The organism is Micromonospora psammae, assembly GCF_036902725.1.
In the GTDB taxonomy this organism is placed as follows: domain Bacteria; phylum Actinomycetota; class Actinomycetes; order Mycobacteriales; family Micromonosporaceae; genus Micromonospora.
On the sequence record NZ_JBAKHM010000010.1, the window covers coordinates 1 to 54,927 of the forward strand.

55 protein-coding genes (1 of these 55 only partly in view) are annotated in these 54,927 nt (G+C 74.1%); 27 read left to right on the forward strand and 28 right to left on the reverse strand.

What is annotated here, in order from left to right; genetic code table 11:
- On the reverse strand, positions 1 to 192 hold a 192-nt coding region (locus V6U79_RS14260; protein WP_334614995.1), incomplete at its 3' end, for a hypothetical protein.
- 123 nt (positions 193 to 315) lie between these two features.
- On the opposite strand from V6U79_RS14260, the gene V6U79_RS14265 reads away from it, so the two are divergent.
- Together V6U79_RS14265 and V6U79_RS14270 are read left to right on the forward strand one after the other, a co-directional pair.
- Positions 316 to 765: an SRPBCC family protein gene (locus V6U79_RS14265; protein ID WP_334614906.1), complete on the forward strand. Its 450-nt coding sequence runs from the start codon at positions 316 to 318 to the stop codon at positions 763 to 765.
- 89 nt (positions 766 to 854) lie between these two features.
- Complete coding sequence (locus V6U79_RS14270) at positions 855 to 1,622, forward strand: polyprenol monophosphomannose synthase (protein ID WP_334534223.1); 768 nt, start codon at positions 855 to 857, stop codon at positions 1,620 to 1,622.
- Positions 1,623 to 1,626: 4 nt separating this feature from the next.
- On the opposite strand, the gene V6U79_RS14275 is transcribed toward V6U79_RS14270, so the two are convergent.
- The gene (locus V6U79_RS14275; protein WP_334614907.1) at positions 1,627 to 3,231 is read right to left on the reverse strand and encodes a phytoene desaturase family protein; all 1,605 of its coding nucleotides are present in this window, start codon (positions 3,229 to 3,231) and stop codon (positions 1,627 to 1,629) included.
- 72 nt (positions 3,232 to 3,303) lie between these two features.
- Between V6U79_RS14275 and V6U79_RS14280 the strand changes: the two genes are divergently transcribed.
- On the forward strand, positions 3,304 to 4,737 hold the full coding sequence (locus V6U79_RS14280; protein WP_334614908.1) for an aldehyde dehydrogenase family protein: 1,434 nt from the start codon (positions 3,304 to 3,306) through the stop codon (positions 4,735 to 4,737).
- A gap of 59 nt (positions 4,738 to 4,796) precedes the next feature.
- On the opposite strand, the gene V6U79_RS14285 is transcribed toward V6U79_RS14280, so the two are convergent.
- Positions 4,797 to 5,219 (reverse strand): ChaB family protein, encoded by a 423-nt coding sequence (locus V6U79_RS14285; protein WP_334534214.1) that lies wholly within the window; start codon positions 5,217 to 5,219, stop codon positions 4,797 to 4,799.
- A 158-nt stretch (positions 5,220 to 5,377) separates the two neighbouring features.
- Between V6U79_RS14285 and V6U79_RS14290 the strand changes: the two genes are divergently transcribed.
- The 6 genes from V6U79_RS14290 (at position 5,378) to V6U79_RS14315 (ending at position 10,926) form a co-directional block, all read left to right on the forward strand.
- Complete coding sequence (locus V6U79_RS14290) at positions 5,378 to 6,361, forward strand: YihY/virulence factor BrkB family protein (RefSeq protein WP_334534211.1); 984 nt, start codon at positions 5,378 to 5,380, stop codon at positions 6,359 to 6,361.
- 53 nt (positions 6,362 to 6,414) lie between these two features.
- The gene (locus V6U79_RS14295; RefSeq protein ID WP_334534208.1) at positions 6,415 to 6,831 is read left to right on the forward strand and encodes a DUF2795 domain-containing protein; all 417 of its coding nucleotides are present in this window, start codon (positions 6,415 to 6,417) and stop codon (positions 6,829 to 6,831) included.
- A gap of 52 nt (positions 6,832 to 6,883) precedes the next feature.
- Positions 6,884 to 7,345, forward strand: coding sequence for an SRPBCC family protein (locus tag V6U79_RS14300; protein ID WP_334534205.1), 462 nt, complete (start codon positions 6,884 to 6,886; stop codon positions 7,343 to 7,345).
- A gap of 128 nt (positions 7,346 to 7,473) precedes the next feature.
- Positions 7,474 to 7,734 (forward strand): hypothetical protein, encoded by a 261-nt coding sequence (locus V6U79_RS14305; RefSeq protein ID WP_334534202.1) that lies wholly within the window; start codon positions 7,474 to 7,476, stop codon positions 7,732 to 7,734.
- A gap of 185 nt (positions 7,735 to 7,919) precedes the next feature.
- Entirely contained in the window at positions 7,920 to 10,331 is a 2,412-nt protein-coding gene (locus tag V6U79_RS14310; protein WP_334614909.1) for a PEP/pyruvate-binding domain-containing protein, read from the forward strand.
- A 13-nt stretch (positions 10,332 to 10,344) separates the two neighbouring features.
- Positions 10,345 to 10,926 (forward strand): TetR/AcrR family transcriptional regulator, encoded by a 582-nt coding sequence (locus V6U79_RS14315; RefSeq protein WP_334534197.1) that lies wholly within the window; start codon positions 10,345 to 10,347, stop codon positions 10,924 to 10,926.
- 49 nt (positions 10,927 to 10,975) lie between these two features.
- Here the strand turns inward: V6U79_RS14315 and V6U79_RS14320 are convergent, their stop codons facing one another.
- Positions 10,976 to 12,235 (reverse strand): MFS transporter, encoded by a 1,260-nt coding sequence (locus tag V6U79_RS14320; RefSeq protein WP_334614910.1) that lies wholly within the window; start codon positions 12,233 to 12,235, stop codon positions 10,976 to 10,978.
- Between the two features lie 162 nt (positions 12,236 to 12,397).
- On the opposite strand from V6U79_RS14320, the gene V6U79_RS14325 reads away from it, so the two are divergent.
- The gene (locus V6U79_RS14325) at positions 12,398 to 12,610 is read left to right on the forward strand and encodes a hypothetical protein (protein ID WP_334528204.1); all 213 of its coding nucleotides are present in this window, start codon (positions 12,398 to 12,400) and stop codon (positions 12,608 to 12,610) included.
- Here V6U79_RS14325 and V6U79_RS14330 read toward each other — a convergent pair.
- Complete coding sequence (locus tag V6U79_RS14330) at positions 12,607 to 13,056, reverse strand: hypothetical protein (protein WP_334528206.1); 450 nt, start codon at positions 13,054 to 13,056, stop codon at positions 12,607 to 12,609. The genes V6U79_RS14325 and V6U79_RS14330 overlap by 4 nt on opposite strands.
- Positions 13,057 to 13,220: 164 nt before the next feature.
- Between V6U79_RS14330 and V6U79_RS14335 the strand changes: the two genes are divergently transcribed.
- Positions 13,221 to 13,589 carry a DUF6401 family natural product biosynthesis protein gene (locus tag V6U79_RS14335; RefSeq protein ID WP_334528208.1) on the forward strand — a complete coding sequence of 123 codons (369 nt, stop codon included), beginning with the start codon at positions 13,221 to 13,223 and terminating at the stop codon, positions 13,587 to 13,589.
- Between the two features lie 58 nt (positions 13,590 to 13,647).
- Here the strand turns inward: V6U79_RS14335 and V6U79_RS14340 are convergent, their stop codons facing one another.
- A complete protein-coding gene (locus V6U79_RS14340; RefSeq protein WP_334528210.1) occupies positions 13,648 to 14,499 on the reverse strand; it encodes a mechanosensitive ion channel family protein in 852 nt (283 codons plus the stop codon).
- 188 nt (positions 14,500 to 14,687) lie between these two features.
- Between V6U79_RS14340 and V6U79_RS14345 the strand changes: the two genes are divergently transcribed.
- The 3 genes from V6U79_RS14345 to V6U79_RS14355 all read left to right on the forward strand — a co-directional run bounded on the left by V6U79_RS14345 (position 14,688) and on the right by V6U79_RS14355 (position 18,938).
- Positions 14,688 to 16,814, forward strand: a complete 2,127-nt coding sequence (locus V6U79_RS14345; protein ID WP_334614911.1) for an ATP-binding SpoIIE family protein phosphatase — start codon at positions 14,688 to 14,690, stop codon at positions 16,812 to 16,814.
- Between the two features lie 42 nt (positions 16,815 to 16,856).
- Positions 16,857 to 17,570 carry an HAD family hydrolase gene (locus V6U79_RS14350; RefSeq protein ID WP_334614912.1) on the forward strand — a complete coding sequence of 238 codons (714 nt, stop codon included), beginning with the start codon at positions 16,857 to 16,859 and terminating at the stop codon, positions 17,568 to 17,570.
- 69 nt (positions 17,571 to 17,639) lie between these two features.
- Positions 17,640 to 18,938, forward strand: coding sequence for a cation:proton antiporter (locus tag V6U79_RS14355; RefSeq protein ID WP_334614913.1), 1,299 nt, complete (start codon positions 17,640 to 17,642; stop codon positions 18,936 to 18,938).
- Here the strand turns inward: V6U79_RS14355 and V6U79_RS14360 are convergent.
- Positions 18,885 to 19,886 carry an anti-sigma factor RsbA family regulatory protein gene (locus V6U79_RS14360; RefSeq protein WP_334614914.1) on the reverse strand — a complete coding sequence of 334 codons (1,002 nt, stop codon included), beginning with the start codon at positions 19,884 to 19,886 and terminating at the stop codon, positions 18,885 to 18,887. The genes V6U79_RS14355 and V6U79_RS14360 overlap by 54 nt on opposite strands.
- Positions 19,887 to 19,984: 98 nt before the next feature.
- Complete coding sequence (locus V6U79_RS14365) at positions 19,985 to 20,932, reverse strand: NAD(P)/FAD-dependent oxidoreductase (RefSeq protein ID WP_334614996.1); 948 nt, start codon at positions 20,930 to 20,932, stop codon at positions 19,985 to 19,987.
- Positions 20,933 to 21,033: 101 nt separating this feature from the next.
- Here V6U79_RS14365 and V6U79_RS14370 point away from each other — a divergent pair, with 101 nt between their 5' ends.
- Entirely contained in the window at positions 21,034 to 21,249 is a 216-nt protein-coding gene (locus V6U79_RS14370; RefSeq protein WP_334528221.1) for a DUF3072 domain-containing protein, read from the forward strand.
- 3 nt (positions 21,250 to 21,252) lie between these two features.
- Here V6U79_RS14370 and V6U79_RS14375 read toward each other — a convergent pair whose 3' ends face one another.
- The 4 genes from V6U79_RS14375 to V6U79_RS14390 all read right to left on the reverse strand — a co-directional run bounded on the left by V6U79_RS14375 (position 21,253) and on the right by V6U79_RS14390 (position 27,576).
- Positions 21,253 to 21,753, reverse strand: a complete 501-nt coding sequence (locus V6U79_RS14375; RefSeq protein WP_334528224.1) for a metallophosphoesterase family protein — start codon at positions 21,751 to 21,753, stop codon at positions 21,253 to 21,255.
- 85 nt (positions 21,754 to 21,838) lie between these two features.
- Positions 21,839 to 24,751: a ricin-type beta-trefoil lectin domain protein gene (locus V6U79_RS14380; protein WP_334614915.1), complete on the reverse strand. Its 2,913-nt coding sequence runs from the start codon at positions 24,749 to 24,751 to the stop codon at positions 21,839 to 21,841.
- Positions 24,752 to 24,958: 207 nt separating this feature from the next.
- Entirely contained in the window at positions 24,959 to 25,738 is a 780-nt protein-coding gene (locus V6U79_RS14385) for an SDR family oxidoreductase (protein WP_334614916.1), read from the reverse strand.
- Positions 25,738 to 27,576 (reverse strand): glycoside hydrolase family 15 protein, encoded by a 1,839-nt coding sequence (locus V6U79_RS14390; RefSeq protein WP_334614917.1) that lies wholly within the window; start codon positions 27,574 to 27,576, stop codon positions 25,738 to 25,740. Before V6U79_RS14390 ends, V6U79_RS14385 begins: the two co-directional genes overlap by 1 nt.
- 100 nt (positions 27,577 to 27,676) lie before the next feature.
- Between V6U79_RS14390 and V6U79_RS14395 the strand changes: the two genes are divergently transcribed.
- Entirely contained in the window at positions 27,677 to 28,264 is a 588-nt protein-coding gene (locus V6U79_RS14395; protein WP_334528235.1) for a general stress protein, read from the forward strand.
- Positions 28,265 to 28,324: 60 nt separating this feature from the next.
- On the opposite strand, the gene V6U79_RS14400 is transcribed toward V6U79_RS14395, so the two are convergent.
- Entirely contained in the window at positions 28,325 to 28,912 is a 588-nt protein-coding gene (locus tag V6U79_RS14400; RefSeq protein ID WP_334528238.1) for a DUF1684 domain-containing protein, read from the reverse strand.
- 26 nt (positions 28,913 to 28,938) lie between these two features.
- The gene (locus V6U79_RS14405; protein ID WP_334528241.1) at positions 28,939 to 29,466 is read right to left on the reverse strand and encodes a GNAT family N-acetyltransferase; all 528 of its coding nucleotides are present in this window, start codon (positions 29,464 to 29,466) and stop codon (positions 28,939 to 28,941) included.
- A gap of 162 nt (positions 29,467 to 29,628) precedes the next feature.
- Here V6U79_RS14405 and V6U79_RS14410 point away from each other — a divergent pair, with 162 nt between their 5' ends.
- A complete protein-coding gene (locus V6U79_RS14410) occupies positions 29,629 to 30,108 on the forward strand; it encodes a MarR family winged helix-turn-helix transcriptional regulator (protein ID WP_334528244.1) in 480 nt (159 codons plus the stop codon).
- 10 nt (positions 30,109 to 30,118) lie between these two features.
- Positions 30,119 to 31,159, forward strand: a complete 1,041-nt coding sequence (locus V6U79_RS14415) for a pirin family protein (protein WP_334528247.1) — start codon at positions 30,119 to 30,121, stop codon at positions 31,157 to 31,159.
- 52 nt (positions 31,160 to 31,211) lie between these two features.
- Here V6U79_RS14415 and V6U79_RS14420 read toward each other — a convergent pair whose 3' ends face one another.
- A complete protein-coding gene (locus V6U79_RS14420; protein WP_334528250.1) occupies positions 31,212 to 31,340 on the reverse strand; it encodes a hypothetical protein in 129 nt (42 codons plus the stop codon).
- A gap of 138 nt (positions 31,341 to 31,478) precedes the next feature.
- Between V6U79_RS14420 and V6U79_RS14425 the strand changes: the two genes are divergently transcribed.
- Positions 31,479 to 33,068, forward strand: coding sequence for a phospholipase D family protein (locus V6U79_RS14425; protein ID WP_334614918.1), 1,590 nt, complete (start codon positions 31,479 to 31,481; stop codon positions 33,066 to 33,068).
- Here V6U79_RS14425 and V6U79_RS14430 read toward each other — a convergent pair.
- The gene (locus V6U79_RS14430; RefSeq protein ID WP_334528256.1) at positions 33,017 to 33,763 is read right to left on the reverse strand and encodes a hypothetical protein; all 747 of its coding nucleotides are present in this window, start codon (positions 33,761 to 33,763) and stop codon (positions 33,017 to 33,019) included. The two genes, V6U79_RS14425 and V6U79_RS14430, sit on opposite strands and share 52 nt — an antisense overlap.
- A 380-nt stretch (positions 33,764 to 34,143) precedes the next feature.
- Between V6U79_RS14430 and V6U79_RS14435 the strand changes: the two genes are divergently transcribed.
- The gene (locus V6U79_RS14435) at positions 34,144 to 34,968 is read left to right on the forward strand and encodes a SigB/SigF/SigG family RNA polymerase sigma factor (protein WP_334614919.1); all 825 of its coding nucleotides are present in this window, start codon (positions 34,144 to 34,146) and stop codon (positions 34,966 to 34,968) included.
- 179 nt (positions 34,969 to 35,147) lie between these two features.
- Here V6U79_RS14435 and V6U79_RS14440 read toward each other — a convergent pair whose 3' ends face one another.
- From V6U79_RS14440 to V6U79_RS14450, 3 genes are read right to left on the reverse strand one after another with little or no spacing between them, the layout of a single operon-like run.
- Positions 35,148 to 35,738, reverse strand: coding sequence for a GNAT family N-acetyltransferase (locus tag V6U79_RS14440; protein WP_334614920.1), 591 nt, complete (start codon positions 35,736 to 35,738; stop codon positions 35,148 to 35,150).
- Positions 35,735 to 37,243 carry an APC family permease gene (locus V6U79_RS14445; protein ID WP_334528264.1) on the reverse strand — a complete coding sequence of 503 codons (1,509 nt, stop codon included), beginning with the start codon at positions 37,241 to 37,243 and terminating at the stop codon, positions 35,735 to 35,737. Before V6U79_RS14445 ends, V6U79_RS14440 begins: the two co-directional genes overlap by 4 nt.
- Positions 37,244 to 37,286: 43 nt before the next feature.
- Positions 37,287 to 37,913 (reverse strand): GOLPH3/VPS74 family protein, encoded by a 627-nt coding sequence (locus tag V6U79_RS14450; protein ID WP_334528401.1) that lies wholly within the window; start codon positions 37,911 to 37,913, stop codon positions 37,287 to 37,289.
- 144 nt (positions 37,914 to 38,057) lie between these two features.
- Between V6U79_RS14450 and V6U79_RS14455 the strand changes: the two genes are divergently transcribed.
- Genes V6U79_RS14455 through hrpB form a run of 3 tightly spaced genes read left to right on the forward strand, consistent with a single transcriptional unit; the run spans position 38,058 to position 41,674 of the window.
- Entirely contained in the window at positions 38,058 to 38,900 is an 843-nt protein-coding gene (locus V6U79_RS14455; protein WP_334528267.1) for a helix-turn-helix domain-containing protein, read from the forward strand.
- Between the two features lie 38 nt (positions 38,901 to 38,938).
- Entirely contained in the window at positions 38,939 to 39,139 is a 201-nt protein-coding gene (locus V6U79_RS14460) for a DUF397 domain-containing protein (protein ID WP_334614921.1), read from the forward strand.
- 24 nt (positions 39,140 to 39,163) lie between these two features.
- Positions 39,164 to 41,674, forward strand: coding sequence for an ATP-dependent helicase HrpB (hrpB, locus tag V6U79_RS14465; protein WP_334614922.1), 2,511 nt, complete (start codon positions 39,164 to 39,166; stop codon positions 41,672 to 41,674).
- Here the strand turns inward: hrpB and V6U79_RS14470 are convergent, their stop codons facing one another.
- The gene (locus V6U79_RS14470; RefSeq protein WP_334614923.1) at positions 41,675 to 42,400 is read right to left on the reverse strand and encodes a PP2C family protein-serine/threonine phosphatase; all 726 of its coding nucleotides are present in this window, start codon (positions 42,398 to 42,400) and stop codon (positions 41,675 to 41,677) included.
- 233 nt (positions 42,401 to 42,633) lie between these two features.
- Between V6U79_RS14470 and V6U79_RS14475 the strand changes: the two genes are divergently transcribed.
- Positions 42,634 to 45,246, forward strand: coding sequence for a glycoside hydrolase family 9 protein (locus V6U79_RS14475; protein ID WP_442933776.1), 2,613 nt, complete (start codon positions 42,634 to 42,636; stop codon positions 45,244 to 45,246).
- A gap of 157 nt (positions 45,247 to 45,403) precedes the next feature.
- On the opposite strand, the gene V6U79_RS29800 is transcribed toward V6U79_RS14475, so the two are convergent.
- Positions 45,404 to 45,670 (reverse strand): Imm32 family immunity protein, encoded by a 267-nt coding sequence (locus V6U79_RS29800; RefSeq protein ID WP_442933777.1) that lies wholly within the window; start codon positions 45,668 to 45,670, stop codon positions 45,404 to 45,406.
- 175 nt (positions 45,671 to 45,845) lie between these two features.
- Complete coding sequence (locus tag V6U79_RS14485; protein ID WP_442933778.1) at positions 45,846 to 47,105, reverse strand: snapalysin family zinc-dependent metalloprotease; 1,260 nt, start codon at positions 47,103 to 47,105, stop codon at positions 45,846 to 45,848.
- Positions 47,106 to 47,335: 230 nt separating this feature from the next.
- Between V6U79_RS14485 and V6U79_RS14490 the strand changes: the two genes are divergently transcribed.
- Complete coding sequence (locus V6U79_RS14490; protein WP_334528288.1) at positions 47,336 to 47,869, forward strand: GNAT family N-acetyltransferase; 534 nt, start codon at positions 47,336 to 47,338, stop codon at positions 47,867 to 47,869.
- A 28-nt stretch (positions 47,870 to 47,897) separates the two neighbouring features.
- Here the strand turns inward: V6U79_RS14490 and V6U79_RS14495 are convergent, their stop codons facing one another.
- The 5 genes from V6U79_RS14495 to V6U79_RS14515 all read right to left on the reverse strand — a co-directional run bounded on the left by V6U79_RS14495 (position 47,898) and on the right by V6U79_RS14515 (position 52,515).
- Positions 47,898 to 48,155 (reverse strand): UBP-type zinc finger domain-containing protein, encoded by a 258-nt coding sequence (locus tag V6U79_RS14495; protein ID WP_334528291.1) that lies wholly within the window; start codon positions 48,153 to 48,155, stop codon positions 47,898 to 47,900.
- Entirely contained in the window at positions 48,152 to 49,732 is a 1,581-nt protein-coding gene (locus tag V6U79_RS14500; protein WP_334614926.1) for a Na+/H+ antiporter, read from the reverse strand. Before V6U79_RS14500 ends, V6U79_RS14495 begins: the two co-directional genes overlap by 4 nt.
- Positions 49,733 to 49,769: 37 nt before the next feature.
- Positions 49,770 to 50,735, reverse strand: coding sequence for a TIGR03885 family FMN-dependent LLM class oxidoreductase (locus V6U79_RS14505; protein ID WP_334528297.1), 966 nt, complete (start codon positions 50,733 to 50,735; stop codon positions 49,770 to 49,772).
- Between the two features lie 91 nt (positions 50,736 to 50,826).
- Positions 50,827 to 52,239, reverse strand: coding sequence for an NADP-dependent succinic semialdehyde dehydrogenase (locus tag V6U79_RS14510; RefSeq protein WP_334528300.1), 1,413 nt, complete (start codon positions 52,237 to 52,239; stop codon positions 50,827 to 50,829).
- Positions 52,240 to 52,251: 12 nt separating this feature from the next.
- Entirely contained in the window at positions 52,252 to 52,515 is a 264-nt protein-coding gene (locus tag V6U79_RS14515; RefSeq protein WP_334528303.1) for a DUF6343 family protein, read from the reverse strand.
- Positions 52,516 to 52,743: 228 nt separating this feature from the next.
- Between V6U79_RS14515 and V6U79_RS14520 the strand changes: the two genes are divergently transcribed.
- Together V6U79_RS14520 and V6U79_RS14525 are read left to right on the forward strand one after the other, a co-directional pair.
- The gene (locus tag V6U79_RS14520; protein ID WP_334614927.1) at positions 52,744 to 53,352 is read left to right on the forward strand and encodes an antibiotic biosynthesis monooxygenase; all 609 of its coding nucleotides are present in this window, start codon (positions 52,744 to 52,746) and stop codon (positions 53,350 to 53,352) included.
- Between the two features lie 129 nt (positions 53,353 to 53,481).
- Positions 53,482 to 54,333, forward strand: coding sequence for a GDSL-type esterase/lipase family protein (locus tag V6U79_RS14525; RefSeq protein WP_334614928.1), 852 nt, complete (start codon positions 53,482 to 53,484; stop codon positions 54,331 to 54,333).
- A 68-nt stretch (positions 54,334 to 54,401) separates the two neighbouring features.
- Here V6U79_RS14525 and V6U79_RS14530 read toward each other — a convergent pair whose 3' ends face one another.
- A protein-coding gene (locus V6U79_RS14530; protein ID WP_334614929.1) for an EcsC family protein crosses the window boundary here: on the reverse strand, positions 54,402 to 54,927 show its 3' portion. It continues 245 nt past the right edge of the window; only the last 526 of its 771 coding nucleotides appear in the window; the start codon falls outside the window, past its right edge; it ends in the stop codon at positions 54,402 to 54,404.

Here is a 54,927-nt window from a genome sequence, read left to right on the forward strand (position 1 = left end):
CTCCGGGTCGCCGTTGTACGGCACGTCCTCGACCAGCGTGCCGTCGCGGTCCAGCAGCACCGCATCGTACAGGACCGGCCCGGCGGCGACCCGGTCATTCGCCGGTTCCACCCGGCCTGACCTGCGCTGATCCGGCTCCCTCTGGTCCCGTCGCACGGGCGGCGGGTTCCCTGCGCCCCGGGGAGTAAACATCATCAACCCGGCGGTACGCCGCATCGCCGCCCGGGACCCGCAGCGACGTTACCCGTCGCCCCGGAGAAGCTAACGCGTCGTTAGCGCCCGCACCGGCCGGGGTACTGAACGGCGGTGGCGATTGTGGAGAGAGTGATAGACGCGCCCCCGCAGCAGGTCTTCGACGTGCTCGCCGACGGGTGGACGTACAGCGACTGGGTGGTCGGCACGGTGCACGTGCGCGACGTGGACGAGCACTGGCCCGCCGTCGGCGCCCAGCTGCACCACCGGGCCGGGCCGTGGCCGTTGTCGTTGCAGGACGCCTCGACCGTGCTGGCCTGCGAGCCGCCCCGCAAGCTGGTGCTGCGGGCCGGGCTCTGGCCGGCCGGCGAGGCGATCGTCGTGTTCACCCTGGAGCCGGTGGGCGACGGCGCCACCCGGGTGAGTATCGGCGAGGACTTCGCCGCCGGCCCGCTGCGCTGGATCCGCAACAAGCTCAACGATCTGGTGCTGCACCAGCGCAACAAGGAGACGCTGAGCCGGCTCTCCGACATCGCCACCCGGCAGAAGGCGGCGGAGCGTACCGACGGGTGACGCTCCGGTTGCGGGGAGCCTCGGCAGGTCGCCGAGGGCCGCTGGCTACCCTTTGGGGGAACGCTGTCGGCAAACTAAGGATGACCGTCATGATCGAACCCGTGGAGCTGCCCTCGCCGTGGCGCGACGCGAACCTGACCGTCGTGGTCCCCACCTACAACGAGGCGGGCAACCTCCCGGTGCTGGTCGACCGGCTCCTCGCGCTGCCGCTGCCCGGTCTGAAGGTGCTGGTCGCCGACGACAACTCCCCCGACGGCACCGGTGACGTGGCGGACAAGCTGGCCATCGAGCACCCCGACCGGATCCAGGTCGTGCACCGCGCCGGCAAGGAGGGCCTGGGCCGGGCGTACGTCGACGGCATCAGCCGGGCGCTCGACGGCGGCGCCGACTACGTGGCCCAGATGGACGCCGATCTCTCCCACCCGCCGGAGGCGCTGCCCGGGATGCTCGGCGCGCTGCTCTCCACCCAGGCCGGCGTGGTGATCGGCTCCCGCTACGTGCCCGGTGGCCAGCTCGACGAGAACTGGCCGCTGTACCGCCGCGCGCTCAGCGGCTGGGCCAACCTCTACGTGCACACCCTGCTGCGGGTGCGGATCCGCGACCTCACCGCCGGCTTCAAGATCTGGCGGGCCGACGCGCTACGTGACATCGGGCTGGAGCGGGTGCAGTCCAACGGCTACAGCTTCCAGGTCGAGATGCACTACCTCGCCACCAAGCTGGGGCACACCATCCTCGAGGTGCCGATCCGCTTCGAGGAGCGGCGCGACGGCACGTCGAAGATGACCACCGCCACCAAGGTGGAGAGCGCGCTGATGCCGTTCAAGCTGCGTACCCGGCACCGCAACCTGGAGCGCTGACCGCTCAGCGGTACACCGCCCGGTGGGCGAGGCCGATCGCCCGCGCGTACAGGGCGCCGGTCACCGCACGGTCGCGGCCCAGCGCGGCCTGGGCCGCGTTCGCGCCGGGCGCCCCGTGCACGCCGCCACCCGGATTGGCCGAGGCGCTGGCCAGGTAGAGCCGGTCGACCGGGGTGTCCGGCCGGCCCAGCCCGGGCACCGGACGCAGGAAGAGCTGCTGGTACGCGGCGGCGGTGCCGCCGCCGACCGCCCCGCCCACGAGGCTGCGGTTGCGCTCCTCCAGGTCGGCCGGGCCGGCCACGAACCGGCCCCGGACGAGGCCCTTGAAGCCGGGGGCGTACCGCTCCAGCACCGCCTCGATCCGGTCCACGTGCGCGGCCACGTCGTCGGCGCGCCAGTCCCGGCGGAACGGCAGGTGGGTGTACGACCAGAGCGACTCGGTGCCGGCCGGTGACCGGGTCGAGTCGGCGGTGGTCATCTGCCCGACCAGCAGGAACGGGTCCTGCGGCACCTGCCCGCAGGCCAGGTCGGCGGCGTAGCGGGTCAGCCCGTCGACGTCGGTGGCCAGGTGCACGGTGCCGGCGCCGGCCACCTGCGGGTTGGTCCACGGCACCGGCCCGTCCAGCGCCCAGTCCACCTTGACGGTGGAGCCGTCCCAGCGGAAGTGGTCGAGGTCCTCGACCAGCCGGGGCGGCAGCCGGTCCGCGCCGACCAGGTCCAGGTAGAGCGTGGGCGCGGGCACGTCGGCCAGCACCGCCCGCCGGGCCCGCCACAGCGCGCCGCCGACGGTCCGCACCCCCACCGCCCGGCCCCGGGCGACCAGCACCCGGTCCACCGCGGCGCCGTAGCTGATCCGGCCGCCCTTGGCGGTGAGCCGGGCGACCAGCGCGTCGGTGATCCGCTGCGCCCCGCCGACCGGCACCGGCCAGCCGACCTCCTGGCCGAGCATCGCCAGCAGCCAGCCGTAGACGCCGGAGCCGGCGTCGTCCGGGGACAGGTCGGTGTGCAGGGCGCAGCTGGCCATCAGCGCCGGCGCGCCCTCGCCCCGGAACAGCTCCCGCCCGAGCTGCCGGCTCGGCAGCACCAGCCGGCGGGCCAGCCGCAGCGCGCCCGCGGTGCGCAGCCGGCGCAGCAGCTCCAGCCCGTTGCGCACCGGCGGGAAGGGGGTGAAGAGGGCGTCGACCAGCGGCCGGGAGATGGTCCGCCAGTCGTCGTACGTGTCGAGCCAGCGCTGCCCGTCGCCGGACGCGAACGCCTCCATCGACGCCGCGCTGCGGTCCGGGTCGCGGTGCAGCACCGCCGCCCGGCCGTCGGGCATGACGTGCGCCAGCACCTGCGGCGCGTGGGTCCACTCCAGGCCGTACCGGTCGAGCCGGAGCCGGCGCAGCACCGGCGAGGCGTACCCGAGCGGGTAGAACGAGCTGTAGAGGTCGCTGAGGTAGCCGGGGGCGGTCACCTCGGCGGAGCGCACCGCCCCGCCGGGGGCGCCGGTGGCCTCCAGGACCAGCACGTCCCAGCCGGCGTCGGCGAGGAGGTTGGCGGCCACCAGTCCGTTGTGCCCGGCGCCGATGACTACGGCGTCCGCGGCTTCCGCGCCGGTCGGGATCACCCGATCCGCCTACCCGGCCAGCAACCGGGCGAAACGAGTTTGCCTCGGCGGGACCGGGGCATCCCCGTCCGCATGTACAGGGTTGAACAGCTCATCGGCGGAGTGTGGGGCGCGGGCGGCGCGGGCGGGGAGTTGACGGTGCACGACCCGGCCGACGGCTCGCCGGTCAGCGTGGTCCCGGTGGCCACGGCGGACGAGGTGGCCAAGGCGGTCGAGGCGGCGCGGGGCGCGGCCGCGGAGTGGGCGGCGACGCCGGCGGCGAACCGGGCGGCGGCGCTGCACCGGGCCGCGGACGCACTCACGGCGGCGGCCGACGAACTGGCCGCGGCGACGACCGCCGAGATGGGCAAGCCGCTCGCGGACGCGCGGGGCGGCGTGGAGGCGGGGATCGGCACGTTGCGACAGTACGCCGAGCTGGGTCCGGTCCGGGGTGGCCGGACGTTGCACGGCGGGTCGGCGGCGATCGACTTCATGGCGCCGGAGCCGCGCGGCGTGGTCGCCGCGATCACCCCGTGGAACGACCCGGTGGCGGTCTCCTGCGGCCTGCTCGGCGCGGCGCTGGTCACCGGCAACGTGGTGCTCTACAAGCCGAGCGAACGGACCCCGGCCACCGGCTGGCTGCTGACGAAGGTCCTCGACGGCGCGCTGCCGGCGGGGGTGCTGTCGCTGTTGACCGGCGGCGCCGAGGTGGGCGCGGCGCTGGCCGCGCAGCAGGTGGACCTGGTCGCCCACGTGGGCTCGACCGCGACCGGCCGGGCCATCGCGGCGGCCTGCGCCGGGACCGGCGCGAAGGCGCTGCTGGAGAACGGCGGCAGCGACCCGCTGATCGTCGACGCCGGGCTGGACCCGGTCTGGGCGGCCGGTCAGGCGGCCGTCGGCTCGTTCGCCAACGCGGGGCAGATCTGCGTCGCGGTGGAGCGGATCTACGTGCACCGGGACCTCGCCGAGGACTTCGTCGACGCGCTGGTGGAGCGGGCCGAGGCGCTGCGGGTGGGACCGGGGCGGGACCCGGGGACGGAGCTGGGCCCGCTGGTGGACCGGCGGCACCGGGACCACGTGCACGGGCAGGTGATCGCGGCGGTGGCCGAGGGGGCGACGCTGCGCGCCGGGGGGACGCTGCCGGAGGGGCCGGGCGCGTTCTACCCGGCCACCGTGGTCACCGACTGTCGCCACGAGATGACGTTGGTGCGGGAGGAGACCTTCGGGCCGGTCGCGGCGGTGGTCGTGGTGGACTCGTTCAGCGAGGCGCTGCGCTGCGCGGCCGACTCGCCGTACGGGCTGGCCGGCACGGTGCTCACCCCGTCGATGAGTCACGCGCAGCGGGCCTGGCGGGAGCTGCCGGTCGGCACGGTCAAGGTCAACGCGGTCTTCGGGGGTGCGCCGGGCGGCGCCGCGCAGCCGCGCCGCGGCAGCGGCCAGGGCTTCGGGTACGGCCCGGAGCTGCTGGACGAGTTCAGCACGGTCAAGGCGGTGCACATCGAGGCCCCGGGCGGCGGCCACTGGTGACCGTTACGCCCGAGCCCGGGACCGTGCGGTCCCGGGCTCCGGCGCGTCGTACCTCCGGCTCAGCGACCGCGGCGGCCCTTGGACTCCTCGCGGGCCTTCGTGGTCTGCCGGGTGTTCGCCTTCTCGATCGCCTTGACCAGTTCCGGCTTGGTCATCCGGGACCGGCCGGGGACGTCCAGTTTGCGGGCCACCTCCATCAGGTGGTCCTTCTTGGCGTTGGCGTCCACCCCACCGGCGGTGGGAGCGCGGCGCTCGGGGCCGCCACCGGCGGCCTGCCGGTCGCTGGGACCGCTGCGTCCCTTGGGCTCCCAGTGGTCGCCCACCTTCTCGAACTCGTGCTTGACGGCGGCGAACGCGGTGCGGTGCGCCCGCTCGCCCTCGCCGTAGGTGTCCACCGCCGAGTCGTGCGTCTTCTCCCAGGTGCGCTGCGCCTTCTCCGGAGAGCGTCGCAGCGTGCTGGGCAACACCTCGCGCCCGGGCATCTCGTCCTCCTCCGCGTCGGCTGCCTCTGCGTTGACGGTTCCCCGGGCCGGTACCGGCAAACTCCGGCGTCGGGTTTGTCGATTTCCGGCAGGGGGTACCGGCGGGGCCAGGCGAGAGCCGGCTGGTGCGGCCGGCGGCCGGGGCGACAGGAGCGGGCATGGCAGCGACGACGGAGCCGACCACGGCCGCGGGCGGACGGACGGAGCTGCCGATGCCCCGCCGGGTCCGCCAGCTGAGCTGGTCGACCTGGCGCGGCGCGCTGGTGCGGAGCGGGCGGAACTTCATCAACGACAACTGCGCGGACTGGGCGGCGGCGCTGACCTACTACGGGGTGCTGGCCCTGTTCCCCTCGACCGTGGTGGTGGTCGCCCTGGTCGGCCTCGTCTCCGACGGGGAGCGGACCGTCGACACGGTGCTGGACCTCGCCCGCGACGTCGGCGCCGGCTCGGTGGTCGGCAACGAGGGCTTCGTCGACGTGGTGCGCACCGTGGTCGACCAGCAGAGCTCGGCGAAGGTGCTGCTCAGCTTCGGTCTGCTCGGCGCGCTCTGGTCGGCCTCCGGGTTCATCGGCGCGTTCACCCGGGCCTCGAACGCCGTCTACGGGGTGGTGGAGGGCCGGCCCTTCTACCGGCTGCGCCCGTTGCAGATCGGTCTGGCCGGGCTCTCGCTGATCCTGCTCGCCGTGGTGGCCACCGGCCTGATCGTCAGCGGCCCGGTCACCGACGCGGTGGGCAACCTGATCGGCGCCGGCGGGCTGGCCCGCACGGTGTGGGCGGTGGCGAAGTGGCCGGTGCTCGCGCTGGTGATGATGGTCCTGCTCTCCCTGCTGTTCTGGATCGCCCCCAACGTCCAGCAGCCGCGGTTCCGCTGGCTGACCCCGGGCGGAGCGGTGGCGCTGCTCTCCTGGATCGTCGCCTCCTTTGGCTTCGGCCTGTACGTCGCCAACTTCGGCTCGTACGACGTGACCTACGGCAGCCTGGGCGCGGTCATCGCCTTCCTGGTCTGGCTCTACCTGTCCAACTGCGCGCTGATGTTCGGCGTGCAGATCAACGCCGAGCTCCAGCGGGGCCGGGTGCTCCAGGCCGGCGCGGCGGACCCGGGCGAGCCGGTGCTGCCGCCGAAGGCCCCCGCCGATTCGTGACCAGGTGCCGGATTCGGCGTTTCTTCAGGGCCACCACGGGTAGCACAGAGGGCATGGAGCGTGGCAACAGCAAGCACGGACCGAGGCTCGACGAGCAGATGAGCCAGGAGGTGAGCGGCCTGTTGCAGGGGCCGGGCACCGGGGGCTCGCGCGTCGACGAGTTCCGCGAGGCCGAGCCGGCCGGCGAGGACCAGCCGGGCGCCACCACGGTCCCGGGCGGTGAAACGCGCAGCGGCGCCCCGAAGGGGATGAGTTCCCAGGACGTGGAGCGGCGCAGTCGGCTCGGCCGGTACATCACCCTGTCGGCCCTGCCTGGCGACCGGGAGGGCCTGATCGCGAACGCTCGCGACAACGATGCGCCCGCCGACGTCGTCGCGGAGCTGGAGCGGCTGCCCGACGGCACGCGCTACCAGACGGTTTCCGAGGTGTGGGCCGCGCTCGGGCACAAGAACGAGACGACGCGCTGGTGACCGGATCGGCCCGTGATTCGCAGCAGTACCGGCGCGCAGAGGAGGAACCTTCATGAGCGGCGTGATCGAGCACGTGGACGTCAGCGTCCCGATTCGGACGGCGTACGACCAGTGGACCCAGTTCGAGGAGTTCCCCCACTTCATGGAAGGGGTGGAGGAGGTCCGCCAGGTGACGGACACGATGACCCACTGGACGGTGGAGATCGCCGGGGTCAAGCGTGAGTTCGACGCCGAGATCACCGAGCAGCTCCCCGACGAGCGGGTGGCCTGGAAGTCGACCGGCGGCAGCCACCACGCCGGCGTGGTCACCTTCCACCGGCTCGACGAGGGCCAGACCCGGGTCACCCTGCAGATGGACTTCGAGCCGCAGGGTGTGGTCGAGAAGGCCGGCGACAAGCTGGGCGTGGTCGACCGTCGGGCCAAGGGGGACCTGGAGCGCTTCAAGCAGTTCATCGAGCGGCGCGGCCAGGAGACCGGGGCCTGGCGCGGCAAGGTGGACCGGCCCCAGCCCTGATCCCTCTCCCCCGGACCACACGTCCGTCGACGGCCGCCGGCTCCTGCCGGCGGCCGTCGCCCGTTGCGGGCCGGGTCGCGGCTGGCGGGTGGCCGTTTGCGATCACCGGCCGGGGGTACCGCGATGGGATGACGGACAACGACGACAGGGTGTGGCGCGACGATCAGAAGACGCCGTTGGAGGAGCTGGACCGGGCGGTCGCCCGCTCCACCCTCGACGGGCAGGCCGACGACGTCACGGGCAACGACGCCGGGCAGGAGGCCGCCTTCGGGCACGGCCCCGAGGCGGCGGACCGGGGTGCCGGGACGGCCGCGCGGCGCGAGATGACCGACCCGGATCGGGCGTACCGCCCGTCCACCACCGGGCGGACCGGCCCCGACAACATGTGATCGACCGCGTCCCGGGTGCGGCCGTCCGGCCGTCCCGGGGCGACCACCGCCCGACGAGGCGGGCGACGACGTCTGCGCCGATGCGCTGATCGCACCGACCGTGAGCCCCTTTGCATTGCAGTCGCATTGCAAAGGGGCTACGGTGGGATGCGATGCGGACGTATTGCGAAGACGGGAGACCGCGGATGCGGGTGATCGCGCTGTCGGAGACGACGGCCGACATGGTCGACCTGGTGGGCGGCAAGGCGGCCGGCCTGGGTGAGCTGATCCGGCGGGGCGAACGGGTCCCGGCGGGGTTCTGCGTCACCACCGAGGCGTACCGGCTGGGTGTGCTCCCCCGCGAGGAGATCCTCGACGCGTACCGGCGGCTCGGCGCGGGGCCGGTGGCGGTGCGCTCGAGCGCCACCGCGGAGGACCTGCCCGACGCGAGCTTCGCCGGGCAGCAGGAGACCGTCCTCGACGTCACCGGCGCCGCCGACCTGCTCGCCGCGATCACGAAGTGCTGGGACTCGCTGCACAACACCCGCGCGACCGCCTACCGCGACGCCCGGGGCGTCGACCACACGGCGGTACGGATGGCCGTCGTCGTGCAACGGATGATCGCCCCCGACGTGGCGGGGGTGCTGTTCACCGCGAACCCGGTCACCGGCTGCCGCACCGAGATGCTGGTCGACGCCGCTCCCGGTCCCGGCACGACCGTGGTGGACGGCGCCGCCACCGTGGACCACTACCTCCTCGACGGGTCGGCGCGCGACGAGGCGGGCTGCGTGCCGCCGGCGCGGCTGGCCGAGCTACGAGCCGTGGGTGAGCGCCTCCAGCGCCACTTCGGCCGCCCACAGGACGTGGAGTGGGCGATCGACCGGCAGGGCCTCCTGTGGCTGCTCCAGTCCCGGCCGATCACCACGCTGTTCCCGGCCCCGCCGGCCACCGACAAGCCCCTCCCCCGGGTCTACCTCGAATTCGGCCACGTGCAGGGCATGCTCCAGCCGGTCACCCCGATGGGGATGTCCAGCCTGAAGTCGCTGGTCTCGGCGATGCTCGCCCCGCTCGGGATCAGGGCGGAGATCGTGGACATCGGGGGACGCCTCTACGGCGACCTGACCGACATGGCGCGCAGCCGGTCCGGCCGGCGGCAACTGGTCCGGCTGCTGGCGGTCGACTTCGGACCGCGGGCCCAGGCGGTCATGCGGCACGTCCTGGCCGATCCGCGGTTCGCCCCGACGCGCGACGCGGGCGGGGTCCGGGCGGGTGGACCGTCGGCGCGGACGGCCGGCCGGGCGGTGGCCGGCATCGTACGGGCGCTGGCCCGGCCCGACCTGGCGCGGAGCCGGATGTTCGCCGCGATCGAGCGGTTGCGGCTCGACGCCGCCGCGCCCGAGCAGGTCCGGACGGCCGCCGACCGGCTGCGCTTCGTGCGGGCGCAGGAGCCGGACGAGAGTCCCGACGATCTCGTCTGGCCGATCGTGGCCGGCATGCTCGCCGCCGCGCTCCCCGCCCAGCTCCTCAAGGGCATCGCCGGCCCGGACGAGATCCACACCATCCTGGGTGGAATGCCGCACAACGTCACCATCGAAATGAACCTGGCGCTCTGGCGGCTCGCCCGGGGCGCCGGTGAACACCGCCGGCTGCTGCTCGACACACCGCCGCGGGAGCTGGCCGCGCGCTACCGGCACGGCACGCTGCCCGACATCGGGCTGGCGGCGTTCCTCGCCGCGTACGGTCACCGCGGGGCGGCCGAGGTGGACCTGGGGGTGCCCCGCTGGGACGAGGACCCGGCACCGGTCTTCGCCGTGCTCGCCAACTACCTGCGGGTCACCGATCCGCGGCAGGCGCCCGACCGGCGCTTCGCGCAGGCCGCCGCGACGGCCGAAGCCACCCTGCGCGAACTCGTCGCACGGGCCCGCCGCCGCCGGCCGGTACGCGGCCGGATCGCCGGGTTCCTCCTGCGCCGGGCGCGGTCGCTGGCCGGCCTGCGCGAGGCGGGCAAGTTCGCCGGCCTGTACCAGCTCCGGGAGATGCGCCGGCAACTGCTGCTCATCGGCGTCGACCTCGCCGGAGCCGGGCTGCTCGACCAGCCCGACGACATCATGTTCCTCACCCTCGACGAGGTGCACACCGCCGTGCACGAGGGCGCCGACCACCGGGACACGGTCGCCGAGCGCAGGGCGGTGCACCGGCGGGAGCTGCGCCGCCGGGCCGTGCCGGTGGCGCTGCTGTCCGACGGGACCGACGTCGAGGCCGTCCTGCCGGCGCCGCCCGCCACGGACGGCACCCTGACCGGGGTCGGCGCGGCGGCGGGCCGGGTCACCGGGCCCGCCCGGGTCGTCCACGACCCGGGCACCGCCCACATCGAACCGGGCGAGATCCTGGTCGCCCCGACCACGGATCCCGGTTGGACCCCGCTGTTCCTCACCGCCGGCGCGCTGGTCACCGAGACCGGCGCGATCATGGCGCACGGCCCGACCGTGGCCCGTGAGTACGGCATCCCCGCCGTCATCTGCGTGCCCGACGCCACCCGGCGGATCTCCACCGGGCAGATCGTCACGGTGGACGGTGCGGCCGGGACCGTCACCGTCACCGATGCGATCGCACTGTGAAAGCATCGGTGCCATGCCCAAGAAGGTCGACCGCCAGGAGCGCCGCACGCTCATCGCCGACGCGTTGATGCGGGTGGCGGCGGAGCAGGGCCTCGAGGCGGTCAGCCTGCGCCACGTCGCGGCCGAGGCCGGCGTCTCGGCGGGGATGGTGCAGCACTACTTCCGCACCAAGGACGAGATGATGGCGTTCGCGCTGGACGTGGTGCGCGAACGCGGTCAGGCGCGGGTCACCGCCGCGCTCTCCCGGCTGGGCGAGGACCCGGCCCCCCGGCTGCTGCTGCGGACGATGATCGCGGCCCTGCTGCCGCTGGACGAGCAGACGCGCGCCGACGGACGGGTGGCCCTGGCCTTCCTCGCCTACACCGCGGTACGACCGGCCGCCGCCACCGGCCTACGTACGGAGACCGCGCAGCTGAGCGCCTTCGTCTCCGGCATCCTGCCGGTCCCGGACCCGGACGACGCCGCCGCCGGCCTGCTGGCGCTCATGGAGGGGCTCGGTCTCTACCTGCTGGGCGGGCAGTACACCGCCGAGCAGGCGCTGCGCGCGCTGGACACCCACCTCGACCTGCTCTTCGGCCCGCCGGCGCCCGCCTGAGGCGGCGGCGCCGTCCGCGCCGCTCAAGCGGCGGCGCCGTCCGCGCCGCTCAGGCGGCGGGCGACCGCCGGGACAGGGCGTGCAGGGCCAGCAGCACCACCGCGAGGACCGTCAGCGCCGCACCGAGCAGGTTCAGCGAGGTGTTGCCGAGCAGCACGCCGAGCCCGGCCGGGATCAGCGCGCCACCGATCGCGGAGGCCCCGATCTGGAGACCGATGGCCCGGTCGGCGTGTGCCGCCCCGACCCGCTCCGCCGTGGTCAGGGTGAGCAGCGGGAAGACCGGCGCCGCGGCGAAGCCCAGCAGGAACAGGCCGGCGACGGCCAGCCAGCCCGAGCCGGGCAACGCGATGAGCAGGGCACCGGCCGCCATCCCGAGCAGACTCGCGGTCAGCACCCGCCCGGTCCCCAGCCGCTCGGCCACCAGCCCCTGCACCACCCGGCCGACGAAGAGGCTGCCCCAGTAGCCGGAGACGCAGAGGCCGGCGGTCGCGGCGGGCAACCCGCGCCCCTCGGTGAGCAGCAGGAACGCCCAGAGCCCGGCACTGATCTCGATGGCGACGTAGACGGCGAAGGCGAGGGCGCCGAGCCAGACGGCCGGCAGCCGCAGCGTCTCGCGTACCCGCACGGGCTGGTCCGCCAGCGCCACCGCCGCCCCGGTGACCGGCCCGCCCGCCGCCAGTGCGGCCGACGCCGGGCCGCCGGCCGGCCCGGCGGGGACCGGCGGGGTCGGCGCGGGCGTCGCCGCCGACCGGTCCCGCCAGGCGCGGACGGTGAGCGCGAAGGCACCGGCCAGCACCAGCTGGGCCGCCGCGGTGACGCCGTACCCCCAGCGCCAGCTCAGTCCGGCGCCGATCGTGGCCGTCATGATCAGCGGGCCGATCGCCACGCCGAGGCCGAAGAAGGCGTGCATCCAGTTCATGTGGCGCGGGCCGAAGGCGCCGGCCGCGTACGCGTTGAGCCCGGAGTCGATCGCGCCGGAGCCGAGCCCGAGGACCAGCGCGCAGCCGACCAGCACGGTCAGGGCGGGCGCCGAGGCGTACCCGGTGAGCGCCAGGCTGGCCAGCAGGGTGCTGCCGGCGAGCAACCAGCCCACCCCGAGCCGGGCCAGGGTGAAGCCGGCCAGCACGCTGGAGGTGAGGTAGCCGACGGTGCCGGCGGTGATCAGCAGCCCGACCGCCTCGGTCGGTACGCCGAGGTCGGCGCGGATCGACGGCCAGCCGACCCCGAGCAGCCCGTCGGGCAGCCCGAGGCTGACGAAGGCGAGGTAGGCCAGTAGGAGCAGCGAGGCGCGGGGTGGTGCGGAGGACATGGTCGCCCATCCTGCCGCATCCGTCGAGAACGACTCCCGCCGGTGGCCGCCTCCCCCGAACCGGCAAGATGGAACGCCCGGACGGGTAGTAATCCGGACAGGCCATCCAGAATCCGCCGTTCGGCTGACGGCAAGCCGAGGTCGTCGCGCGAGACTTTCGGGATGCAACAGGGCTCCGGCTTTCTCACCCCTCGTCAGCGTCGCCTCGCCTGGCTCGGCTTCCTGCTCGCCGCGCTCCAGGCTCCGGTCTCCGCCAGGTTCGCCTCGGACGACTCGTGGCTGTTCAGCCTCTGCGTCGCGCTCATGGTGGCGACCGTGATCATCGCCGACGACGCCAGCCGGCGCCGGCCGGCCGACGCGCCGACCGTCGACTAGCCGCCGCTGCCGGGGCGGGCCTCGTGCCCCGGCCGGCCCCGGGTCCGCCGCCGCTCCTTCATCTCCGCCTCGTACAGGTGGCGGCGTCCGCCGACCAGCTCGTCCCGGGCGTCGCGGTCCAGTTCGCGGAAGACCGCGTGGTAGTTGTCGTCGAAGTCCTCGACGATCTGGAAGGTCCAGCGCCCGGCGATCACGTTGCGCCCGAGCAGCTCGGTGGAGATCCGTTCCGCGATCGCGTCGTGGCCCGCGGACCGGAACAGCTCGACCGCGTCGTCGAGCATCAGGTCGGCGTGCCCGATCAGCTGGTGCAGGGAGTACAGGTGCCCACGGGCCCGCTCGACCGTCTCCAGCGCCTCGCTCAGCTTGCCCAGCGCGGCCACCGTCTCGTCGCTCACCCCGTCGGGGCGGCGGTGTCGCTGGTCCGGGCCGTCCTCGTGCTGTCCCATCCGTCCCTCCACGGTGCCGGCTACGCCCGATCGCGCGCCGTACTCCTTCTGCCCCGGGTACGCCGGGTCAATCCCCGCGGGGGAGGCCCGCCGACCGGAAGAGGGACCGGTACCGGCCGAGCGGCCGAGGCCGCCGGGCCCACCGGTGACTAGCCTCGGGTCCCATGCGTGTGCCGTACTCCCAGGTCGCGACCCGGACCGCCGCCGCCTCGGCGCGGACCGCCCTCGCCCTGCTCTCCGCCTCGGTCGGGGCCGACGGCCTCGCCGCGGCAGCCAACCGCCCGGGCCTGCTCGCGCTGGTCGACCAGCACGCCGCCGCGATCCGCGACAGCCTGGACGGCGACCGTCGCCCGCTGACCCCGGCCGCCCTCGCCGGGTACGCCGAGGGCGTGCGCGCGGCGGCCGTGGAGCACGGCTGGACCCCTCCGGTCGGGTCGCCCGACTGGACGGAGCCGGACTGGCTGCTCACCCGCCTGCTGGCGGTCTGCGCCCTGGCCCGCACGCTCGACCCCCGGCACCTCGAAGCGGCGTAGCCGCCGCCCCCGGGAGGGCGCCCGCGTCCGCGCGGACACCCTCCCCCGGTACGTCCCCTCAGCTGCCCGGACGGCGGAACTGCTGGGTCTGCTCGCCAGCGGCGCCGGCCATCGGCCGGACCTCCTCGACGGGCGCCTTGGCGCGCGCCCGCTCGCCGGCCCGGTCGGCCATCTGGCGGTCGACGTCGCCCCGCCCGGCGTTCTGCGCCCGACGGTGCTCCTGGATCGCCCGCGACTCCTCGGCCAGGCGGTCCAGCCAGCCGTCCAGGCGCTTCTGCATCGGCCGCACCAGACCACCACCGACGCCGACGATCAGGATGCCGGCGACCGTGGCCAGGACGGCGACCAGCACCGGCGTGGTCACCGCGGTGGCGATGCCCACCTGGTTGAGCGCGGCGATGACGCCGAGCCCCAGGATGAAGACGGCGACCACGTCGGCCAGGATCCTGCCGTACGGGAGCCCGCCCAGCGCGCCGGTGACCAGATCGCGGACCGCGTTGGCGATGGCGGCCGCGATGACCACGATGATGATCGCCACGAAGGCACGGGGCAGCCACGCCACCACGCCGCGGATCAGGTCACTGATCGCGTTGGGACCCCACACCCCGAAGGCGAACTGCAGGGTGAACAGCAGGACCGCGTAGTACGCGAGCTTCGCCAGGATGTCGCTGGCGTCGTACTTGGTGCGTTCCAGCGCCCGTTTGACGCCGCCCCGTTCGACCGCCTTGTCGAAGCCCACCCGTTCCAGCACCGCGTCCACGATCTTGAGGACCGCTCGGGCGATGAGCCAACCCACCACGAGGATGGCGATGAACGCGATGGCCCTCGGGATGAAGAGCAGCACTGACCGCCACGTGTCGGTCAGGGCGTCACCGATGTCGGCCTGCCCGGCCGCGAGGGTTTTCGTCATGATGTCCCTCCTGTCCTATGGACTGCGCCGCCCGCTTACCCCCTCGCCCCCGCAGCACGCCGCGAAGGCGACCCCCAATTTCCCGACACGACCGGGTAAAGCGCCCTTGAGCTGCCCTAACGTCCCACCGGACGGGCCTGCGGGGGCATGATCGGACCTCCTCGGCGGCCGTTGGCTAGGCTGCGGACATGCCAGGCACGGTCGGGCGGGTTCCCACGCCACCAGCCGCCACCCCGGAACCCAGCGCGGTCTCCCAGGTGGCGGCCGCTGTGCTCGCCCACCCGTGGGTGGACACCTCGCTCGGGGCGCCGCAGGAGTGGGACCCCTCGGTCCGCGCCCTGGTGGACGTGCTCCTCGCCACGCCGGTGCCGATGGCGCTCTACCACGGCGACGAGTTCGTGATGCTCTACAACCAGGGCTACTCCGAGCTGATCGGCGACCGGCACCCCGCCGCCCTCGGCCGTCCCGCCCCCGAGGTCTTCGCCGACGTCTGGCACCACCCGGGCGTCGGCGACGTCATCGAGCGCGCGTACCGGCACGGCGAGTCCTACCTGCAGAAGGAGTCGGTGCTGCCGTTCGAGCAGCACCTGGGGGCGGCCGGGGACCATCCGGTGTTCACCCGTGGCCACTCGCCGGTGCGCGACAGCACCGGCCGGATCGTCGGCGTGCTCACCGTCGCCGCGCAGACCACCCAGCTGACCCAGCAGCTGCAGAGCCTCAGCGACTTCGCCGCGGCCCTGTCCGGCACGCTCACCCTGGACGACGTGGCCCGGGTCACCCTGCGGTACGCGCTGCACGCCTTCGACGCCGACCGGGTCAGCTTCGCCGTGGACGACGGCCCGGCCTGGCGGCTCGTCCGTCGCCTGCGGGGCGAGCTGCTGGACGAGGCCGACGAGCGGCTCCCGCCGCTGTGGCGGCCCACCCCGGCCGACTCCCCGGCGCCGGTGGTGACGACCGCCCGCAGCGGGGTGCCCTTCTTCGCCGGTGACGGCCAGCCGCTGCGGAACAGCGCGGTGGACCGGCACGACCAGAAGATCCGCGCGCTGGCCGCGCTGCCGCTGCGCTCGGCGGTGATCCGGGGCGGGTTGGCCGTCGGCCACCAGGCGCCGCACGGCTGGACCGCGGCGGAGCGCGCCCTGCTGGCCGCCTCGGCGGAGCTGGTCGGCCAGGCGGCCGAGCGGGCCCGGCGGTTCGAGACCCAGCACGGCACCGCCCAGCTGTTGCAGCGCAGCATGCTGCCGGAGCGGCTGCCGGCCCTGCCCCGGCTGCGCATCGCCGCCCGCTACGACCCGGGAGTCGACGGCAACGCCGCCGGCGGCGACTTCTACGACGCGTTCCTGCTGCCCACCGGCGGACTGGGCGTGGTGCTCGGCGATGTCGCCGGGCACGACGTGCAGGCCGCCGCCCGGATGGGACAGGTCCGCGCGGCGCTGCGCGCCCTCGCGCTGGCCGACTCGCGCCCCGACGCCGTGCTGACCGGGCTGGACCGGCTGGTGGCCAGCCTGGGCACCGAGACGGGGACGCAGGAGCTCTTCGTGACCGTGGTCTTCGGGGTGGTCGACGCCGACCGGGGTGAGGCCACCCTGGCCAGCGCCGGGCACCCGCCGCCGCTGATCCGTCACGGCCGTCCCGACGGCACGGCCACCGCCGGGTACGTCGACGTGCCCACGGGCGCGCCGCTGGGCCTGGGCTGCCGGCCACGGACCGTCACGGTGCCCTTCGCGCCGGGGGACACCCTGCTGCTGTACAGCGACGGGGTGGTGGAGCGCCGCTGGCAGGACCTCTCCGCCGGGTTGGACGGGCTCGCCGAGGCGGTCGCCGGGGCGGCCAGCGGGGACCCGCGAGCGCTCTGCGCAGTCGCCACCGGTGCGGTCGCCGGCGCCACCGAGGACGACGTGGCGGTGCTGGCGGTCGAGCACGCGCTGAAGCCGAGCCGCTCGGCCAGTATGGAGATGCCGGCCGAGCCGACCGCGCCGAGCCGGGTGCGGCACTGGCTGACCGCGCAGCTCACCGAGTGGCGGGTGCCGGAGGCGGTGATCGGCGCGGCGGTGCTCTGCACCAGCGAGCTGACCACCAACGCGCTGCTGCACGCCGGCACCGCGGCCCGGGTGGAGATCGACCTGAGCGCGGAGCGGCTGCTGGTCTCGGTGGCCGACTCGGGCACCCGGGGGACAGTGACCCGTGCCCAGACCGACACGCTGAGCAGCCGGGGCCGGGGGCTCGGGCTGATCGAGCAGCTCAGCGACGCGTGGGGCACCGACCCGACGGTGCGCGGTTCGACGGTCTGGTTCGAGATCCTGGTGCCGAACGGGTGAGCCGGGGGGTCAGCGCGCCCCGATCCGGGTAGGAGATCCCCCATGAGCGGCGAGATTCCCACCGGTGTCCTCTTCGACGTCGACGGCACCCTGGTCGACACCACCTACCTGCACACGGTCAGTTGGTGGGAGGCGCTACGCCAGGCCGACCACCCGGTGCCGATGGCGCTGATCCACCGGTCCATCGGGATGGGGTCGGACAAGCTCCTCGACCACCTGCTCGGCCCGGAGCGGGATCGGGGCGGGGACAGCAAGCTCCGCGACGCCCACGACAGCCTCTTCGCCGAGTACTGGGAGCGGCTCACGCCGCTGCCCGGCGCCGCCGACCTGCTGCGGGCCTGCGCGGCCCGGGGGCTGCGGGTGGTCCTGGCCACCTCCGCCGCCGAGCACGAGGTGACCGCACTGCGGGCCGCCCTGGACGCGGACGACGTGATCGACACGGTCACCTCGTCCGCCGACGCCGAGGAGAGCAAGCCGGCACCGGACATCCTCGTCGCCGCCCTGGAGCAGTCCGGCCTGGACCCCCGGCGGGTGGTCTTCGTCGGCGACTCGGTCTGGGACGTCGCCGCCGCCGGCAAGCTCGACATCCCCTGCGTGGGGCTGACCTGCGGCGGCACCAGCCGGGGCGAGCTGGCCGGGGCGGGCGCGGTCGCCGTGTACGACGACCCGGCAGCCCTGCTCGCCGCGCTGGCCGACTCCCCGCTCGCCGCTCCGCGCCCGGCGTCAGGGCAGAACAAGCCGGACAGCGAGGCTTAGGCCCCCGGAGCACGGGGCACAGTTCCCCATCTCGCCCCGGTTCGTGGGCGAGATGGGAGAGGTGGTGCCGTGGAGCCGGTCGATGTCGCGTTCGCCCTGGTGGGTGTGGGGGCCCTGCTGGCCGGGATCCTCCCCCGCATGCTGGAGCGCCGCCCGCTGTCCATGCCGATCGCGTTCCTCGGCCTCGGGATGCTGGTCTTCCTGCTGCCCATCGGGCTGCCGTCGCCGGATCCGCTGGCCCACCGGGAGCTCACCACCCACCTCACCGAGATCGGCGTGATCGTCGCCCTGATGGGTGCCGGCCTCAAGATCGACCGCCCGCTGAGCTGGAGGCGCTGGTCGTCCACCTGGCGGCTGCTGGCGATCACCATGCCGCTGTGCATCGCGGCGGTGGCGCTGCTGGGCTGGTGGTGGGCGGGCCTGGTACCGGCCGCCGCGCTGCTGCTGGGCGCGGCGCTCGCCCCGACCGACCCGGTGCTCGCCGCCGACGTGCAGGTGGGCGAGCCGACCGACGCGGAGGACTCCGAGGACGAGGTGCGGTTCGCACTGACCTCCGAGGCGGGCCTGAACGACGGGTTGGCGTTCCCGTTCGTCTACGCCGCCATCGCGATCGCCGGCACCAGCCTCGCCCCGGCGCAGTGGTTCGCCGACTGGTTCGCCATCGACGTGCTGTGGAAGATCGCGGCAGGCGTCGGCGGGGGCCTGCTGGTCGGCTGGCTGCTCGGCAAGCTCTTCTTCCGCGCCCCCAGCGACCTGCGGCTGGCCCGGCACGCCGAGGGTTTCCTCGCGCTGGCCGCGACCTTCCTGGCGTACGGGCTGGTCGAGGTGATCGGCGGGTACGGCTTCCTGGCCGTCTTCGTCGCCGCGCGGGCGATCCGGGCCGCGGAGCGGACCCACGAGTTCCACTCGGTGCTGCACGACTTCGCCGAGCAGATCGAGCGCCTGCTGACCGTGATGCTGCTGCTGCTCTTCGGCGGCGCGGTGATCGGCGGCCTGCTGGCCCCGCTGACCTGGCGGGCGGCGGCGGTCGGGCTGGCGTTGGTCTTCGTGCTCCGGCCGCTGTTCGGCTGGCTGTCGCTGCGGGGCGCGCCCGGCCGGCCGGCGGAGCACTGGGTGATCTCGGCGTTCGGCATCCGTGGCGTGGGCTCGTTCTACTACCTGGCGTACGCCACCACCGCGACGGACTTCCCGCAGGCGGAGCTGCTCTGGGCCACCGTCGGCCTGGTGGTGGTCGTCTCGGTGGTGGTGCACGGGGTCGCCGCCACCCCGGTCATGCAGCTGCTGGACCGGGCGGGCGAGCGCACCTCCGACCCCTCAGAGCGGGAAGGCGCCCGGGGCGAACCCGCGCTCGGTGGCGCCCGCGGCTGACCGGGGCGCGGGTATCGACACCGGCGGCAGCGCCAGGTGGACCCGGACGGTGGTGGTCCCGCCGGCGCTGCCGACGTCGACCAGGTCGCAGAGCTGGTGCACCAGCAGCAGCCCCCGGCCGCGCTCGGCGGTGGCCGCTTCGGGGATCCGGCCGGCGAGCGGATCGGCCGGCCCACCGGCCGCGCTGACCTCGCAGGCCAGCGCGCCGGCGGTCAGCCACCACCGGGCGGTCGCCGGCCCGCCGGCGTGGCTGATCGCGTTGGTGGCCAGCTCGGTGACCACGATCCGCAGGTCGTCGGTGCGGTCGGCGGGCAGCCCGGCGGCGTGGGCGTCGGCCGCGACGGCCGCCCGCAGCGCGCCGAGCCCGGCCGCCGTGACCGGCATGGTGGCGGCGTGGCCGGGTGGCGGCGACAGCGGGGCGGCGCACCCGGCGAGCACCTGCTCCGGGGGCTGGTAGTCGACGCTCGGACCGGTTCCCGCGCCGCCGCGTACGACGGGGTGGGTGCGGCGCGCGTCGGCGAGGGCCTCGGCCGGCAGGCGGTCCCGGTCGAAGAGGCAGAGCACGGTGAGCGGGTACGACCCCAGCGCCAGATTGATCATGGCCTCGTGCTCGACGCAGTGCCGGTACGTCGCGGCGGGCCGGCCGGGCCAGAGCGACTCCCCCACGATCCACGACCGCCGGCCGGAATGCCGGTGCACGAAGTCGCGCAGCACCGCCGGGATGATCGCCGCCGGGTTACGCCCGAGGGCACTCATGTCGGCCAGGGTGACCCCGTCGGCGGCGCCGAGCGTGGGGCCGACCCGGGCCAGCCGGTCGGCGGGCACCGCGACCAGCACCGGCTCACCCGCGGCCCGCCCCTGCGCCACGAAACCGGTGATCGCGTCGAGGTAGCCGCGGTCGTCGTCGTAGAACAACGCGTCGTGCCGCAGGCCGTCAGGAACGGTCATGCCGTCCTGCGCCCCCGTCCGGCAGCTTCCACTCGCGCACCTCCCCGCAGGGAACGGTACGCCCCGCCCGCGCCGGCCGGCACGCGGACCGGCAGCGGTCAACCACCCACCGTGAGCAACCGCTCGGCCAGGGCCCGGCCGAGGTCCCGCCCGGACCGCCACGCGCTCTGCACCCGGGGCTTGCCGAACGCGTCCCCGGCCAGCCCGATCCCCTCGTCGTCGAGGTGGTACGTCCCGACCCCGCCGGCCGTCGGCTTGGCGTACGTCCACCGGTGCACGTGCACCAGCTCGGCCGGCTCGGGCAGGCCGAGCAGGTCGCGGACCGCCTGCTCGACGGGCGGGCCGGCCGCGCCGGGCTGGGTCAGGTGCCCGGCGGCGAACTCCGGCGTGGTGTGCGCGACCAGCACCGGGGCGTCGTCCCCCCGGCGGTCGCCGTCGTCGCAGACCAGCGCGAGCACGGGGTGGTCGTTGACGAAGGCTCCCCGGAAGTCCGCCCACCGGCGGCTCGGGAAGCGCAGCACCGTGGCGAGCGAGGGCGACCAGCGCTGCTCCCCGACGGCCCGGGTGGCCGCGGTGAGCGCCGGGTCGAGCAGCGGCGCCGCCTGCGGACCGGGCACGCAGAGCGCCACCGCCGCGCACGACCGACCGTCCACCACCGGACCCGGTCGCACCGACGTGACCGGCCGGTCGACCGTGACGGGCAGATCCCGGGCCAGCTCCTCGACCAGGGAGCGCAGGCCGCGCGGGGCGGCCCAGCGTCGCGGCCCGGACACCTCCCGGTGACCGTCGGCGCCGTACGCGAGGAAGGTGTCGGTCCACTCCCGGACCAGCCCGGCGGCGCGCCACCCCTCGACGACCTCGGTGAAGTCGGGGTCGTCGGCGGTGAGGTACGCCGCGCCCGTGTCGGTGGGGCGCCCGTCGAACCGTCTGCTGGCCAGCCGCCCGCCGGGCACCCGGCCGCGCTCGCGGACCTCCACCGGGACGCCGGCCCGCACCAGCTCGCCGGCGCAGGCCACCCCGGCGATGCCGGCTCCCACCACGATCACACCCGAGTCCACCCGGTGATCGTATGTGCCGGGATCGACGTCGGCATGAAGGACGAACTTCGGGGGTAGTGGTACACCTGTTCGAGGAAAGGGTGACCATCATGACGGACCGCAACAGCCAGCAGCCCGATCCGCGCGGCGCGATCAAGGACCCGGACGAGTGGGTCACCGGCGCCGAGCCGCCGACCGCCGCGCAGGAGTCGTACCTGCACACGCTGGCCCGGGAGGCCGGCGAGGAGGTGCCGGACGACCTGACCAAGGCCGAGGCGTCCCGCCGGATCGACGAGCTCCAGGAGGAGACCGGCCGGGGCCGGTAGGCCTCAGCGCGGGGGCAGGCGGTGCAGTTCGACCTCGTCGAGCCGCCCCGCCGCCACCCGCGCGGTGAGGTAGGTGGCGTACGGCTGGGCCCGCCGGTCGGTGGGCGAACCCGGGTTGAGCAGCCGCAGCCCGTTCGGGGCGACGGTGTCCCACGGGATGTGCGAGTGGCCGAAGACGAGCAGGTCGCAATCCGGGAAGCGGGCGGCGCAGCGCTCCTCCCGCCGGGTCTTCGGGCCGGTCTCGTGCACCATCGCCACCCGCAGGCCGGCCAGCTCGACCCGGGCCACCTCGGGCAGGCGGGCCCGCAGTTCGGGGCCGTCGTTGTTGCCGTACACCCCGATCGACCGGCGCGCGCGGGCCTCGATCGCGTCCAGCAGCGCCACGTCCACCCAGTCCCCCGCGTGCAGCACCACGTCGGCGGCGTCGATCGCCGCCCACAGCGGCGCCGGCAGGTCCCTGGCCCGCTTCGGGACGTGGGTGTCGGCCGTGATCACCAGACGCATGCCCTCATTCTCGGGCAACCCGACCCGGACCGCAGGGGCCCCCGGCACCGGAATCCCGATGCCGGGGGCCTCGGCTGCCCGGTGGTCAGGGCAGGGTCCAGCGCTGCGCGCCGCTGCCGTTGCAGTCGTAGAGCTGCAACTGGTTGCCGTCGGCGGCGTTCGAGCCGGGGATGTCCAGGCAGCGCCCGGACTGCGGGTTCTTCAGGCTCCCGTCGGGTTGGGCGGCCCACTGCTGGGCGCCGGTGCCGTTGCAGTCGTACAGCTGGATCGGGGTGCCGTTGGTGGTGCCGCTGCTCTTGGCGTCCAGGCACTTGCCGAGCCCGCGGACCGTCCCGTCGCCGGGCAGCGTCCAGCGCTGGGCGCCGGTGCCGTTGCAGGTCCAGATCTGCACCCTGGTGCCGTTGGCGGTGTTGCTGGAGGCGATGTCGACGCACTTGCCGAGGCCCTTGATCTCACCGGTGCGTGCCCCGGTGCCGACCCCGGGGCCGGTGAAGGTGTAGCTGTCCACGTCGAGCAGCGCTCCGCTGCCGCCGGTGAAGACCAGGTACAGGTCGTGGGTGCCGTCGTCGGGCCGGGACACCGTCGCGCTGATCTCGGTGTAGTTGTCCCAGCCACCGGTGTTCGGCACCGCGATCCGGGCGACCTCCGGGCCGGTGGGCGAGTCGTACCGGAAGGAGACGGTGCCGCCCGGTCCGCCGGAGGAGACCCGGGCCTTGACCCCGGTGATGCCCTTCAGGCTGACCGCGTGGTGTCGGACGTTCTCACCGTTCTGGATGTCGCCGAGCCGCTTGCCGCCCTCGGCGGCGGACTGGTCGATCACCTTCGGCCCGTTGAGCGTGACGTGGTGCTCGGCCTGCCACTGCTTGGGGTAGAGGCTGATCTCCTTCTCCCCGGTCAGCGCCACCGAGCCGGTCGCGCCCTTGTCGGTGTAGCTGCCCCGCAGGACGAAGAAGAGCACCGAGTCCGGGCCGGCGTGCACCGGGCCGGTGTTGAAGGTGGCCCCGCAGCCGGTCCCCTGCCCCTCCTCGTGGGCGTGCTCCTGGTGCCCGAGCGCGGCCCGGACCACCACCGCCGAGCAGGCCGGGGTGCCGTCCTGCGGGTCGCTGGCCGAGGCGGAGACCGTCAGGTCCTGGCCCCAGTCGAAGAGGCCGCCGGCCGGCAGCCCGCTCAGGGTGACCGTCGGCCGGTTGTTGCCGACCACGATCGGCACCGTGGTGGTGCCGCTGCGTCCGGTGCCGTCGCTGACCGTCAGCCGGGCGTTGAAGCTGCCGTTGGAGGGGTACGTGAACGAGGGGTTGGCCGCCGTCGAGTCGACGCTGCCGTTGTCGGTGAAGTCCCAGGCGTACGTCAGCGGGTTGCCGTCGGGGTCGGAGCTGCCGGCGCTGGAGAAGGTGACGGCCAGCGGCGCGAGCCCGTTGTCCTTGTCCACCGTGGCCTTGGCCACCGGCGACCGGCCGCCCTGCACGTAGTTGATCTTGTAGAGCCCGGCGTCGGCGGCGCCGGAGAACCAGCCGCTGCCGTACTCCAGCAGGTAGAGCGAGCCGTCCGGGCCGAACTCCGCGTCGATCGGGTGCACGAAGGACATCCCCGACAACACCGGCTCGATCACGGTCGGCGCGCCGGTGGCCGGATTGCCGTTGTCGAACTGGACCTCCTTGATCCAGTTACGGCAGTACTCGGTGATCAGCCACTTGTTGTCGTAGTACGCCGGCCACTTGACCTCGGAGTTCAGGTTCGGGTCGTAGTGGTAGACCTCGGTGTGGGCCGGCGAGCCGCAGCCGCCCGGGTTGTCCAGCGCCGGCCAGTCCTCGCTGCCGCCGTGCTGCTCCCAGACCAGCGCCGGCTTGGTCGGCGGGAGCTGGTTCAGGCCGGTGTTGCGGGGCGAGTCGTTGACCGGGCCGGTCGAGCCGCCACAGGGGAACCAGCCGCGTGGCGCGTTGGCGGCGAAATCCCAGTCGTTGTAGGCCACGTTCGGCCCACCGCAGTACGGCCAGCCGTAGTTGCCGGGGCCGGTGGCCCGGTTGAACTCGTCGTACGCGGCCGGGCCCCGGTTGGCGACGTCGGCGCCGGCGTCGGGGCCGACCTCGCCCCAGTAGAGGGTGTTGCCGGCCTTGCGGTCGACCCAGATCCGGTACGGGTTGCGTACCCCCATCACGTAGATCTCGGGCCGGGTCTTCGCGGTGCCGACGGCGAAGAGGTTGCCCGACGGGATGGTGTAGCTGCCGTCGTTCTCCGGGTGGATCCGGTTGATCTTTCCGCGCAGGTCGTTGGTGTTGCCGGAGGTGCGCTGCGCGTCGTACTGCGGGTTGCGGCTGGTCCGTTCGTCGATCGGCGCCATACCGGCGGAGTCGCCGCCGGAGTTGGTGTTGTCGCCGACGGCGAAGTAGAGGTTGCCGGCGGAGTCCCAGCTCATGGAGCCGGCGGAGTGGCAGCAGAGGTCCCGCTCGGTGGGCCACTCGATGAGCATGTCCTCGCTGGCCGGGTCCAGCACCAGCGTGCTGGCGTTGAAGGTGAACCGGGAGATCCGGTTGACCAACGGGGTGACCTTGGGTGAGTAGAACAGGTACACCCAGCGGTTGGTGGCGAAGCCGGGGTGCAGGGTGATGCCGATCAGGCCGTCCTCGTACCGGGCGTCGAGGGCGAGGGTGAGCGCCACGGTGGTGGACTTCGTCGCCGGGTTGTAGAGGCGGACCTGACCGCCACCGTTGCTGGTGCCCCGGTTGATGTAGAGGACCTTGCCGTCGGGCAGCACGGCGAGTTCGATCGGCTCGCCCATGGTGAGCCCGCCGTCGAGGGCGACCTTCTCGAAGCCGCTGGTCGCCGGGGGCGCGAGCGCCGCGGCGGCCCGACCGGCGACCGGCGCCACCGCCGCCTGGTCGGCGGGATGGCCACCGGGGTGGCCGGGGTGGGCGAGAGCGGCGGGGGGCCGGATGGCGACGGTGGTCAGGAGCGTGAGCAGGGCGGTGACGACGAGGAGTCGTCGGCGGGTGCGTGGCACGGGTCCTCCAGGGGGTGAGGCGACTCGTTGCCCCTCCCGCCGACAGGGGCACGCGTTGCGAAGACATTAACGTCTTTCACTCCCGTTGAACAGAAGTCCGCACACTGGTGACGAAAGTTGCCAACGACCCGTGGAAAGTCCCGGCCACGACGCCGCCCGGCTCCCCGCGAACCGCGGGGAGCCGGGCCGCCGGGCGCAACGCCCGGCTCAGGCGCCCTGACCCTGGTTCTGCATCAGGCCACCGTCCATGAAGTACGTCGAGCCGGTCACGTAGTCGGCGTCGTCGCTGGCCAGGAAGACCGCCAGCTTCGCGATCTCGACCGGCTCGGCGGCCCGCTTCCACGGGATGCTCTGCACCTGCTCCTCCAGGTACGCCGGGTCGTCGATGGCCCGCTGGTTGAACGGGGTGAGCACCATCCCGGGCCCGATGTTGTTGACGTTCATGCGCATCGGGGCCACCTCCAGGGCGAGGCTGTTGGCGAACTCCAGCATGCCCCCCTTGCTGGTGTCGTAGTCCGCGCCGCCGGCCCGCGCGACCTCCTGGTGGATCGAGGTGATGTTGATGATCCTCCCGCGTCCACCCTGGTCGCGACGGTGCCGCACGAACCGCCGGGAGCAGAAGAACGTGCCGTAGAGGTTGGTCCGGATCGCCCGGTCCCAGATCTCGGTGTCCAGGTCGGCGACCGGGATGCCGGCGGCGTCCACACCCGCGTTGTTCATCAGGATGTCCAGCGTGCCGAACGCGCCGAGGGCCTCGTCGAACATCGCCTCCACCTGGTGCTCGACGCTGATGTCGCCCTGCACCACCACGGCCCGCCGGCCGGCGCGCTCCACCTCGGCCTTCGTGTGGTTCGCCCCGGCGTGGTCGTGCAGGTAGTGCACCACCACGTCGGCGCCCTCCCGGCCGAACTCGATAGCGGTGGCCTGCCCGATCCCCGAGTCCGAGCCGGTGATCAGGGCGGTCTTGCCCTCCAGGCGTCCGGTCATCAGCGTGCTCCCTCCGTGAATCCCGTGCCGACCGGCACGGGCTGTCGGTCGCCGGCCGGCCGCACCCGCTCGGCGGCGTCGGTGATCCGGCCGGCGGTAGTGATCAGGCCGATGTGCGAGAAGGCCTGCGGGAAGTTGCCCAGTTGCTCCCCGGTGGCCTGGTCGATCTGCTCGGCGTAGAGCCCGAGGTCGTTGCTCCGGGCGGCGAGCTGCTCGAAGAGCTGGTCGGCCCGATCCAGCTCGCCGGCCTCGGCCAGGCAGGCCGCCAACCAGAACGAACAGATGACGAAGCCCGCCGGGTCCTCGTCCCACCGGCGCAGCAGGCCGTCGTGGGAGAGCTCGCGCTCGACCACCCGGATGGTGGAGCGCATCCGCGGATCGTCGGCGGGCAGGAAGCCCACCAGCGGCATCTGGAGCACCGAGGCGTCGAGCTGGTCGGAGTCGAAGGCCCCGGTGTACGCCCCGAGCCGCTCGTTCCAGCCCCGGCTCAGCACCGCCGCCCGGACCTCGTCCCGGGCCTTCGCCCAGCGGGCGATCTCGGCCTGGTCGCCGATCCGCGGGCCGAAGCGCACCGCCCGGTCCAGCGCCGTCCAGCACTGCACCTTGGACGAGACGTAGTGCCGCTCGACGTCCCGGGCCTCCCACATCCCGGCGTCGGGCCGGCGCCAGTCCAGCACCGCCTTCTCGGCCAGGGCGTGCAGCAGGTGCCGGACGTCCGGCGTCATCGGATCCAGGTAGTGCCGCATCAGCCAGGCCGCGTCGAGGATCTCACCGAGCACGTCGTTCTGCCGCTGCTTCCAGGCGTCGTTGCCGACGAGGACCGGCCGGCTGCCGGCGTAGCCGGCGAGGTGTTCGAGGGCGTGTTCGGTGAGGTCCCGCTCGCCCTCGACGCCGTACATGATCGGCACCGGGGCGTCGCCGATCCGGCCCATCGCCCGCGACACCCAGGTGAACTGCCGGTTCGCCTCGTCGGGACAGGCGGCCAGCCAGAGCGCCTGGAGGGTGAGGCTGAAGTCGCGGACCCAGACGAAGCGGTAGTCGTAGTTGCGGTCGCCGCCCAGCAGCTCCGGCAGCGAGGTGGTCGCCGCCGCGACGACCGCCCCGCTGGGCTGGTACGTCATGCCCTGCACCACCATCGCGCTGCGCCGCACCTGCTCCCGGTAGCGGCCCCGGTAGTCGTGCAGGTTGGCCCAGGAGCGCCAACCGGCGACCGCGTCGGCGACCACCTGGTCGGCGTCGGGCAGCGCCGGCTCCCGGTCCTCGTAGGCGTGGGCGAATCCGAGGGTGAAGCGGTAGGTGTCGCCGGCCCGCACGGTGACCCGGCCGGTGGCGTCGCCGTCCCCGCACGCCAACGGCACCTCGGAGCGCAGACTGAGCCGGCAGGCCCCGGCGTTCGCCTCGATCACCCCGCCGGTCTCCACCAGGTAGGCGGTGACCAGGCCGTACGCGAAGCGGGGTCGGTACTCCACCCGGATGGGCACCTCACCGGAGAGACCCTCGACCACCCGGCCGAGCACCCCGGGCGAGCGCCGTCCGATGTCGTGCCCCCGCGCGCCGGGCTCCAACGCCAGCGCGTCGGTGACCGCCACCGACCCGCGCGCGCAGGTGAAGACGGTCCGCAGCACCAGCGTGTCCTCCAGGTAGGACCGTTCGGTGGTGAAGTCCCCCTCGGGCCGGATCGACCAGTGACCCGCCCGGTCGTCGAGCAGCCGCCCGAAGATCGAGGGATTGTCGAACCGGGCCGGACACCACCAGTTGACCGAGCCGTGCCGGTCCACCAGCACGGCGCTGCGTCCGTCCGCGAGGAAGCCGTGATCGCTGATCCGTCCGCTCTCCACGCGAGTGGCTACCCGGGCCGGCGTGGTGGCATTCCTCGCCGACGGCGGCGTTACCGCGCGCACTGGGCGGGAACCCGGACCGTTGACGAAGGAGGACGCTATGAGCAGACCCTCGACCCCGACCGCCGGCTGGCGACCCGGGATGCCGGGCGGCGAGAACCTCCCGTCCGGTCCGGCCGGCCGGCCGGCGACGCCCGGCGGGGACGGGCACGGTCCCGAGACCGGCCCGCCCACCGTGACGATCGGCTCGTACCCGGATTATCCGTCCGCACAGCGGGTGGTGGACTACCTGGCGGACAACCGGTTCCCGGTGGAGCACACCGCGATCGTGGGCACCAACCTGACTCTGGTGGAGACGGTGCTCGGCCGGCTCACCACGGGACGGGCCGCCCTGCTCGGCGCGGGCACCGGCGCCTGGTTCGGCCTCTTCATCGGCCTGCTGTTCGGCATCTTCACCGTCGGCAACTGGGTCGCGGTGATCCTGGTCGGCCTGGTCATCGGCGCGATCTGGGGTGCGGTCTTCGGCGCGGTGGCGCACGCCATGTCCGGTGGCCAGCGCGACTTCACCTCGGCGAGCTCCCTGCGCGCCGGCCAGTACGCGGTCATCGTGGACGCGGACCTGGCCGACCAGGCGCGGCAACTGCTCGGTCGGATGCACCTGACCCCGACCGGCGCGACCGCCCGCTGAGCCACCGGCGGACGCCCCGGCGCGGTACGCGCCGGGGCGTCACCCCGTGTCGACGCCCGGTCAGTGCCGGTACGTCAGCTCTCCGGCGCGCAGCGGGACCTCCACCCGGTTCTCCGGCGGGGCGAGCGGGCAGGCCCACCGGTCGTCGTACGCGCAGCTGGGGTTGTAGAGGTAGTTGGCGTCGAGGCGTACCCGCCGGTCGGGCAGCACGGTCAGGCCCCGGCCGAAGCTGCCCTTGACCGTGTCGGTCAGGTACCGGCCCCCGCCGTAGCTCTCCGCCCCGCAGGTGCCGTCGCGCAGCGGCACGAAGAGCCCGCCCCCGTACGCCTCGATCCACCAGAGGGTGAGCGGGCCCCACGGGGTCTCCGCGACCGCGACCCGCCGGTAGTCGACCACGCCGTCGGGCCCACCGGTGTCGATGCTCATCGTGCCGGAGGCGGGCCGCAGCGGCGCCTCCACGACGGCGTCCGGGTTCGGCGGGAACCAGCCCAGCCCGGTGAAGGCGGCCCGGTCCGCCGCCGGCAGGGGGCTCTGCGGATGCCGGGCGAACAGCTCGTCGCGGGCCGCCCGGAAGCCGCCGAGGTCCAGGTCGGAGAGGTAGAGCCGGGCCACGCGCTCACGCCAGTCGAGCAGTTCGAGGTCGTCCACCCTCCGACCCTAATCCCGTGCACGCCTCAGCCGTCGGTGACCAACCGGGCGTGCAGGTGCTCGTCGTAGCGTCGACCGTCGCCGTAGCGGTACGACTCGCGCAGCGTCCCCTCGACGGGATACCCGGCCCGAACGGCGACCCGACAGGACGCCGGGTTGGCGACGGCGTGGCAGAGCTCGATCCGGTGCAGCGCGAGCCGGCCGAACGCGAAGGCGGTCAGCGCGGTGACGGCGGTGGAGGCCACGCCCCTCCCCCGGGCCGCGGGAACCGTCCAGTAGCCGATCGAGGCGTCCCCGTCGTGGATCCGGTTCAGCGAGACCGAGCCCAGCAGGTCGTCGTCGGGCCCGACCACGGCCAGGCTGACGTGATCGCCGGCGGAGGTGTCGGCGCGACGCCGGAGCCACTCCCGGGCCCCGTCCAGGTCGGCGGCGCTCGGCGACGGGTTCCACTGGGCCACGGCCGGGTCCCGCAGGGCGGCGAGGACGGCCGGGGCGTCCTCCTGCCGCCAGGGGCGCAACCGCAGGCCGGGGGCGGTGATCTCGATGTCTCCCACGAGGGGGCAGTGTGGCACCGCCGGTCGCCAGCCGCAGGGAATTTTCGACCCCGATGGTTGTTTCAAATTACAACTATCGGAGCGGCACACCCCGGGCGTTGCGGAAGCCACAAGGGGATTGGAGAGTTTGTTGAAATTTGAAATAGTGGTACTGTCAGCACCATGACAGAGGGCCTGGACAGCGAGCGGATGGCCTGCTGGCGCGCGTACATCGAGGCGAGCCAGCGGTTCTTCACCAGGCTGGAGGACGACCTGCGTGCGGAGAGCGAGCTGAGCCTCGCCGACTACCACGTGCTGGTCCTGCTCTCCGAAGCGCCCGGGCAACGACTGCGGATGGGGGAGCTGGCCGAGCGACTGGTCTTCTCACCCAGCCGACTGACCTACCAGATCTCCGCGATGCAGAAGCGGGGCCTGGTCGCCAAGGAGTCCTGTCCGCAGGACCGTCGGGGCAGCGAGGCGGTGCTCACCGCCGCCGGGCTGCTCGCCCTGCGCGAGGCCGCGCCGCACCACCTGGCCTCGGCGCGCCAGCACCTGATGGACGACCTCGACGACGCCGAGGTCGCCTGCCTCACCCGGGTCTTCGAGCGGCTCGGCCGGCGCCTGCGCGCCGGCCGCGACGTTGCGTCCACCCCCAGCGACTAAGGAGTTCGCAATGCCCGCCATCACCGTCGACGACGTCCTCGTCCTGCCGCGCCTGCCCCGGCTCGACGAGACCACCACCCGCTACCGCTCGGTCCGCCGCGTGATCACCGCGCCGCGGGGCTTCGAGGGCGAGGGTTTCCCGGTGCGCCGGGCCTTCGCCGGGGTGCCCATGACCGAGCTGGACCCGTTCATCCACCTGGACCAGATGGGCGAGGTCGACTACGCGCCGGGTGAGCCCAAGGGCACCTCGTGGCACCCGCACCGCGGCTTCGAGACCGTGACCTACATGATCGACGGGATCATGGACCACCAGGACTCGCACGGCGGTGGCGGCACCATCACCAACGGCGACACGCAGTGGATGACGGCCGGTCGTGGCCTGTTGCACATCGAGGCGCCGCCGGAGAAGCTGGTGCGCAGCGGTGGGCTCTTCCACGGCCTGCAGCTCTGGGTCAACCTGCCCGCCGCGCACAAGATGATGACGCCGCGCTACCAGGACATCCGCGGCCGGCAGGCGGCGCTGCTCACCACGCCCGACGGCGGCGCGCTGATCCGGGTGATCGCCGGCGAGGTCGCCGGGCACCAGGGGCCGGGGTCGACCCACACCCCGATCACCATCGCGCACGTCACGCTCCAGCCCGGCGCCGAGCTGAGCCTGCCCTGGCGGTCGGACTTCAACGCGCTGGTCTACGTGCTGGGCGGGCGGGGCACGGTCGGCACCGACCGCCGGCCGTTCGGCAGCGGGCAGCTGGCCGTGCACGGGCAGGGCGACGCGTTGCGGGTCACCGCCGACGCCCGCCAGGACGCCAACACCCCGGCGATGGACCTCTACATCATGGGCGGCCAGCCGATCCGGGAGCCGGTGGCGCACTACGGGCCGTTCGTGATGAACACCCGCGCCGAGCTGGTGCAGGCGTTCGAGGACTACCAGGCCGGCAAGCTCGGCGTCATCCCGGCCAAGCGGTTGCCGCACACCGCGGGTCAGGGCAAGCGCCCGACCGGGGGGCAGGGCAAGCGCCCGCAGAACCGCGGTCGGGGCAAGCGGCGCTGACGTCGGATCGACCTGACCGGGCGCCCCGCTGAGCGGGGCGCCCGGTCGACGTTCAGGAGACGGCGAAGATCCCGGCCACGCCGAGGATGACCATGAGCAACACCGCCAGGACCGCGCCCCGTTCGCTCTCCACCGCCTGCGGGCGGTACTCGGACACGGGGTTGGTGGTCTCGGCGGGCATGGTGGTGCCTCCTCGGTGTTCGCTGCGTCTGGGGTGCGGTGGCCCCCCACCGGGGCATGTCCGGCTCACCCGACATGCGGGCCCTGAGCTGGGGGCCTACCGTGAGGACGTTGTCGATCGACCTCGGGGGGCTGGAACGTGGCAGTGCAGGACTGGTTCCTGACCGCTGAGGAACGTGCCAACCCGGTCTCGGAATTACCCGTCTGGGCGACCGGAAACCTCGCCGAGCCACTAATTCACGGCGCCGCGTACTTCGACCGACTGGTCACCGAGGTGGAGGCGCTGAGGGCTGGCGACCACCTCTTCTTCACCGACTGGCGGGGCGACCCGGACGAGCGGATGCGCCCGGACGGCCCCACCGTGGCCCAGCTCTTCGCCCGGGCCGCGCAGCGCGGGGTGGTCGTCAAGGGTCTGCTCTGGCGCTCCCACCTCGACGCGCTCTCCTACAGCGAGGCGGAGAACCGCGACCTCAGCGAGGCGGTCTGCGCCGCCGGCGGCGAGGTGCTGCTCGACCAGCGGGTTCGCCGCGGCGGGTCGCACCACCAGAAGCTGGTGGTGCTGCGGCACCCGGACGCGCCGGACCGGGACGTCGCCTTCGCCGGCGGGATCGACCTGTGCCACAGCCGCCGGGACGACGCCGGGCACGCCGGCGACCCGCAGGCGGTGGCCATGTCACCGCGGTACGGCCCGCGTCCGCCCTGGCACGACGTGCAGCTCGCGCTGCGCGGGCCGGTGGTCGGCGCGCTGGACACCACGTTCCGCGAGCGGTGGACCGACCCGATGCCGCTGGACTCGGAGAACCCGATGGCCTACCTGCGGGACCGGCTGCGCGGCTCCGACCTGCGCCCCGACCCGTTGCCGGAGCAGCCGGCCGACCCGCCGCCGTGCGGTCCGCACGCGGTCCAGGTGCTGCGCACCTATCCGGCGGTCCGTCCCCGGTACTCCTTCGCCCCGGACGGCGAGCGCACCGTGGCCCGGGGGTACACCAAGGCGGTCCGCCGGGCCCGCCGGCTGATCTACCTGGAGGACCAGTACCTCTGGTCGACCGAGGTGGCCGAGCTCTTCGCCCAGGCGCTGCGGGACAACCCCGACCTGCACCTGGTGGCGGTGGTCCCCCGCTACCCGGACGTCGACGGCCGGCTGGCCCTGCCGCCGAACATGGTGGGCCGGGAGCAGGCGCTCTCGCTCTGCCAGCGGGCGGCGGCCGACCGGGTGCACGTCTTCGACGTGGAGAACCAGCGGTCGGAACCGGTCTACGTGCACGCGAAGGTCTGCGTGGTCGACGACGTCTGGGCGAGCGTGGGCAGCGACAACTTCAACCGCCGGTCCTGGACGCACGACAGCGAGCTCTCCTGCGCGGTGCTCGACGAGACCCGGGACGAGCGTGCCCCGGCGGACCCGGCCGGGCAGGGTGACGGGGCCCGGGCCTTCGCCCGCGAGCTGCGGCTGCGCCTGTGGCGTGAGCACCTCGACCGCGACCCGGACGGCGGCGAGGACGCCGACCTGCTCGACCCGGCCAGCGCGGTGCGGACGATCGTCTCGGCGGCCGACGCGCTGCAGCGGTGGCACGACTCGGGCCGCCGGGGCCCTCGGCCGCCGGGGCGGTTGCGCCCGCACCGCGCGGAGCGCCTGCGCTGGCACACCCGGCTCTGGGCGGTGCCGGCGTACCGGCTGGTCTACGACCCGGACGGCAGGCCGCTGCGGGACCGGCGCGCCGGCACCTGGTGAGTCTGCGGGCCCGGCTCCGGGCCGCCCGGGTACCGGCTCAGCCCGCCCGGGTACGCGAACGACGTGCGCGGCGCGTAGAAGCCCCACGCGATCATCAGCGGGTTCTCCGGCCGGAGCGCGTAGGTCGGGTGCCCCGGCTCCAGGAACTCCAGCGACTCGATCTCGAACGGGGTGACCGGCTCGGCGACGAACGGGTAGACGGCGCTGAAGAGCTGGCCGTCGCGCAGGGTGAAGTACCGGTTGTGCCCCGTGCGCACGGTGCGCCCGGTGTCACCGATCCGGACCCGGGCGCGGATCAGCGGGACGCCGTCCGCCTCGGTCTCGGCGACCAGGAGGTCGCCGTGGACGTCGATGGTGGTCCGGCCGAGCACCGCGGGGGCACCCCGGGCGGTCGCGTACGCCCGTACCCGGGGACTCGAGGTGACGTAGTGGGTCCACCATCCCCCCGGTGTGACACCGTCCGGGGCGTCCGCGCCGGTGAGCGCCACTCCCAGGTACGTCAGCGAGTAGGCGCCGAACCCGGAGCTCTGGGTGTCGTCGTCCACCACGTACTGGTTCATGAAGACCTGACGGTCCGGGCGGGCCCGCAGCCCGGCGGGGACCAGGGCGGCGACCGCGTCGGGGTCCGCCGGCAGCCAGCTGAAGTGCAGGGTGCGGCTGTCGACGACGATGTGCGGGTCCGCGGGGTCGAGCACGACGCCTCCGGGTCAGGGGGATGTACACGCGACGCTACGGCCAGTCCCGTCGGCGGGACAACGACGGAAAGCCGACAGTGCCGACCTCCTGTCGGGTTTCTCGTTGACCGCTCAGGAGCACCCTCGGGCCGCCCGGCCGCGCAGCGGTGGCCGCCCGGGGATCGAAACCAGCCGATCGGACCGGTAACAGTGATCACAAAACGCCGGAGGATACGGACACAAAGTCCGTTTCACACCATTAAGTCAGGTAAGTACATCGTCCTTTCGGCTAGATTTCCTCGGACCGATCAGGCTAAGGTGACTCTCGAACGGCCTATCTGAAGCTAAACCAAAGCGTCACCACTTTTTTGCCCGCGGACGAGGTGCAGGGAGGACCACCAATGACCGCGTCAACGATCAGTGAGCAGGCGGCCACAACGCCGTCCACCACCGAGAAGCTGGACCCGCGCGCGCTCACCGACAGCGCAGCCGACCTGCTCAACGCGATGGCCGCGCTGCCCGCCAACCACCCCTCCCGCGCCGCCATGCGGGACCGGGCGATCGAGGCCTGGCTCCCCCTGGCCAACCACCTCGCCCACCGCTACAGCGGCCGCGGCGAGCCGACCGACGACCTGGCCCAGACCGCCGCCGTCGGCCTGATCAAGGCGATCGACAAGTTCGACCCGTCGCGCGGCGTCGACTTCGCCGGCTACGCCATCCCCACCATCATCGGCGAGCTCAAGCGGCACTTCCGCGACCGCACCTGGGACATCCGGGTGCCGCGTCGCCTCCAGGAGCTGCGGCTGGCCATCTCCGACGCCAACAGCTCGCTGCTGCAGACCCTCGGCCGCTCGCCGACGGTCGCCGACATCGCCGCCCACCTCAAGCTCACCGAGGAGGAGGTGCTGGAGGGCCTGGAGGGCGCCCGCGCGTACAACGCGGTGTCACTGTCCACCCCGACCGGCGACGGCGACCGGGCGACCGAGCTGGGCGACATGCTCGGCGGCGAGGACAACGAGTTCGAGCTCGCCGAGCTGCGGGTCGCCCTCGGCCCGGCGCTGGCCACGCTGGACGAGCGCGAGCAGAAGATCCTCACCCTGCGCTTCTACGGCAACCTGACCCAGTCGCAGATCGCCGAGCAGATCGGCGTGTCCCAGATGCACGTCTCGCGGCTGCTGGCCCGGGCGCTGACCAAGCTGCGGGGTCAACTGGACGGCACGTACTGAGGGACGACGACGGTGGTCGGGGTCGGCGGGCCCGGCCACCGCGCGTCCCCGGGGCCCGGTCGGCGGTTCGCCGGCCGGGCCTCCTCGTGCCCGCCGCCGACCCGGCGCCGGGCGGCGGGTGGTCGGTCAGCGACGCGGACGGGGCCCCGGCGAGTTCGCCGGGGCCCCGTCCGTACGGCTCAGGCCTCGGGGTTGCGCCACATCGGCCAGAAGGGGGTGCCGTCGGGCAGCCGGAACGGCTCCCGCACCTGGTAGCCGTGCCGGGCGTAGAGGTCGCGGCTGACCTCGCTGCTCGCCTCCAGGTACCCCGGCACACCGTTGGCGTCCAGCCAGGCGTGGTGGTGCCGCAGCAGCGCGGTGCCGATGCCCTGGCCCTGGCGGGCCGGGGCGATCGCCAGGAACGCCAGGTGGTGGTGCTCGGCGTGCGGGTGGTTCGCCTCGAACAGCTCGTCGAGGTGCTGGAACCGGGGGGTCCACTCGCCGCAGGCCGCCGCGAGCCGGGCGTCGTACTCCGGCGGCGCCGGGGCCGGCTCGCCGACCTGCGGGAACCAGACCGCCACCCCGGACCGGTCCGCGGTGCCGTGGACCAGGCCGTGGCGCATGGCGTGATCCACCAGGATCTCGAAGTTGTCGGCCAGCACGGCCTCCCGCTTCGCCTCGTCGGGCACGAGCCACGAGGTCGCCGGCAGCACCAGGAACGCCTCGGCGATCCGCTCGGCGACGAGCCGCGTCTCCGCCGGGCCGAGGCGCTCGACCGGTTCCGGGCTCATCGCCCGGCCTCCGCCCGGCTCGTCGGCGTGGTGAGGACGCTGGCCGCGCTCTCGGCACCCAGCCCGATCCGGGCGTACACGTCCGGTCGGGTGGACCGCAGCACCAGGCCCCAGGCGACGCCGAGCAGCGCGGCGACCGGATAGACCGCCGGGACGATCCAGCGCAGCGGCGAGTCCGGGGCGACCCCGAGCAGGGTGGCGAAGTTCGCCACCGCCAGCGAGATGACGGCGAACAGGGCGACCGTGGCGAGACCGGGGGCGATCGCACGCCGCCACAGGGTCTCCTGCACGGCGTGGCGGGCGAAGTAGCGGATCACCGCCACGCTGGTCGCCGCGATCAGCAGCAACACGCCGAAGCCGCCACCCGCCCCGGCGTAGTAGAAGAGCTGGAGCACCGGATCCCAGCCGGCCACCGCGTAGAGCACGATCACCACCAGCCCGAGGGCGCTCTGCGCCAGCGACGCCATCCGCGGCGAGCCGGTCCGCGGCGAGGTCTGCCCGAACGCCGCCGGCAGCACCCGCTCCCGACCGAGCGCGAAGGCGTAGCGGGCGGTGGTGTTGTGGAACGAGATCATCGCGGCCAGGACCGAGGTCATGAAGAGCGCCTGGCCGATGGTGACGGCCGTGTCGCCGAGGTGCGCGCCGGCCAGGTTGAAGATCAGCTCGATGCTCTGCTCCCCGGCCTGCTCCGAGATCCTGTCCGGCCCGGTGGCGACCGTCATCGTCCAGGAGGAGAGCGCGTACAGGCCGGCGATGATCGCCACCGACAGGTAGGTGGCCATCGGGACGGTCCGCCTCGGGTCCTTGCTCTCCTCGCTGAACACCACCGAGGACTCGAACCCGACGAACCCGGTCATGGCGAGCACCAGCACCGCCCCGGCGCCGGGCACCAGCAGGTTGGACGGGGCGAGCGCGGCGAAGCTGACCGTGCCACCGGCCGGGTTGCCGAGCTGACCGAGGTCGTAGACGAGGATCAGCACGACCTCGGCCACCAGCAGCACGGCCAGCACCATGCCGTTGACGTCCACCCGGAGCAGGCCGAGGAGGGCGACCAGAGCCCAGGCGACCAGGGCCACGACCGCCCAGTGCGCGTCGACCCCGAAGATCCGGTCGAGCACCGGGGCCGCCGCCGCGCCGATCGCCCCGTAGAGACCGACCTGGAGGGCGTTGTACGCGATCAGCGCCACCCAGGCCGCGCCCACGCCGGCCGGGCGGCCCAGCCCGCGGGAGATGTACGCGTAGAACGCTCCCGCGTTGGCGACCCGCCGGGCCATCGCGACGTAGCCGACCGAGAAGAGCGCGAGTACCGCCGCGACCGTCAGGAAGGCCAGCGGGATGCCGGTCACGCCGGTGACCGCGTACCCGGTGGTGACCACGCCGGCCACCACCGTCAGCGGCGCGGCGGCGGAGAGGACGAAGAAGATGACCGAGGGGACGCCGAGCCGGCCACGGGCCAGGGCGTCGGAGACGTTGCTGGGTCGTTCCAGCGTCGAGGTCGGGGGCATGGGGGTGCTCCGGTTCGTCAGGGAGGGGGTTGGCGGGGCGGGATCAGGGGGCGCCGCGCAGCACGGCGGCGCCGACGGCCGCCTCGGTGTGCGCGACGAGTTCCTTCAGGGGGGCGGGCAGCGCCTGGAGCAGCAGGCCGAGGCGGTGGTGGGCGCGGGGGCCGGCGCTCCAGAGCACCTCGCGGGTCAGGCCGGCGGCGGCGACCAGCCCGAGCAGGGTGGCGTCCGGCACCGACGGCGGTTCGGCCCGTTCCAGCAGGGCGGCCAGCCGGGTGGCCGGCCAGGCGACGGCGTTGAGGTCGATCGGCACGTAGTTGACGCTCGACCGCAGCAACGACCGCTTCTCCTGCCGGCGCAGCACCCCGGCCCGGGCCAACCGCTCCCCCACCGACGTGGTCGCGGACTGGGCCAGGAAGGCCAGCCAGGTGCGCAGCTCCCGGTGCTGCGACTCACCGATCAGCTGGTCCAGCACGGTGTGCGACAGCGCGTCGGCCGGTGGCCGCCGGTCCACGACGGTCACTTGGCCGGAGGCGACGGTGATCTGACCGAACAGGATCAACTCCCCGAGGAGGCCGCCGGCGAGACCGAGCCCGGTCGCGGTCGGGTGGAGCTTCGCCTTGCCCCGGCTGTCGTTGTGGGCGATGAGGAAGAACTCGTCGGCGATGAGCAAACGAGCCTCCAACGCGGGTTGTCCACAAGTGATCGACGCCGGGTGACAGGATGCATGGGCCGTCCCACCAATGCAACTCCCAGATTTGGTAGTTGCACTCTGTGCTCGGGCGACCTGCGGATCTTGTCGTGACAGACTCGGAGGGTGACCGCCAGCCCCACCGTTCGCCGCCGTCGTATCGCCCGGGAACTGCGCCACCTGCGCGAGCGCGCCGGCATGACGCTCGACGTGGCGGCCCGCCAGCTCGACATGTCCAAGAGCAACCTGTCCCGGATCGAGAACGCCCAGATCGGCGTCAAGCCCCGGGACGTACGGGCCGCGCTGGCGCTCTACGCGGTCACCGGCGCCGACGCCGAGGCGCTGATCGAGATCGCCCGCAGCGCCCAGCAGCGCGGCTGGTGGCAGAACTACAGCGACGTGCTGCCCGAATGGTTCGAGTTCTACGTCGGGCTGGAGGCGGAGGCGGCGACGCTGCGCACGTACGAGGCGGAGGCGGTGCCCGGGCTGCTCCAGACCGAGGCGTACGCCCGGGAGATCTACCGGCGTACCGCCGGGGAGGAGGGCCTCGAACGCAAGGTCGCCGCGCGGCTGCGCCGCCAGGAGGTGCTGCACCGGGAGTCCCCGGTGCAGCTGTCGGTGGTCCTCAACGAGGCGGTGCTGCGGCGACCGGTGGGTGGCCGCGCCGTGATGGCCGGCCAGCTCGCCCACATGGCCCGGGCCGCGCAATCACCCAACGTGACAATCCATGTGCTCCCGTTCAGCGCTGGTGCCCACCCGGCGATGAGCACCCCGTACGTCATCCTCAACTTCGCCGACGCGGCCGACGCGGCCGTGGTCTACCTGGACAATCTCACGATGGGACTGGCTCTGGAGGAGGCCGCGCACGTGCGCGGGTATAGCCTGGTGCACGAGGAGCTGTGCCGGATGGCACTGGATCCGGCGGACTCCGTGGCCCGCCTGGAGGCGGCTGCTCGTGACTTAGCGTGACCGCCTCGCGGCACGCCACAGGGGACGTGAGGTACCGGATGACCGCGCTCGACCTGTCCGGGGCGGACTGGCGCACCAGCACCCGCAGCAGCGGCAACGGCAACTGCGTCGAGGTAGCCGTCGGCGCGGGTCGGGTCGCCGTCCGGGACAGCAAGGACCGCGGCGGGCCGGTGCTGCTCTTCCCGGGCGCGACCTGGGCCGCCTTCGTCGCCGGTGTCGACGCGGTACGTCCCGGCTGACCGCCGGGTGCCAGAGTGGGAGCCGTGCTCTCCGACGTCTCCCTCGACCTGCCGGTCCGCCCGGCGCTACCGGCGGTGCTGGCGGCGCTGACCGCGAGCGGCAGCGCCGTCCTGGTGGCCCCGCCGGGCACCGGCAAGACCACCCTCGCGCCCCTGGCGGTGGCCGACGCGGTCGACGGCCGGGTGGTGATCGCCCAGCCTCGGCGGGTCGCCGCCCGCGCCGCGGCCCGCCGGATGGCCACGCTCCTCGGCGAGCAGGTCGGCGGGCGCGTCGGGTACGCCGTGCGCGGCGAACGGCGCAGCGGTCCGCGGACCCGGGTCGAGGTGGTCACCACCGGCCTGCTGCTGCGCCGCCTGCACCACGACCCGGAGCTGCCCGGCGTCGGTGCGGTGCTGCTCGACGAGTGCCACGAACGACAGCTCGACGCCGACCTGGCGCTCGCCTTCGCGGTGGAGGCCCGGGCCACGCTCCGCCCGGACCTGTGGCTGCTGGCGATGTCCGCGACCCCGGAGGCGGACCGGTTCGCCGCGCTGCTGGCCGGCGACGGGGAGCCGGCGCCGATCGTCCGGGCCAAGGCCGCGCTGCACCCGGTCACCCGGATCTGGGCGCCGCCGCCCCGGCCGGTGGCGCCGCCGGGCGCCGGCCGGGTCGACCCCGCCCTGCTCGACCACGTCGCGGCCACCGTGCGGCGGGCGTTGCGCGAGCGCGAGGGCGACCTGTTGGTCTTCCTGCCCGGCGCGGGCGAGATCGGCGCGGTGGCGCGGCGGCTGGCCGACCTCGACCGGGAGGTCGCCCTCCTGCCGCTGCACGGACGCCTGCCCGGGGCCGCGCAGGACGCCGCGCTGCGCCCCGCAGACCGGCGCCGGGTGGTGCTCGCCACCGCGGTCGCGGAGAGCAGCCTGACCGTGCCCGGGGTGCGGGTGGTGGTGGACGCCGGGCTGAGCCGGGTCGCCCGCACCGACCTGTCCCGGGGACTGGGGGCGCTGGTCACCGTCCCGGTGTCCCGCGCCGCGGCGACCCAGCGGGCCGGCCGGGCCGGCCGGGAGGCTCCCGGGTACGTCTACCGGTGCTGGTCGGAGGCCACCCACGAGCGGCTCGCCGCGCAGCCGCAGCCGGAGATCGCCACCGCCGACCTGACCGGGTTCGCGCTGGACCTGGCGGCCTGGGGCAGCCCGGACGGCGCCGGCCTGGCGCTGCCCGACCCGCCGCCGCCCGCCGCGCTGGCCGTCGCCCGGGAGACCCTGGCCACCCTCGGCGCGGTGGACGTCGACGGCCGGATCACCGCCCGGGGGCGGGCGATCGCGGCAGCCGGCGCGCATCCCCGGCTGGCCCGGGCGCTGCTCGACGGCGCCGAGCGGGTCGGCGCGGAGCGGGCCGCCGAGGTGGTCGCGCTGCTCGCCGAGGAGGGCCTGACCGGACGGGACCACGACCTCACCGCGGCGTGGCGACGGCTGCGCGGCAACGTCGACCCGGGCGCCACCGCACGCTGGCGCACCGAGGTACGCCGGCTGCGCGCCGCCCTGCCCGCGGACACCGGTGCCGGCGACCACCTCCCCGACGATCTGGCCGCCGGGCTGCTGGCCGGCCTGGCCTACCCGGAGCGGCTGGCCCGGGTGCGCCGGGCCGGCGGGACGTCGTACCTGATGGCGGGCGGGACCGCGGCGGAGCTGGCGCCCGGGTCGGCGCTGGCGGGCGTCGACTGGCTGGCGGTCGCCGTGGCGGACCGCTCCCCCGGCGCGCCGACGGCGCGGATCCGGCTCGCCGCCGCCCTGGACGAGGCGACCGCGCGGGAGGCCGGCGGGCCGCTGCTGCGCACCGAGCGTGAGGTGCGCTGGGCCGACGGGGACGTGGTGGCCCGGGAGGCGGTCCGGCTCGGCGCGATCGACCTGGTGGTCCGGCCGCTGGCCCGGCCGGCGCCGGAGCTGCTGGCGGGGGCGCTGCGCGAGGGCCTGCGCCAGGAGGGGTTGGCGCTGCTGGGCTGGTCGCCGGCGGCCCGGTCGCTGCGGGACCGGATGGCCTTCTGCCGGCACGCCCTGGGCGAGAGCTGGCCGGACGTCACGGACGAGGCGCTGCTCGCCGCCGCGCCGGACTGGCTCGGCCCGGAGCTGGGCGGCGCCCGCCGCCGCGCCGACCTGGCCCGGATCGACGTCGCCACCGCCCTGCGCCGGCTGCTGCCCTGGCCGCTGGCGGCCCGGCTGGACGAGCTGGCCCCGGAGCGGATCGAGGTGCCCAGCGGTTCGAAGATCCGCCTGGACTACGCCGACCCGGCGGCGCCGGTGCTGGCGGTGAAGCTCCAGGAGACCTTCGGGTGGCGGGACGCGCCCCGGATCGCCGACGGCCGGGTGCCGGTGCTGCTGCACCTGCTCTCCCCGGCCGGTCGCCCGGTGGCGGTCACCGCCGACCTGGCGTCCTTCTGGCGCACCGGGTACGCGCAGGTACGCGGGGAGCTGCGCGGTCGCTACCCGCGTCATCCCTGGCCGGAGGACCCGACCACGGCGGTGCCCACCCGGCGGGCCGCTCCCCGGCGGCGCTGACTACTCGTCGACGACGTCGGCGATGAGCACGGTGATGTTGTCCGGGCCGCCCGCCCGCAGCGCCAGGTCGATCAGGCGCCGGGCGCACAGCTCCCGGTCGGGGGTCTCGCCGAGCACCTCGGCGAGGGTGTCCGGCCGGACGACGTTGGAGAGGCCGTCGCTGCAGAGCAGCCAGCGGTCGCCGGCCCAGGGCACCATCGTCGCGTACGACGGGGAGACCTCGTCGCCCTGGAGGGCCTGGGTCACCACGGCCCGGCGGGGGTGGCTGGCCGCCTCCTCCGGGCGGATCACGCCCTGGTCGACGAGCATCTGCACGAAAGTGTCGTCCCGGGTGACCTGCTTGAGGGTGCCCTCCCGGAACAGGTAGGCCCGGGAGTCGCCGACGTGGGCCAGGGCGAGGCAGCTACCGGTCCGGGCGAAGAGCAGGGCGGTCAGGGTGGTGCCCATGCCCTGCCGTTCCGGGTCCTCGTCGACCGCCTGACGGATCCGCGCGGTGGCCAGCTCGATGCCGCTCTGGAGCGCGGCCACCAGGGCGTCCTCGGGGGTCTCGACGTCCAGGGGAGCGACCGCGTCGATGGCGATCCGGCTGGCCAGGTCGCCCGCCGCCATCCCGCCCATGCCGTCGGCGACGGCGACGAGCCAGGCACCGGCGTGCAGGGCGTCCTGGTTTCCGCTGCGGATCAGCCCACGGTCGCTCGTCCCGACGGAACGAAGCTTCAGGGTCATGGGTGGCAGCCTGCCAGGCGAAGGGCGCTGTTGTCTTCATGAGATCAGCACCACGGCGCGTCGCGCGGCGAATCTCACTGTCGGTAGGGCACCGGAAGCAGATTTCCCGGGTGGCGGGTCATCGGGGTGGATCGATTGACAGCGGCGTGTCGCGCTGGAAGCATCGACTCATATTGGGAGCGCTCCCAGCGCGGTCCCACTCCCCCACCGCCCCCGTCCGGAAGGAATCCCCCGTGATCCTGAACCGACGCCGCCGACCCCAGCTGGCGCTGCTGGCGGCGACCACCCTGGTCCTCACCGGCGCCGGCGCCGGCGTGGCCCACGCCGAGGTACCGCCGGACGCCCCCGAACAGCTCCGCAACGGCGACTTCAGCGAGGGCGTCTCCCCCTGGTTCTCCTACGGCACGGGCGCACTGGACGCCGCTGACGGCCGGCTCTGCACCACCGTCCCGGGCGGCCTGGCCAATCCCTGGGACGCCGGCATCGGCCAGGACGGAGTCCGGCTCACCGCGGGCGCGGAGTACCGGCTCGGCTTCGACGTCTCCGCCACGCCGGGCACCGCCGTCAAGGCCGTCCTCCAGCTCGGCAGCGCCCCCTACACCACGTACGCCAGCGTCGACGCCACCGCCGGGCCGCAGACCCAACGGGTCGAGCGGACCTTCACCGTGCCGGACGACAACCCCAACGCCCAGCTGGTCTTCCAGGTCGGCGGGGCCCCCGCCGAGCAGCGCCTCTGCCTGGACGACGTCTCCCTGCGCGGCGGCGAGCCCGCCCCGCCGTACGTGCCGGACACCGGCCCGCGGGTGCGGGTCAACCAGGTCGGCTACCTGCCCGGCGGGCCGAAGAACGCCACCGTGGTGACCGAGGCGACCGAACCGCTGACCTGGCAGCTCAGATCGGCCGGCGGCGCGGTGGTGGCCAGCGGCCGAAGCACGCCGCGCGGGGTGGACGCCGCCTCCGGGCAGCGGGTGCAGACCATCGACTTCTCCTCCCACCGCATCCCCGGCACCGGGTACACGCTGGCCGCCGACGGCGAGACCAGCCACCCGTTCGACATCTCCGGCACCCTCTACGACCGGCTGCGCGCCGACTCGCTCCAGTTCTTCTACGCCCAGCGCAGCGGCATCGCCATCGACGGGGACCTGATCGGCGCGGAGTACGCGCGCCCGGCCGGCCACCTCGGCGTGGCACCCAACCAGGGCGACACCGAGGTGCCCTGCGTCCCCGGGACCTGCGACTACTCCCTCGACGTGCGCGGCGGCTGGTACGACGCCGGCGACCACGGCAAGTACGTGGTCAACGGCGGCATCGCCGCGTACCAGCTGTTGAGCACCTTCGAGCGGACGAAGACCGCGGAGAGCGCCGACGGCGGCGCGGCCCTCGGCGACGCCACACTGCGGCTGCCCGAGCGGGGCAACCGGGTGCCCGACGTGCTCGACGAGGCCCGGTGGGAGATCGAGTTCCTGCTCCGCATGCAGGTCCCCGCCGGCAGACCGCTCGCCGGGATGGTCCACCACAAGATCCACGACCGGGCCTGGACCGGCCTGCCGCTCGCCCCGCAGGACGACCCCCAGCCGCGCGAGCTGCACCCGCCCTCGACCGCGGCCACCCTCAACCTGGCCGCCGTCGCCGCCCAGTGCGCCCGCCTCTTCGCCCCCTACGACGCGGCGTTCGCGGCCCGCTGCGGCAGCGCCGCGAAGACCGCCTACGCGGCCGCCCGGGCCCACCCCGCGGTGTACGCCCCGGCCGGCGGCGCCGGCGGCGGCCCGTACGACGACACCGACGTCACCGACGAGTTCTACTGGGCGGCGGTCGAGCTGTACCTGACCTTCGGCGAGCAGCGCCACCGGGACGACCTGACCGCCTCGCCGCACCACACCGGCGACGTCTTCGCCCCCGGCGGCGCCTTCGGCTGGCAGGCCGTGGCCGCCCTCGGCCGGCTCGACCTGGCCACCGTGCCGAACGGGCTGCCCGCCGCCGACCGGGCCCGGGTCCGCGCCTCGGTGACCGCCGCCGCGGACGCGTACCTGGCGGCGCTGCGCGCCCAGGCCTACGGGCTGCCCTTCCCCGCCGACGCCGCCAGCTACGTCTGGGGCAGCAACAGCAACGTGGTCAACAACGCGATCGTGCTGGCCACCGCGTTCGACCTGACCCGGGACGCGAGGTACCGGGACGGGGCGGTGCAGGCGGTGGACTACCTGTTCGGCCGCAACGCGCTGAACATGTCGTACGTGACCGGCTGGGGCGAGCGGCACGCCCGCAACCAGCACAGCCGGATCTTCGCCCACCAGCTCGACCCGGCGTCGCCGAACCCGCCGGCCGGATCGCTGGCCGGCGGCCCGAACGCCGCCCTCCAGGACCCGTACGCCGCGCAGCTGCTCAAGGGCTGCCGGCCGATGTTCTGCTACGTCGACGACATCAACTCGTACGCGACCAACGAGGTGGCGATCAACTGGAACTCGGCACTGGCCTGGGTGGCCTCGTTCCTCGCCGACCAGGGTGCGGCCGGCGCGGTGCCGGCGCGCGGCTGCGCCGCCACGTACGACGTCCACGGCAGCTGGCCGGACGGCTTCAACACCCAGGTCACCGTCCGCAACACCGGCAGCCCGGCGGTGAACGGCTGGGCCGTGCGGTTCGCCTTCACCGGCGACCAGCGGGTCACCCGGTCGTGGTCGGCGCGGCTGGACCAGTCCGGCGCCACGGTGACCGCCCGCAACCTGTCGTACAACGCGACGATCGCGCCGGGCGGGAGCGTGACCTTCGGCCTGATCGGGACGGCCGGCGCGCTCGCCAACCCGTCGCCCGACCTGATCACCCTCAACGGCGCCCCCTGCACCGTCTCCTGACCGACGCTCGCGCCCCGGGCCACCGCCCGGGGCGTCCGGGCGCGGGCGTCGGCGCAAGATCCGCACAACTTCCGGGAAGTTGTGGTCTCCGCGCGCCGTGAGGCCACTACTTCCCGGAAGTTGTCGCCTGAGCCGGCGGCAGCTGCCGCACCGACGGTCACCGCCGAGGCATACCGCCGTGCGGGCTGGCGAGGATCACCGCCACCGATCCCTCGGCCAGGTACCAGTGGTCCGGGTGGTGCTCGACGTGCAGGTGACCACCGTCGTCATGGTCGGCCATGTCGCGCACGATCTCCGCCAGCCTCGCGAGTTTCACCGGCGCCGGCGGCGACGACCGGGGCGAGCAGCTCGTACTCCGGGCGGGGGGCGGAGAGGTGGACCTCCCCGAACCCCGGGTAGTGAAGGATCTCCATCTGCCCCCCATGGCTCTGCGTCGGGATCACGATCGCACGGACGACGGCCGTACGGCCGGCCCGTCGGCGCCGGGCCGGACCGGGCGGCGCATGGCGACCCGGTCGGCGGGGGCCGGAGCCGGACACCGGGTGGGGCGCCCGCGCCTTGTTGCGGGAGGGACGGACGCCCCGGTGTGCGGGTGAGGCTCAGGCGGGCAGGCCACCCACCTGGGTGTCGATCCAGGAGCGGATCGAGGGCAGGTCACCGTAGATGGAGGGGCCGGTGGCGCAGGTGGAGTTGTTGTTGCCGGCCCGGCTGGTCGCGCCGATGAGGTGCCACACCCCGTTGATCTGGCGCACCTGGGGGCCGCCCGAGTCGCCGTAGCAGGCGCCCGAGTTGCCGTTGGTGTTGTTGGTGCAGATCTCGTACGTCGCGTTGATGCCGGAGCACCGGGTGTCCGAGACGATCGAGGTGTCGAGTTCGTGCGCGACCGCGGGCGCCGCGCCGCAGCCCCGCCGCGGGCAGGTCTGCCCCCAGCCGATGATCCGGGTCGCCGTGCCCACGGCGCCCGAGGTGGTCGGGATCGGGGCGGGGGCGTGACCGACCGAGCTCGCCAGTTGCAGCAGCTTGACGTCGATGGTGGGGTGGCTGACCGCCCTGGTCACCCGGACCACGGTCCCACCACTGGTGCGGTCGGTGCTGCCCACCCGCACCGAGGTCGGTGTGGAGCAGTGCCGGGCGGTGACCGCCCAGTTCGCCTTGATCAGGGTGCCGGTGCAGCCGGAGACGTAGACCATCCACGGGTAGTTCTCGGTGGCCGGTCGGCCGCCGACCACCATCGGGCCGACGTCGTCGCCGGACCAGGTGTAGCTGGCCCCGGTGGCGGGCGCGGCGAGGCTACCGCCGAAGAGCGAGTTGACCCGGGACGCCTCGGCCGCGCTCGGGTAGGCGTTGCGGCAGGAGACCGGCGCGCTGCTGCCGGACATCAGGTCCGAGCAGAGCCCGGTGCGCCGGTCCGGCAGGCCGAGGATGTGGCCCAGTTCGTGGCTGGCGATCCGGGTCCGGTCGTACCCCTGGTTGACGGCCTGCCGTCCCATCCAGATCCGGCCGGAGCCCAGCCCGGTCGGCTGCGCCCGGGGCCAGCCGTCGTCGACGTAGATGGTGACGTTGCCGGGGGTGCGGGGCGCCAGCCGGACGTTGCTGACCGAGTTGTTCCAGATGGTGGCCGCCTGGTCGAAGTTGGTGCGGAACTCCCCGGCCCGGCTGGCGTCGTAGTAGACGGTCCGTGCGGCGGCCGAGGCGGCCGTGCCCGAACCGGCCACCACGCCCGCCGCGGCCAGCACCAGCACGACCAGGATTCCGGCCGTACGCGAGAGCTGTTGTCGTAGGGTCATCCACCCTCCCTCATAGAAGTTCATAGATATTAAACATATCGACGTTCGTCGGTTGAATACCGAATTCGTCATACGGCGGACCGATCGAGGTGACCCGGCTCGCACCGGACGGGACCACCGACGCCGCGCCACCGGGCCAGGGTCCCCGGGTGGATCGGGGCTGGCCGTCCTCTTCGGCGCCGTCGGGCTGCTCGTGCCCCCGCCGGCCCGCCGGGCCGCCGCCACCGCGGACCTCTCGACCGCACCAGCCGGCGGCGGACACCCCTCGCATCGACCCACGCCGCTGTAGCAGCATGTCGACCATGACCGGTCCGCAGACCCTCACCGTCCGGCCCGGCGGTCCGGCCGACGCCGCCACCGTGCTCCGGCTCCTCGACACCGCCACCGCCTGGCTGGTCGCCCAGGGCCGCACCGGGCAGTGGGGCACCGAGCCGGCCTCGACCGATCCGCGGCGGATCGCCCAGGCCGACCGCTGGGCGGCCAGCGGCGGACTCCACCTGGCCCTGCTCGGCGACGTCGCGGTGGGCGCGCTGGTGGTCGGCGCGGCGACCGAGCACGTCCCCGCGCCCACCGAGCCGGAGCTGTACGTCAACCTGCTGGTCACCGACCGGGCGCACGCCGGTTGGGGGATCGGGGCGCGGCTGCTGGAGCACGCGGCTCGGCTGGCCCGCGACCGCGGCCTGGGCCTGCTACGGGTGGACTGCTACGCCGGCGCGGACCGGGCGCTGGTCCGCTTCTACGAGAGCTGCGGCTTCACCGCCACCGACCCGTTCACGGTGTCGCGCCCCGGCCGTGAACCGTGGCCCGGCCAGGTGCTCGCCCGCCGGCTGCCCTGAGCCCGGCGGTTCGACCGATCTCCCCGGCTCAGCCGATCTCCTCGTCGACGAAGCACCAGCGCCACGTCTCCCCCGGCTCGATGGAGCGCATCACCGGATGCCCGGTCGACTCGAAGTGCTTCGTCGCGTGCTGGTGCGGCGAGGAGTCGCAGCAGCCGACGTGCCCGCAGGTCAGGCAGGCGCGCAGGTGCACCCAGTCGTCGTTGCCGATGGCGACGCAGTCCGGGCACTCCCGCGTGGCCCGCGGCTCGGCGTCGCCCGCCTCACTCAGGTGCTGGCAACTCACTCGTCTGCCTCCCGTCGCAACAACGACTCCTCCAGGTCCAGGTCACGATAGGCCCGCACCAGCACCTCTTCGGGAATCCGGCCGGCGTCCCGCGCCACCCGGAACACCTCCCGCTCGGCGTCGATCATCTCCTGCCGCAGCCGACCGTACGCCTGGGAGGGAGTCTCCCGCGCGGCGCCGCCCAACCGTTCCCAGGCGAGGTTGGTGCGGTTCTCCAGCACCTGGCGGGCCCGCTCGGCGACCGTGGCGGGGACGCTGTCGGCCAGCGCGTCGAGCCGCTCCCGCGCCGCCCTGCTGGCCTGCTGCTGCACTGCCGCGGCGGTGAGGGCGTCCTGCACCGGGTCGTCGGCCGGCAGCTTCAGCCGGCGAGCCACCGCCGGCAGGGTGGCGCCCTGCACCACGAGGGTCGCCACGATCACCGCGAACGCCAGCCAGATGAAGAGGGCCCGCGGGTAGGGCCGGTCCCCGGCGAGGGTCAGCGGCAGGGCCAGCGCGGCGGCGAGGGTGACCACCCCGCGCATCCCGGCCCAGCCGATGACGAGCGGGACCTGCACCGGCGGGGCGGGGTCCCGGCGCCGGACCCGGGGCACCAGCCGGGCCAGGTAGGTGGCGGGGAAGAGCCAGACGAAGCGGGTCAGGAAGACCGCCAGCAGCACCGCCGCGGTGATCCCGACCAGCCGGCCGATCGGCTCGTCCAGGTCGCGCAGCACCTCGGGCAGCTGGAGGCCGACCAGCAGGAAGACCAGCCCCTCCAGCAGGAACCGGGCCAGCCGCCAGAACGCGCCGATCTGGAGCCGGGAGGCGGCCGACATCAGCAGCGGCATCCGGTGCCCGATGCCCAGGCCGGTCACCACCACCGCGACCACCCCGGAGGCGTGGATCTCCTCGGCGGCGAAGACCACCGCGAACGGCACGATCAGCGACAGCGCGTTGTCCAGCAGCGGATCTCTGGTCCGCTGGTGCAGGAAACCGAAGACGAGCACGCCGAGCAGCCCGACCAGCACCCCACCGCCGGTGGCGACGACCACCTCCTGGGCGACGTACCCGAAGCCGACGGTGCCGCCGGCCGCGCCCGCCGCGGCGATCGCCACCCGCAGCAGCACCAGCGCCGTCGCGTCGTTGACCAGGCTCTCCCCCTCCAGGATGGTCACGATCCGGCGGGGCAGCCCGACCTTGCGGGCCACCGCGGTGGCGGCGACCGCGTCGGGCGGCGCCACCACCGCGCCGAGCGCCAGGCAGATCGCGTACGGCACGTCGGGCATCAGCAGGTGCACGACGGTGCCCACCACGAAGGCGGTGAAGAGCACCAGCCCCACCGCGAGCAGCAGGATCGGCCGGAGGTTGAGCCGGAACGCCGGCACCGAGGTCTCCAGGGCCGCCACGTAGAGCAGCGGGGGCAGGATGCCCACCAGCACCAGGTTCGGGTCCAGCCGCACGTCGGGGAAGAAGGGCAGGTAGGACAGCCCGAGGCCGAGCACCACCAGCAGGATCGGCGCGAGCAGGCCGAGACGCCGGGCCAGCGCCGCGCCGAAGGTGGCGATGGCGAGGAAGACCACCACCTCGAACAGGGTCTCCATGGGACCCGAGCCTAGGCCGCCCGGCCGCCCGGCGAGATCACCCCGCCGGGCGCAGTTTCGGGAGGACCTCCGCGCCGAACGCGTCGAGGAAGGCCCGCTGCTCCTGCCCGACGTGGTGCAGGGCGATCTGGTCGAAGCCCAGCTCGACGTACTCCTCGAGCCAGCCGACGTGCCGGCCCAGGTCGGCGGAGACGTTGACGACCCCGGTCACCTTCTCCAGCGGCACGTCCTCGGAGACCACGTCGAAGTGCTCGGCGGTCTCCAGGTCCCAGCAGATCGGCGGGGCGAAGACGTTGCTGCGCCACTGGTCGTACGCGACCGCCTCGGCCTCGGCCTGCTCGGGCGCCCAACTGACGTGCACCTGGAGGTGCAGCGGCCCGCGACCGCCGGCGTCCCGGTACGCGTCGATCATCTGCCGTAGGTGGTCCGCCGGGGCGTTGACGGTGATCAGGCCGTCGGCCCACTCGGCGCACCAGCGCGCGGTGGCCACGCTGACCGCCGCGCCGACCAGCGCCGGAGGCTCCTCGGGCCGGGTCCACAACCGGGCCCGGTCCACCCGGACCAGACCGTCGTGGCTGACCTCCTCGCCGGCCAGCAGGGCCCGGATGACGTCGACGCACTCGCGCAGCCGGGCGCTGCGGAGGTCCTTGCGCGGCCATCCGTCCCCGGTGATGTGCTCGTTGCTCGCCTCGCCGGTGCCGAGCGCCGCCCAGAACCGGCCCGGATACATGGCGCCGAGGGTGCCGATGGCCTGCGCGATGATCGCCGGGTGGTAGCGCTGCCCGGGCGCGTTGACCACGCCGAAGGGCAGGTTGGTGGCCTGGAGGGCGGCGCCGAGCCAGGACCAGGCGAAGCCGGACTGCCCCTGCCGGGCGCTCCACGGCGAGAAGTGGTCCGAGCACATGGCGGCGCCGAAGCCGACCCGCTCGGCGTGGACCACCGCCTCCAGCAGCTTGCCGGGGTGGATCTGCTCGTGGGACGCGTGAAAGCCGAACACCGTCATGGGCACGACTCCTACCCATGACGGCCCGGATGTAAGCAGGGCCCCCACTCCACGGACGGTGGTGAGGCAGGGGCTCCGGCGACGCGGCGGGCTACTCGGCGTGCGCCCCGGCGCCGGCCGAGGCGGCGCCCTCCCCCACCCAGACGGTCTTGATGTTGCAGAACTCGCGCATGCCCAGCGCGGACAGTTCGCGGCCGTAGCCGGAGTTCTTCACCCCGCCGAAGGGCAGCTCCGGGTGGGACGTGGTCATCCCGTTGATGAAGACGCTGCCGGCGTCCAGGTCGGCGGCGAAGCGCTCCTGCTCCTGCCGGTCGCGGGTCCAGGCGTTGGAGCCGAGGCCGAAGGTGGTGCCGTTGGCCACCTCGATGGCCTCGGCGTACGACGACACCCGGTAGAGCCCGGCGACCGGTCCGAACACCTCCTCGGCCCACATCCGCATCCGCGGCGTCAGGTCGGTGACCACGGTCGGCGGATAGAACCAGCCGTCGCCCTCCGGCAGCTCGCCGCCGCAGAGCACGGTGGCGCCCTGGTCCACCGCGTCGCGCACCTGGGCGTGCACCTCCGCGCGGCCACGCTCGCTGGCCAGGGGCCCGACGTCGGTGCCGGGGTCCATCGGGTCACCGACCCGCAGCGCCGCCATGTTCGCCGCGAACTTCCCGGCGAACTCGTCGAAGACGTCGGTGTGCACGATGAACCGCTTCGCGGCGATGCAGGACTGGCCGTTGTTCTGGCACCGGGCGGTGGTGGCGACCTCGGCGGCCCGGTCCAGGTCCGCGGAGGGCATCACCACGAACGGGTCGCTGCCCCCGAGCTCCAGCACGGTCTTCTTCAACTCCCGGCCGGCGATCTGGCCGATGGAGCGGCCCGCCGGTTCGCTGCCGGTCAGGGTGGCCGCGCGGACCCGCGGGTCGCTGAGGATCCGGTCCACGGCCTCGGAACCGACCAGCAGGGTGGTGAACGCGCCCTCCGGGAAGCCGGCCCGGCGGAACAGGTCCTCCAGGTAGAGGGCGGTCTGGGGCACGTTGGAGGCGTGCTTGAGCAGGCCGGTGTTGCCGGCCGCCAGCGCGGGCGCGGCGAACCGCATCACCTGCCAGAGCGGGAAGTTCCACGGCATCACCGCGAGCACCGGGCCGATCGGCTGGTAGCGGACGAACGCCCGGGTGGCCTTGACCGCGTCGGCGTCGGCGGGTTCGTCGGCGAGCATCCGCTCGGCGTTGGTGGCGTAGAAGCGGCAGGCGGTGGCGCTCTTGCCGACCTCGGCCTGCGCCGCGGCGTACGTCTTGCCCATCTCGGTGGTCATCAGCCGGGCGGTCTCGTCGCGCTCGGCGTCGAGCAGGTCGGCCGCGGCGGTGAGCCAGCCCGCCCGCTGGGCGACCGTGGTGTCGTGCAGTTGGCGGAACGCGAGGTGGGCCCGCCCGATCGCCGCGTCGACCTGCTCGTCCGACATCGGGTCGTACGACTTGAGCACCTGTCCGGTGGCGGGGTTGGTGGTGGCGATGGACATCTCGTACTCCTGTCACTCGAAGAGTGAGTGCCGCACGCCGGGTTCCTCACGGCGGCGGGCGGCGCGGCGCCGCTGGATGACGACCAGGTCGATGACGGCGACCACGGCGAGGAGCGCGCAGGCGACGCCCAGGAGCACCAGGTCGTCGCGGAACGCCAGGATCGCGAAGACGGTCATGGTGACCAGCCCGAACAGGGCCAGCGCGAGCCGGAGGTTCAACGCGCTGTACGCGTGTCCCACCGTGCCACGGGCGCGCCGGGGCTGCGATCTCGTCATTCTCTCGGGCTACCCCCCAGACACCCCCGCTAACCGACGGCCGGCCCGGGGGCGGCCCGCCGCGCGCCCCGGACCCGCGCGCGGCAGACGGTCCCGAAGCCCGGAGGGCCGGTCCGGTGATCCCGGCCACCCAGCGGGTACGCCACGGATTCGACCCCCCGGTGGGTTGCGTTACACCGGTGCGTCACGACCGGGCCGACACCGGTCGCGACGGGGAGGATGAGGGACATGACCACCACCCACGCGGTACCGGTGACCGTCGCCATCGCCCGGCGGGCCGACCCGTCCCGGGCCAGCGAGATGGTCGCCTGGATGCGGGCCGGCACGGCGCTGGCCGAGGCGTTCCCCGGCTTCCTCGGCGCCGGGTGGGTGCAGAGCGCGCCCGGTTCGCCGGAGTGGCACATGCTCTACCGGTTCGCCGACGCGGAGACGCTGCGCCGGTGGGAGGAGTCCCCGCAGCGGCACTGGTGGTTGACCTCGGCGCAGGGCATCGTCGAGCACACCCGTGTCGAGCGGCGCACCGGCATCGAGGGCTGGTTCGACCCGCCGGTCGATCACGTCGTCGAGTTGGCCGCGCCGGCCGGCGAACCGGCCGTGCCCGCGTCTCCGCCCCGGTGGAAGCAGGCGGTGACGATCTGGCTGGCGTTCTTCCCGTTGAGCCTCACCGCCACCCTGCTCACCGCCCGGTTCATCGGCGGGGTGCCGCTGGCGGTGCGCACGCTGATCATCACGCTCGTGCTGACGCCGCTGATGACGTACCTGGTGCTGCCCCGGATCACCCGGGCGTTGCACTGGTGGCTGCACGGGCAGCGGGCGCCGTGGCGGCTGTTCCGCTGAGCACGCCTAGCAGATCCGTGTTGCTCGATGTCGGCTCCGCCGGAAAGCCGACACGAACCGCTCCGGGCACCCCACCGGGCGCGTAGAGTTACCGCGCTGTCGCTCTGCGCCGCCGGACCGGGGGAAGACATGCCTCGACGCTGGGTCGCCGCCGTCGCCTGCCTCCTCGCCCTGGCCGCCCTGGCCTGCGAGCAGGGCGACGGGCCCGCACCCCGGCCGTCGGGCGGCCAGACCCCGCCCGGCCTGCCCGACACCATGGCCGCCCTCGGCGACTCGATCACCACCGGCTTCGGCTCCTGCCTGGTGCTGACCTCCTGCGCGCGCAACTCCTGGTCCACCGGGGACGGTATCCGGGTGGACAGCCACTACCGCCGGCTGCTCGACCGGGGCGCGGCGCTGCGCGGCCGGGGCCACAACCACGCGGCGCCGGGCGCCCGCGCGGCCGCGCTCGCCGGGCAGGCCCGGGCCGCGGTCCGCGACCGTGCGGACTACGTCACGATCCTGATCGGCGCGAACGACGCCTGCCGCGAGGACGCCGACCGGATGACCCCGGTGGCGACGTTCCGCGGCCAGGTCGACCGCGCGCTGCGGGTGCTGCGGGAGGGGCGGCCGGCGGCGCGGGTGCTCGTGGTCAGCGTGCCGGACCTGTACCGGCTCTGGGAGGTGGGCCACACCGACTCCCGGGCCGTCCGGGCCTGGCGGGCCGGGATCTGCCCCGCGCTGCTGGCCGCCCCCACCTCCACCGCGCCGGCGGACCGGGCCCGGCGCGCCGCGTTCCGGCAGCGGGTGCGGGCCTACAACGCCGAACTCGTGGCCGCCTGCCGGGCGTACGGGTCGCGGTGCCGGCACGACGGCGGGGCGGTGCACCGGGCCCGCTTCACGCTGGACGACCTGAACCGGCTGGACTGGTTCCACCCGAACGTCGCCGGGCAGAACCGGATCGCCGACGCGACCTTCTCCGCCGCCGGCTGGAAGCTCTGAACCGCCCCCGGACGCGCTTGCGCCGCGCCCGGCGACCGGACGCGGCGCAAGCGAGTGGCGGACGGGGGTCAGGCGCCGCGCTGCTGCGGGACGCCATCCCGGTTGGCGCGGTACAGCGCCCGGGCCCGTTCGGCGAGGTCCTTGGTGGCCGAGGAGTTGGCCCAGGTGCCGAGGACGATCGCCGCGCCCGGCACGACCTTGGCGACCATCCGTTTCGCCGCGCGGACCCCGGCCATCTGGGCCAGCCGTACGCCCAACCGGAGCATCACCCGGCCGAGGGGCTGCTGCGCGCCGTGGCCGAAGAGCGCGCCGGCGCGTTCCCGACCGGCGGCCACCCCGAGGGCGAGCCGGGCGCTCTCGGTGACCTTGTGCACCTTCTGCAGCACCAGCAGGTCGGTGGCCCGGTCCGGGTGCACGGGGTCGACCCCGTACGCGGCGGCGACGTGCAGCACCAGGCGCGCCTGGGTCCAGGCCAGCACCCCCACGTCGATCACCGCACCGGGCAGCCCGGCCGCGCCGGAGACCGCCCCGGAGAGGCGGGCCCGGTTGACGAACCGGCGTACCGCCTGTTCGGCGAGGTCCTCGGCGGAGAGG

Excerpts from the sequence above, each read along its gene's own strand:
- V6U79_RS14510 (WP_334528300.1), bottom strand. The coding sequence starts at position 52,239 with ATGTCCATCGCCACCACCAACCCCGCCACCGGACAGGTGCTCAAGTCG.
- V6U79_RS14525 (WP_334614928.1), top strand. The coding sequence starts at position 53,482 with ATGCCTCGACGCTGGGTCGCCGCCGTCGCCTGCCTCCTCGCCCTGGCC.
- V6U79_RS14290 (WP_334534211.1), top strand. The coding sequence starts at position 5,378 with ATGGCAGCGACGACGGAGCCGACCACGGCCGCGGGCGGACGGACGGAG.
- V6U79_RS14310 (WP_334614909.1), top strand. The coding sequence starts at position 7,920 with ATGCGGGTGATCGCGCTGTCGGAGACGACGGCCGACATGGTCGACCTG.
- V6U79_RS14515 (WP_334528303.1), bottom strand. The coding sequence starts at position 52,515 with ATGACGAGATCGCAGCCCCGGCGCGCCCGTGGCACGGTGGGACACGCG.
- V6U79_RS14490 (WP_334528288.1), top strand. The coding sequence starts at position 47,336 with ATGACCGGTCCGCAGACCCTCACCGTCCGGCCCGGCGGTCCGGCCGAC.
- V6U79_RS14485 (WP_442933778.1), bottom strand. The coding sequence starts at position 47,105 with ATGACGAATTCGGTATTCAACCGACGAACGTCGATATGTTTAATATCT.
- V6U79_RS14370 (WP_334528221.1), top strand. The coding sequence starts at position 21,034 with ATGACGGACCGCAACAGCCAGCAGCCCGATCCGCGCGGCGCGATCAAG.
- V6U79_RS14445 (WP_334528264.1), bottom strand. The coding sequence starts at position 37,243 with ATGCCCCCGACCTCGACGCTGGAACGACCCAGCAACGTCTCCGACGCC.
- V6U79_RS14375 (WP_334528224.1), bottom strand. The coding sequence starts at position 21,753 with ATGCGTCTGGTGATCACGGCCGACACCCACGTCCCGAAGCGGGCCAGG.
- V6U79_RS14280 (WP_334614908.1), top strand. The coding sequence starts at position 3,304 with ATGTACAGGGTTGAACAGCTCATCGGCGGAGTGTGGGGCGCGGGCGGC.
- V6U79_RS14270 (WP_334534223.1), top strand. The coding sequence starts at position 855 with ATGATCGAACCCGTGGAGCTGCCCTCGCCGTGGCGCGACGCGAACCTG.
- V6U79_RS14435 (WP_334614919.1), top strand. The coding sequence starts at position 34,144 with ATGACCGCGTCAACGATCAGTGAGCAGGCGGCCACAACGCCGTCCACC.
- V6U79_RS14340 (WP_334528210.1), bottom strand. The coding sequence starts at position 14,499 with ATGACGAAAACCCTCGCGGCCGGGCAGGCCGACATCGGTGACGCCCTG.
- V6U79_RS14415 (WP_334528247.1), top strand. The coding sequence starts at position 30,119 with ATGCCCGCCATCACCGTCGACGACGTCCTCGTCCTGCCGCGCCTGCCC.
- V6U79_RS14360 (WP_334614914.1), bottom strand. The coding sequence starts at position 19,886 with ATGACCGTTCCTGACGGCCTGCGGCACGACGCGTTGTTCTACGACGAC.
- V6U79_RS14330 (WP_334528206.1), bottom strand. The coding sequence starts at position 13,056 with ATGGGACAGCACGAGGACGGCCCGGACCAGCGACACCGCCGCCCCGAC.
- V6U79_RS14345 (WP_334614911.1), top strand. The coding sequence starts at position 14,688 with ATGCCAGGCACGGTCGGGCGGGTTCCCACGCCACCAGCCGCCACCCCG.
- V6U79_RS14470 (WP_334614923.1), bottom strand. The coding sequence starts at position 42,400 with ATGACCCTGAAGCTTCGTTCCGTCGGGACGAGCGACCGTGGGCTGATC.
- V6U79_RS29800 (WP_442933777.1), bottom strand. The coding sequence starts at position 45,670 with ATGGGGGGCAGATGGAGATCCTTCACTACCCGGGGTTCGGGGAGGTCC.
- V6U79_RS14440 (WP_334614920.1), bottom strand. The coding sequence starts at position 35,738 with ATGAGCCCGGAACCGGTCGAGCGCCTCGGCCCGGCGGAGACGCGGCTC.
- V6U79_RS14320 (WP_334614910.1), bottom strand. The coding sequence starts at position 12,235 with ATGTCCTCCGCACCACCCCGCGCCTCGCTGCTCCTACTGGCCTACCTC.
- V6U79_RS14460 (WP_334614921.1), top strand. The coding sequence starts at position 38,939 with ATGACCGCGCTCGACCTGTCCGGGGCGGACTGGCGCACCAGCACCCGC.
- V6U79_RS14315 (WP_334534197.1), top strand. The coding sequence starts at position 10,345 with ATGCCCAAGAAGGTCGACCGCCAGGAGCGCCGCACGCTCATCGCCGAC.
- V6U79_RS14285 (WP_334534214.1), bottom strand. The coding sequence starts at position 5,219 with ATGCCCGGGCGCGAGGTGTTGCCCAGCACGCTGCGACGCTCTCCGGAG.
- V6U79_RS14385 (WP_334614916.1), bottom strand. The coding sequence starts at position 25,738 with ATGACCGGACGCCTGGAGGGCAAGACCGCCCTGATCACCGGCTCGGAC.
- V6U79_RS14395 (WP_334528235.1), top strand. The coding sequence starts at position 27,677 with ATGAGCAGACCCTCGACCCCGACCGCCGGCTGGCGACCCGGGATGCCG.
- V6U79_RS14520 (WP_334614927.1), top strand. The coding sequence starts at position 52,744 with ATGACCACCACCCACGCGGTACCGGTGACCGTCGCCATCGCCCGGCGG.
- V6U79_RS14295 (WP_334534208.1), top strand. The coding sequence starts at position 6,415 with ATGGAGCGTGGCAACAGCAAGCACGGACCGAGGCTCGACGAGCAGATG.
- V6U79_RS14325 (WP_334528204.1), top strand. The coding sequence starts at position 12,398 with ATGCAACAGGGCTCCGGCTTTCTCACCCCTCGTCAGCGTCGCCTCGCC.
- V6U79_RS14335 (WP_334528208.1), top strand. The coding sequence starts at position 13,221 with ATGCGTGTGCCGTACTCCCAGGTCGCGACCCGGACCGCCGCCGCCTCG.
- V6U79_RS14305 (WP_334534202.1), top strand. The coding sequence starts at position 7,474 with ATGACGGACAACGACGACAGGGTGTGGCGCGACGATCAGAAGACGCCG.
- V6U79_RS14420 (WP_334528250.1), bottom strand. The coding sequence starts at position 31,340 with ATGCCCGCCGAGACCACCAACCCCGTGTCCGAGTACCGCCCGCAGGCG.
- V6U79_RS14350 (WP_334614912.1), top strand. The coding sequence starts at position 16,857 with ATGAGCGGCGAGATTCCCACCGGTGTCCTCTTCGACGTCGACGGCACC.
- V6U79_RS14300 (WP_334534205.1), top strand. The coding sequence starts at position 6,884 with ATGAGCGGCGTGATCGAGCACGTGGACGTCAGCGTCCCGATTCGGACG.
- V6U79_RS14505 (WP_334528297.1), bottom strand. The coding sequence starts at position 50,735 with ATGACGGTGTTCGGCTTTCACGCGTCCCACGAGCAGATCCACCCCGGC.
- V6U79_RS14500 (WP_334614926.1), bottom strand. The coding sequence starts at position 49,732 with ATGGAGACCCTGTTCGAGGTGGTGGTCTTCCTCGCCATCGCCACCTTC.
- V6U79_RS14410 (WP_334528244.1), top strand. The coding sequence starts at position 29,629 with ATGACAGAGGGCCTGGACAGCGAGCGGATGGCCTGCTGGCGCGCGTAC.